The 53256-nt window shown below is 36.1% G+C and carries 82 protein-coding genes and 1 pseudogene (1 of these 83 only partly in view); 30 read left to right on the top strand and 53 right to left on the bottom strand.

Annotation, left to right across the window (positions count from 1 at the left end; translation table 11 throughout):
* Positions 1-81: 81 nt before the first annotated feature.
* Both B9T31_RS17835 and B9T31_RS14840 read right to left on the bottom strand, forming a co-directional pair.
* Positions 82-243, bottom strand: coding sequence for a hypothetical protein (locus B9T31_RS17835; protein WP_171264774.1), 162 nt, complete (start codon positions 241-243; stop codon positions 82-84).
* Between the two features lie 114 nt (positions 244-357).
* Positions 358-1128: pseudogene (locus tag B9T31_RS14840) on the bottom strand (KilA-N domain-containing protein); the annotation flags it as partial.
* Positions 1129-1257: 129 nt separating this feature from the next.
* Here B9T31_RS14840 and B9T31_RS14845 point away from each other — a divergent pair.
* Entirely contained in the window at positions 1258-1845 is a 588-nt protein-coding gene (locus tag B9T31_RS14845) for a hypothetical protein (RefSeq protein ID WP_086182717.1), read from the top strand.
* 30 nt (positions 1846-1875) lie between these two features.
* On the opposite strand, the gene B9T31_RS14850 is transcribed toward B9T31_RS14845, so the two are convergent.
* The 38 genes from B9T31_RS14850 to B9T31_RS15025 form a co-directional block, all read right to left on the bottom strand.
* The gene (locus B9T31_RS14850; RefSeq protein ID WP_086182718.1) at positions 1876-2562 is read right to left on the bottom strand and encodes a hypothetical protein; all 687 of its coding nucleotides are present in this window, start codon (positions 2560-2562) and stop codon (positions 1876-1878) included.
* Positions 2563-2864: 302 nt separating this feature from the next.
* A complete protein-coding gene (locus B9T31_RS14860; RefSeq protein ID WP_086182720.1) occupies positions 2865-3368 on the bottom strand; it encodes a hypothetical protein in 504 nt (167 codons plus the stop codon).
* 54 nt (positions 3369-3422) lie between these two features.
* Positions 3423-4346, bottom strand: a complete 924-nt coding sequence (locus B9T31_RS14865; RefSeq protein ID WP_086182721.1) for a phage tail tube protein — start codon at positions 4344-4346, stop codon at positions 3423-3425.
* Positions 4347-4437: 91 nt separating this feature from the next.
* On the bottom strand, positions 4438-4971 hold the full coding sequence (locus B9T31_RS14870) for an antA/AntB antirepressor family protein (RefSeq protein WP_086182722.1): 534 nt from the start codon (positions 4969-4971) through the stop codon (positions 4438-4440).
* A 151-nt stretch (positions 4972-5122) separates the two neighbouring features.
* Positions 5123-5557 carry a phage tail terminator-like protein gene (locus tag B9T31_RS14875; protein ID WP_086182723.1) on the bottom strand — a complete coding sequence of 145 codons (435 nt, stop codon included), beginning with the start codon at positions 5555-5557 and terminating at the stop codon, positions 5123-5125.
* Positions 5554-5946 (bottom strand): hypothetical protein, encoded by a 393-nt coding sequence (locus B9T31_RS14880; protein ID WP_086182724.1) that lies wholly within the window; start codon positions 5944-5946, stop codon positions 5554-5556. The genes B9T31_RS14875 and B9T31_RS14880 overlap by 4 nt, the downstream gene beginning before the upstream one ends.
* A 9-nt stretch (positions 5947-5955) precedes the next feature.
* Entirely contained in the window at positions 5956-6327 is a 372-nt protein-coding gene (locus B9T31_RS14885; RefSeq protein ID WP_416202544.1) for a glutamate 5-kinase, read from the bottom strand.
* Positions 6324-6698, bottom strand: coding sequence for a hypothetical protein (locus B9T31_RS14890; protein WP_086182725.1), 375 nt, complete (start codon positions 6696-6698; stop codon positions 6324-6326). Before B9T31_RS14890 ends, B9T31_RS14885 begins: the two co-directional genes overlap by 4 nt.
* Before the next feature lie 4 nt (positions 6699-6702).
* On the bottom strand, positions 6703-7146 hold the full coding sequence (locus tag B9T31_RS14895; RefSeq protein WP_139840928.1) for a hypothetical protein: 444 nt from the start codon (positions 7144-7146) through the stop codon (positions 6703-6705).
* A gap of 30 nt (positions 7147-7176) precedes the next feature.
* On the bottom strand, positions 7177-8139 hold the full coding sequence (locus B9T31_RS14900; RefSeq protein ID WP_086182727.1) for a major capsid protein: 963 nt from the start codon (positions 8137-8139) through the stop codon (positions 7177-7179).
* An 18-nt stretch (positions 8140-8157) separates the two neighbouring features.
* Positions 8158-8898 carry a DUF6651 domain-containing protein gene (locus B9T31_RS14905; protein WP_086182728.1) on the bottom strand — a complete coding sequence of 247 codons (741 nt, stop codon included), beginning with the start codon at positions 8896-8898 and terminating at the stop codon, positions 8158-8160.
* Between the two features lie 76 nt (positions 8899-8974).
* Positions 8975-9439, bottom strand: coding sequence for a DUF2829 domain-containing protein (locus B9T31_RS14910; RefSeq protein ID WP_228146064.1), 465 nt, complete (start codon positions 9437-9439; stop codon positions 8975-8977).
* Positions 9440-9560: 121 nt separating this feature from the next.
* Positions 9561-9770, bottom strand: a complete 210-nt coding sequence (locus B9T31_RS14915; protein WP_086182730.1) for a hypothetical protein — start codon at positions 9768-9770, stop codon at positions 9561-9563.
* A complete protein-coding gene (locus tag B9T31_RS17840) occupies positions 9767-9922 on the bottom strand; it encodes a hypothetical protein (RefSeq protein ID WP_171264775.1) in 156 nt (51 codons plus the stop codon). Before B9T31_RS17840 ends, B9T31_RS14915 begins: the two co-directional genes overlap by 4 nt.
* Positions 9915-10217, bottom strand: a complete 303-nt coding sequence (locus B9T31_RS14920) for a hypothetical protein (protein WP_086182731.1) — start codon at positions 10215-10217, stop codon at positions 9915-9917. Before B9T31_RS14920 ends, B9T31_RS17840 begins: the two co-directional genes overlap by 8 nt.
* Positions 10214-11338: a minor capsid protein gene (locus B9T31_RS14925; protein WP_086182732.1), complete on the bottom strand. Its 1125-nt coding sequence runs from the start codon at positions 11336-11338 to the stop codon at positions 10214-10216. The genes B9T31_RS14920 and B9T31_RS14925 overlap by 4 nt, the downstream gene beginning before the upstream one ends.
* Positions 11335-12771 carry a DUF4055 domain-containing protein gene (locus tag B9T31_RS14930; protein WP_086182733.1) on the bottom strand — a complete coding sequence of 479 codons (1437 nt, stop codon included), beginning with the start codon at positions 12769-12771 and terminating at the stop codon, positions 11335-11337. Before B9T31_RS14930 ends, B9T31_RS14925 begins: the two co-directional genes overlap by 4 nt.
* A 4-nt stretch (positions 12772-12775) precedes the next feature.
* Entirely contained in the window at positions 12776-14062 is a 1287-nt protein-coding gene (locus B9T31_RS14935) for a terminase large subunit domain-containing protein (RefSeq protein ID WP_086182734.1), read from the bottom strand.
* Positions 14022-14543, bottom strand: coding sequence for a DUF2280 domain-containing protein (locus B9T31_RS14940; protein ID WP_086182735.1), 522 nt, complete (start codon positions 14541-14543; stop codon positions 14022-14024). The genes B9T31_RS14935 and B9T31_RS14940 overlap by 41 nt, the downstream gene beginning before the upstream one ends.
* Before the next feature lie 58 nt (positions 14544-14601).
* Entirely contained in the window at positions 14602-15243 is a 642-nt protein-coding gene (locus B9T31_RS14945; RefSeq protein ID WP_086182736.1) for a putative metallopeptidase, read from the bottom strand.
* The gene (locus tag B9T31_RS14950) at positions 15203-15640 is read right to left on the bottom strand and encodes a hypothetical protein (protein ID WP_086182737.1); all 438 of its coding nucleotides are present in this window, start codon (positions 15638-15640) and stop codon (positions 15203-15205) included. The genes B9T31_RS14945 and B9T31_RS14950 overlap by 41 nt, the downstream gene beginning before the upstream one ends.
* The gene (locus tag B9T31_RS17845; protein WP_171264776.1) at positions 15630-15806 is read right to left on the bottom strand and encodes a hypothetical protein; all 177 of its coding nucleotides are present in this window, start codon (positions 15804-15806) and stop codon (positions 15630-15632) included. Before B9T31_RS17845 ends, B9T31_RS14950 begins: the two co-directional genes overlap by 11 nt.
* Positions 15807-15877: 71 nt before the next feature.
* On the bottom strand, positions 15878-16192 hold the full coding sequence (locus tag B9T31_RS14955) for a hypothetical protein (RefSeq protein WP_086182738.1): 315 nt from the start codon (positions 16190-16192) through the stop codon (positions 15878-15880).
* Between the two features lie 475 nt (positions 16193-16667).
* Positions 16668-16871, bottom strand: a complete 204-nt coding sequence (locus tag B9T31_RS14960; protein WP_086182739.1) for a hypothetical protein — start codon at positions 16869-16871, stop codon at positions 16668-16670.
* An 83-nt stretch (positions 16872-16954) separates the two neighbouring features.
* Positions 16955-17512: a hypothetical protein gene (locus B9T31_RS14965; protein WP_086182740.1), complete on the bottom strand. Its 558-nt coding sequence runs from the start codon at positions 17510-17512 to the stop codon at positions 16955-16957.
* Position 17513: 1 nt separating this feature from the next.
* The gene (locus tag B9T31_RS14970) at positions 17514-17912 is read right to left on the bottom strand and encodes a DUF559 domain-containing protein (RefSeq protein WP_086182813.1); all 399 of its coding nucleotides are present in this window, start codon (positions 17910-17912) and stop codon (positions 17514-17516) included.
* Entirely contained in the window at positions 17909-18286 is a 378-nt protein-coding gene (locus B9T31_RS14975; protein WP_228146058.1) for a hypothetical protein, read from the bottom strand. Before B9T31_RS14975 ends, B9T31_RS14970 begins: the two co-directional genes overlap by 4 nt.
* The gene (locus B9T31_RS14980) at positions 18283-18579 is read right to left on the bottom strand and encodes a hypothetical protein (protein WP_086182741.1); all 297 of its coding nucleotides are present in this window, start codon (positions 18577-18579) and stop codon (positions 18283-18285) included. The genes B9T31_RS14975 and B9T31_RS14980 overlap by 4 nt, the downstream gene beginning before the upstream one ends.
* Positions 18576-19034 carry a hypothetical protein gene (locus B9T31_RS14985; RefSeq protein ID WP_086182742.1) on the bottom strand — a complete coding sequence of 153 codons (459 nt, stop codon included), beginning with the start codon at positions 19032-19034 and terminating at the stop codon, positions 18576-18578. The genes B9T31_RS14980 and B9T31_RS14985 overlap by 4 nt, the downstream gene beginning before the upstream one ends.
* Entirely contained in the window at positions 19027-19248 is a 222-nt protein-coding gene (locus B9T31_RS14990) for a hypothetical protein (RefSeq protein WP_086182743.1), read from the bottom strand. The genes B9T31_RS14985 and B9T31_RS14990 overlap by 8 nt, the downstream gene beginning before the upstream one ends.
* On the bottom strand, positions 19241-19402 hold the full coding sequence (locus tag B9T31_RS17850; protein ID WP_171264777.1) for a hypothetical protein: 162 nt from the start codon (positions 19400-19402) through the stop codon (positions 19241-19243). The genes B9T31_RS14990 and B9T31_RS17850 overlap by 8 nt, the downstream gene beginning before the upstream one ends.
* Entirely contained in the window at positions 19399-19668 is a 270-nt protein-coding gene (locus tag B9T31_RS14995; RefSeq protein ID WP_228146059.1) for a hypothetical protein, read from the bottom strand. Before B9T31_RS14995 ends, B9T31_RS17850 begins: the two co-directional genes overlap by 4 nt.
* Entirely contained in the window at positions 19665-20000 is a 336-nt protein-coding gene (locus B9T31_RS15000; protein ID WP_228146060.1) for a hypothetical protein, read from the bottom strand. Before B9T31_RS15000 ends, B9T31_RS14995 begins: the two co-directional genes overlap by 4 nt.
* A complete protein-coding gene (locus B9T31_RS15005; protein ID WP_086182744.1) occupies positions 19984-20823 on the bottom strand; it encodes a DNA adenine methylase in 840 nt (279 codons plus the stop codon). The genes B9T31_RS15000 and B9T31_RS15005 overlap by 17 nt, the downstream gene beginning before the upstream one ends.
* Positions 20820-21497 (bottom strand): hypothetical protein, encoded by a 678-nt coding sequence (locus B9T31_RS15010; RefSeq protein WP_086182745.1) that lies wholly within the window; start codon positions 21495-21497, stop codon positions 20820-20822. The genes B9T31_RS15005 and B9T31_RS15010 overlap by 4 nt, the downstream gene beginning before the upstream one ends.
* Positions 21484-22428, bottom strand: coding sequence for a helix-turn-helix domain-containing protein (locus tag B9T31_RS15015; RefSeq protein WP_086182746.1), 945 nt, complete (start codon positions 22426-22428; stop codon positions 21484-21486). Before B9T31_RS15015 ends, B9T31_RS15010 begins: the two co-directional genes overlap by 14 nt.
* A gap of 41 nt (positions 22429-22469) precedes the next feature.
* Positions 22470-22742, bottom strand: coding sequence for a hypothetical protein (locus tag B9T31_RS15020; RefSeq protein WP_086182747.1), 273 nt, complete (start codon positions 22740-22742; stop codon positions 22470-22472).
* An 8-nt stretch (positions 22743-22750) separates the two neighbouring features.
* A complete protein-coding gene (locus tag B9T31_RS15025; protein ID WP_086182748.1) occupies positions 22751-22951 on the bottom strand; it encodes a helix-turn-helix domain-containing protein in 201 nt (66 codons plus the stop codon).
* 111 nt (positions 22952-23062) lie between these two features.
* On the opposite strand from B9T31_RS15025, the gene B9T31_RS15030 reads away from it, so the two are divergent.
* The 6 genes from B9T31_RS15030 (at position 23063) to B9T31_RS15055 (ending at position 25903) form a co-directional block, all read left to right on the top strand.
* The gene (locus B9T31_RS15030; protein WP_086182749.1) at positions 23063-23728 is read left to right on the top strand and encodes a helix-turn-helix domain-containing protein; all 666 of its coding nucleotides are present in this window, start codon (positions 23063-23065) and stop codon (positions 23726-23728) included.
* 24 nt (positions 23729-23752) lie between these two features.
* On the top strand, positions 23753-24055 hold the full coding sequence (locus B9T31_RS15035) for a hypothetical protein (RefSeq protein WP_086182750.1): 303 nt from the start codon (positions 23753-23755) through the stop codon (positions 24053-24055).
* Between the two features lie 179 nt (positions 24056-24234).
* Positions 24235-24738, top strand: a complete 504-nt coding sequence (locus tag B9T31_RS15040; protein WP_086182751.1) for a hypothetical protein — start codon at positions 24235-24237, stop codon at positions 24736-24738.
* Positions 24735-25286 carry a helix-turn-helix domain-containing protein gene (locus B9T31_RS15045; protein WP_086182752.1) on the top strand — a complete coding sequence of 184 codons (552 nt, stop codon included), beginning with the start codon at positions 24735-24737 and terminating at the stop codon, positions 25284-25286. The genes B9T31_RS15040 and B9T31_RS15045 overlap by 4 nt, the downstream gene beginning before the upstream one ends.
* Complete coding sequence (locus B9T31_RS15050) at positions 25279-25593, top strand: hypothetical protein (RefSeq protein ID WP_086182753.1); 315 nt, start codon at positions 25279-25281, stop codon at positions 25591-25593. Before B9T31_RS15045 ends, B9T31_RS15050 begins: the two co-directional genes overlap by 8 nt.
* 64 nt (positions 25594-25657) lie before the next feature.
* On the top strand, positions 25658-25903 hold the full coding sequence (locus B9T31_RS15055; RefSeq protein WP_086182754.1) for a hypothetical protein: 246 nt from the start codon (positions 25658-25660) through the stop codon (positions 25901-25903).
* Here B9T31_RS15055 and B9T31_RS15060 read toward each other — a convergent pair.
* The gene (locus B9T31_RS15060; RefSeq protein WP_086182755.1) at positions 25900-26106 is read right to left on the bottom strand and encodes a hypothetical protein; all 207 of its coding nucleotides are present in this window, start codon (positions 26104-26106) and stop codon (positions 25900-25902) included. The two genes, B9T31_RS15055 and B9T31_RS15060, sit on opposite strands and share 4 nt — an antisense overlap.
* Positions 26107-26310: 204 nt before the next feature.
* On the opposite strand from B9T31_RS15060, the gene B9T31_RS15065 reads away from it, so the two are divergent.
* The 7 genes from B9T31_RS15065 to B9T31_RS15095 are packed head-to-tail and all read left to right on the top strand — an operon-like array spanning position 26311 to position 29752.
* Complete coding sequence (locus B9T31_RS15065) at positions 26311-26505, top strand: hypothetical protein (RefSeq protein WP_086182756.1); 195 nt, start codon at positions 26311-26313, stop codon at positions 26503-26505.
* A gap of 3 nt (positions 26506-26508) precedes the next feature.
* A complete protein-coding gene (locus B9T31_RS15070) occupies positions 26509-27489 on the top strand; it encodes a YqaJ viral recombinase family protein (protein WP_086182757.1) in 981 nt (326 codons plus the stop codon).
* 23 nt (positions 27490-27512) lie between these two features.
* Positions 27513-28505 carry a recombinase RecT gene (locus tag B9T31_RS15075; protein WP_086182758.1) on the top strand — a complete coding sequence of 331 codons (993 nt, stop codon included), beginning with the start codon at positions 27513-27515 and terminating at the stop codon, positions 28503-28505.
* A gap of 48 nt (positions 28506-28553) precedes the next feature.
* Positions 28554-28811, top strand: coding sequence for a hypothetical protein (locus tag B9T31_RS15080; protein ID WP_086182759.1), 258 nt, complete (start codon positions 28554-28556; stop codon positions 28809-28811).
* Positions 28811-29152, top strand: a complete 342-nt coding sequence (locus B9T31_RS15085) for a hypothetical protein (RefSeq protein WP_086182760.1) — start codon at positions 28811-28813, stop codon at positions 29150-29152. Before B9T31_RS15080 ends, B9T31_RS15085 begins: the two co-directional genes overlap by 1 nt.
* Positions 29149-29484, top strand: a complete 336-nt coding sequence (locus B9T31_RS15090; RefSeq protein WP_086182761.1) for a hypothetical protein — start codon at positions 29149-29151, stop codon at positions 29482-29484. The genes B9T31_RS15085 and B9T31_RS15090 overlap by 4 nt, the downstream gene beginning before the upstream one ends.
* 1 nt (position 29485) lies before the next feature.
* Positions 29486-29752, top strand: a complete 267-nt coding sequence (locus B9T31_RS15095) for a helix-turn-helix domain-containing protein (protein ID WP_213033242.1) — start codon at positions 29486-29488, stop codon at positions 29750-29752.
* On the opposite strand, the gene B9T31_RS15100 is transcribed toward B9T31_RS15095, so the two are convergent.
* Positions 29749-30951, bottom strand: a complete 1203-nt coding sequence (locus B9T31_RS15100) for a tyrosine-type recombinase/integrase (protein WP_086182762.1) — start codon at positions 30949-30951, stop codon at positions 29749-29751. The two genes, B9T31_RS15095 and B9T31_RS15100, sit on opposite strands and share 4 nt — an antisense overlap.
* A gap of 354 nt (positions 30952-31305) precedes the next feature.
* Between B9T31_RS15100 and nfsB the strand changes: the two genes are divergently transcribed.
* Entirely contained in the window at positions 31306-31959 is a 654-nt protein-coding gene (gene nfsB, locus B9T31_RS15105; RefSeq protein ID WP_086182763.1) for an oxygen-insensitive NAD(P)H nitroreductase, read from the top strand.
* Positions 31960-32031: 72 nt separating this feature from the next.
* Here the strand turns inward: nfsB and B9T31_RS15110 are convergent, their stop codons facing one another.
* From B9T31_RS15110 to B9T31_RS15125, 4 genes are all read right to left on the bottom strand, one after another.
* A complete protein-coding gene (locus B9T31_RS15110; RefSeq protein ID WP_086182764.1) occupies positions 32032-32886 on the bottom strand; it encodes a DMT family transporter in 855 nt (284 codons plus the stop codon).
* Positions 32887-32995: 109 nt separating this feature from the next.
* Positions 32996-34036, bottom strand: a complete 1041-nt coding sequence (gene fba / locus B9T31_RS15115) for a class II fructose-bisphosphate aldolase (protein WP_086182765.1) — start codon at positions 34034-34036, stop codon at positions 32996-32998.
* A 149-nt stretch (positions 34037-34185) separates the two neighbouring features.
* A complete protein-coding gene (locus B9T31_RS15120) occupies positions 34186-34440 on the bottom strand; it encodes a hypothetical protein (protein ID WP_086182818.1) in 255 nt (84 codons plus the stop codon).
* A 127-nt stretch (positions 34441-34567) separates the two neighbouring features.
* Positions 34568-35755, bottom strand: a complete 1188-nt coding sequence (locus B9T31_RS15125) for a phosphoglycerate kinase (RefSeq protein ID WP_086182766.1) — start codon at positions 35753-35755, stop codon at positions 34568-34570.
* A 139-nt stretch (positions 35756-35894) separates the two neighbouring features.
* On the opposite strand from B9T31_RS15125, the gene B9T31_RS15130 reads away from it, so the two are divergent.
* The 3 genes from B9T31_RS15130 (at position 35895) to B9T31_RS15140 (ending at position 37363) form a co-directional block, all read left to right on the top strand.
* The gene (locus B9T31_RS15130; protein WP_086182767.1) at positions 35895-36278 is read left to right on the top strand and encodes a DUF2237 family protein; all 384 of its coding nucleotides are present in this window, start codon (positions 35895-35897) and stop codon (positions 36276-36278) included.
* Positions 36278-36871: a Maf family protein gene (locus tag B9T31_RS15135; protein WP_086182768.1), complete on the top strand. Its 594-nt coding sequence runs from the start codon at positions 36278-36280 to the stop codon at positions 36869-36871. Before B9T31_RS15130 ends, B9T31_RS15135 begins: the two co-directional genes overlap by 1 nt.
* Before the next feature lie 216 nt (positions 36872-37087).
* On the top strand, positions 37088-37363 hold the full coding sequence (locus tag B9T31_RS15140; RefSeq protein WP_086182769.1) for a hypothetical protein: 276 nt from the start codon (positions 37088-37090) through the stop codon (positions 37361-37363).
* Between the two features lie 52 nt (positions 37364-37415).
* Here the strand turns inward: B9T31_RS15140 and aceI are convergent, their stop codons facing one another.
* A complete protein-coding gene (aceI, locus tag B9T31_RS15145; RefSeq protein WP_086182770.1) occupies positions 37416-37847 on the bottom strand; it encodes a chlorhexidine efflux PACE transporter AceI in 432 nt (143 codons plus the stop codon).
* Positions 37848-37941: 94 nt separating this feature from the next.
* On the opposite strand from aceI, the gene B9T31_RS15150 reads away from it, so the two are divergent.
* The 3 genes from B9T31_RS15150 to leuE all read left to right on the top strand — a co-directional run bounded on the left by B9T31_RS15150 (position 37942) and on the right by leuE (position 40636).
* Complete coding sequence (locus tag B9T31_RS15150) at positions 37942-38829, top strand: LysR family transcriptional regulator (protein WP_086182771.1); 888 nt, start codon at positions 37942-37944, stop codon at positions 38827-38829.
* A gap of 94 nt (positions 38830-38923) precedes the next feature.
* Positions 38924-39913, top strand: a complete 990-nt coding sequence (tal, locus tag B9T31_RS15155; RefSeq protein WP_086182772.1) for a transaldolase — start codon at positions 38924-38926, stop codon at positions 39911-39913.
* Positions 39914-39988: 75 nt separating this feature from the next.
* Positions 39989-40636 carry a leucine efflux protein LeuE gene (gene leuE, locus B9T31_RS15160; protein ID WP_086182819.1) on the top strand — a complete coding sequence of 216 codons (648 nt, stop codon included), beginning with the start codon at positions 39989-39991 and terminating at the stop codon, positions 40634-40636.
* Between the two features lie 62 nt (positions 40637-40698).
* Here the strand turns inward: leuE and B9T31_RS15165 are convergent, their stop codons facing one another.
* Positions 40699-41145 (bottom strand): universal stress protein, encoded by a 447-nt coding sequence (locus B9T31_RS15165; RefSeq protein WP_086182773.1) that lies wholly within the window; start codon positions 41143-41145, stop codon positions 40699-40701.
* Positions 41146-41189: 44 nt separating this feature from the next.
* On the bottom strand, positions 41190-41633 hold the full coding sequence (locus B9T31_RS15170; RefSeq protein ID WP_086182774.1) for a universal stress protein: 444 nt from the start codon (positions 41631-41633) through the stop codon (positions 41190-41192).
* A 235-nt stretch (positions 41634-41868) separates the two neighbouring features.
* Between B9T31_RS15170 and B9T31_RS15175 the strand changes: the two genes are divergently transcribed.
* Positions 41869-42894, top strand: a complete 1026-nt coding sequence (locus B9T31_RS15175) for an alpha/beta hydrolase (RefSeq protein ID WP_086182775.1) — start codon at positions 41869-41871, stop codon at positions 42892-42894.
* Positions 42895-42949: 55 nt separating this feature from the next.
* Here the strand turns inward: B9T31_RS15175 and B9T31_RS15180 are convergent, their stop codons facing one another.
* Positions 42950-44116, bottom strand: a complete 1167-nt coding sequence (locus B9T31_RS15180; RefSeq protein WP_086182776.1) for a benzoate/H(+) symporter BenE family transporter — start codon at positions 44114-44116, stop codon at positions 42950-42952.
* Between the two features lie 163 nt (positions 44117-44279).
* Between B9T31_RS15180 and B9T31_RS15185 the strand changes: the two genes are divergently transcribed.
* The 4 genes from B9T31_RS15185 to B9T31_RS15200 all read left to right on the top strand — a co-directional run bounded on the left by B9T31_RS15185 (position 44280) and on the right by B9T31_RS15200 (position 46611).
* Positions 44280-44840 (top strand): carbonic anhydrase, encoded by a 561-nt coding sequence (locus tag B9T31_RS15185; protein ID WP_086182777.1) that lies wholly within the window; start codon positions 44280-44282, stop codon positions 44838-44840.
* A 256-nt stretch (positions 44841-45096) separates the two neighbouring features.
* Positions 45097-45519, top strand: a complete 423-nt coding sequence (locus tag B9T31_RS15190; RefSeq protein WP_086182778.1) for a VOC family protein — start codon at positions 45097-45099, stop codon at positions 45517-45519.
* A gap of 187 nt (positions 45520-45706) precedes the next feature.
* Entirely contained in the window at positions 45707-46051 is a 345-nt protein-coding gene (locus B9T31_RS15195) for an SMR family transporter (RefSeq protein ID WP_086182779.1), read from the top strand.
* On the top strand, positions 46051-46611 hold the full coding sequence (locus tag B9T31_RS15200) for a TetR/AcrR family transcriptional regulator (RefSeq protein ID WP_086182780.1): 561 nt from the start codon (positions 46051-46053) through the stop codon (positions 46609-46611). Before B9T31_RS15195 ends, B9T31_RS15200 begins: the two co-directional genes overlap by 1 nt.
* 80 nt (positions 46612-46691) lie before the next feature.
* Here the strand turns inward: B9T31_RS15200 and B9T31_RS15205 are convergent, their stop codons facing one another.
* Positions 46692-47288 (bottom strand): TetR/AcrR family transcriptional regulator, encoded by a 597-nt coding sequence (locus tag B9T31_RS15205; protein ID WP_086182781.1) that lies wholly within the window; start codon positions 47286-47288, stop codon positions 46692-46694.
* Between the two features lie 173 nt (positions 47289-47461).
* Here B9T31_RS15205 and B9T31_RS15210 point away from each other — a divergent pair, with 173 nt between their 5' ends.
* From B9T31_RS15210 to B9T31_RS15220, 4 genes are all read left to right on the top strand, one after another.
* Positions 47462-48661: an MFS transporter gene (locus B9T31_RS15210; RefSeq protein WP_228146061.1), complete on the top strand. Its 1200-nt coding sequence runs from the start codon at positions 47462-47464 to the stop codon at positions 48659-48661.
* Positions 48662-48967: 306 nt separating this feature from the next.
* Positions 48968-49054 (top strand): TetR family transcriptional regulator, encoded by an 87-nt coding sequence (locus B9T31_RS18090; protein ID WP_228146065.1) that lies wholly within the window; start codon positions 48968-48970, stop codon positions 49052-49054.
* A 20-nt stretch (positions 49055-49074) separates the two neighbouring features.
* A complete protein-coding gene (locus B9T31_RS15215) occupies positions 49075-49323 on the top strand; it encodes a hypothetical protein (RefSeq protein WP_228146062.1) in 249 nt (82 codons plus the stop codon).
* Positions 49324-49536: 213 nt separating this feature from the next.
* The gene (locus B9T31_RS15220; RefSeq protein WP_086182782.1) at positions 49537-50625 is read left to right on the top strand and encodes a linear amide C-N hydrolase; all 1089 of its coding nucleotides are present in this window, start codon (positions 49537-49539) and stop codon (positions 50623-50625) included.
* Positions 50626-50941: 316 nt separating this feature from the next.
* On the opposite strand, the gene B9T31_RS15225 is transcribed toward B9T31_RS15220, so the two are convergent.
* A complete protein-coding gene (locus tag B9T31_RS15225; protein ID WP_086182783.1) occupies positions 50942-52300 on the bottom strand; it encodes an NAD(P)-binding domain-containing protein in 1359 nt (452 codons plus the stop codon).
* A 427-nt stretch (positions 52301-52727) separates the two neighbouring features.
* On the bottom strand, positions 52728-53256 hold the 3' end of the coding sequence (locus tag B9T31_RS15230; RefSeq protein WP_228146063.1) for a flavin monoamine oxidase family protein. The gene runs 782 nt beyond the window's last position; 529 of the gene's 1311 nt are visible here — the last part of the coding sequence; the start codon falls outside the window, past its right edge; its stop codon occupies positions 52728-52730.

The raw sequence follows: 53256 nt of genomic DNA on the forward strand, positions 1-53256 counted from the left end.
CTCTTTTGTTCTGTCATTTCGCTTTCCTTTAGACGTAAAAAAACGCCCTTTAGGCGCTACTGATTCAAATGCTTATCTACATTAATTGTTCAAAAAATAAGACAAAGCCAATAAAAATGGACTCGCTGCAAACAATAAAATTGCTGTTCCAATACAAAACCTTAAATATGGTGACAAATTTCCTTCCATTTCTACGCCCTCTTGTGGATGTATTTTTACTTTACCTTTGGTAAACTTAGTCATAGATTCTTACTTATTCCTGATCAATTTGTAGGAAACAAAAAAGCCCATGATTGCAGTCACGGGCTTTTTGCTTTTTTGAGGTAATAAAAAACCTCCCGAAAGAGGTTTTTAACTTTACTTGCGTCTATATTCCAATGCCATACGTTCAGTACAACTTAAATGCCATTGATAGTACTCAAATCTTTCGTGCTGTCTTTTTAGATATTCTTTATCAATAAAATGAAATGCAAACATCGCACCATCAGTAAAATGATCATTGATAGCTGAAGCCATGTTTGGGCTAAGTGCTCTAAGTGGTTCGCCAAACTGCCTCCACCATTCACGAATCCAAAGCATATGCCATGCTAAACCCTGAACATTATTGTGATAGTTTTTATCCATCTGCACTAAATCATCTTGCTTAACAGGTGTTTTAGCCTTTAATTCCATAGTTTCTAAATAATGAATTGCTTCGGGAAAATGAATTGCTAGAAGCTCTGCATAACGTGGAATTTTAAAATGTCGGTTATGGCGACTCCACATTTCAGCGTAAATCTTACGCTCACCTTTAGACCGACGATCTACAATTTCATGTAGTAAAGCTTGTTGCTCAGGTGAAATGGACTTGCGATCATTTATTTTCCATTGCATCACTAACATTTTATAAGCACGAATTACAATAAGATGAAACTTTGCAGAAATCCACATTGCATATGAATACACTAAATCTTCTACAACATAAGTCCCTCTATTAACACCACCATTAATAACTTTTATGGCAGTGTGAGAATTCTCACAGTGGTTTTTTTTAGATGATGTCGGATTTCCAACATCATAATGCTCAGCTTCAATTTCCGAAATTAAAGCTTGTGTTTGTTCATTACGGATAAAGTAAGTTGGTCTATGCTTATCAAGACCACCACTTGCTTGAAGCCCACATCAAATCTGTAATCGACATCATGAGAGAATCCAAAGACTGGGATGAACTTAAACAGAAGATAGACCAAAAATATCCAAAGCAATAAGGCGGATTGAATGAGTAATGTAGAAAAAATATTAAAACAATATGCGCCCGAGCTTGAAAAAAATATAATGTTTATTTTGCTAGCACCCTATGAGAGGGTAGCTATGATAGATGTCTGCCGGCTAACTTCAGAGCAAAATCCTTTAGTTAATCAAAATAATTTGTTTTTAAGACAACTACAAATTGTTCGTAACTGCTATGAGATTATAATACACTCATACAATCAAGAAACCGCAAAATCAAGATTAACTTTACTACATCAAACCATATTCGATATGTCCCCATATTGGATGTTACTTGGTAATAGCAATCTATCTGAAATATTTAAAATATTAAATGATTTTAAATGTGATGCTCATACAGCATTCTATATTAACGCTTATATACACAATATAGAGAAATCAACAGTATCAAAAAGAAAGGCAACTATTGATAAATATTATTTACTAGCAATCGGAAGCTTAAAATCAGCAACAACAGATTGTTTTGTAAGACAAAACATTATTGAAACTCATATATCCAACCACCGAAATGACGAACTTTTTAATAAAGTACAAACATTAGAAGGAATTGTGGTTGTTGTGCCCAACCACATTTAATCAAAAACATCTCTCAATGCTTTAATTTTCCTACTTAAACATAAAAAATAAAATGATTAGGCATGCAAATACAATTACCCCGCCCATAATACCTGTAAGATTGCTATTTGAAATCTCCTGCTCTAGGGTTTGTTGATTTATTATAGCGGTCTCGTCGTTCAATGCATTTGTGTGAGCAATCATTTCATCGGTCATCAAGTTTAAAAAGATTTCTTGATCTTCGAAGCTGAATTTTTTCGTAAATTCTACCTGCACATCACTTAAGTCATTCGAAGCTTGATACAGGCTAATGCCTTGGGTATTTGCTATAGATTTCATTAGCTCGCTTCTTGCTTGAACAAGCTTTCTAATATTATCCCTTGCGAATGGATAAATAACCTGTATTCCATACAGTTCACCTGCTTGTCCCGCCTCAGTAAATTCCGAGTTGTCTATACAGCCATTTATACCAATATTGCCATACCACTCCTTAGGCGCGACACGGGCTTCTTCTGCATGAATTCTCTCAAAGTTAGATTTATCTTCTTCAGAAATGCTTGCAAAAAAAGCATCAAAAATATCAGCCACCTCTAAAAACGCCTGCTCTTCTGTTAAATTTTGATCGATTTGTAATTTTGCCTTAAATTCTAATTGATTTCTAAGTGCCTCACGAACCTCACCCCTTGCTACTGGGGAGTGCATGGTTACCCCAAAAAGTTCACCTAATATTTTTTTCATAAAACCCACCCTTTTAGAATGAGATCAAGATACTAAATATTAGTTGAAAAAGAAACTAATCATTTATTGGCTTCTCTTATGAACCTTGTCTAAAAATAGATTGTCCAGGACAAAAATACTCTCAACAAAAATATGCATTTCACACGGCGCATCGTGAAGATTTAAGTAAGCTTCTATAGTACTGCTGTCTAAAGGCAAGGCAACACCAGATTCATATGAGCGTGATCGAGAAATCACATTGAACGCACTTAAAATTATATTCGCCACATAGCTATATTCTGGCGGTTCTGGAATCCTTACCCCTAACGCTTGGAGTTGTTTCTTTTGGTGCTCGGTCTTCCCAATGTCCGAGCTGTGCCATTGGTAGAGGATTGTGACTTTCCCAAAATATCAGCTTTAACTCGATCTGCTTCGTTTTGAATCTTCTCAGCATGTGACATTACAAAGCCCCATATCGCAACACCAATATCACCCATGTTTAAAAGCTTGGTTGCATTCTCTGTTGAATAAGTCGGCTCAACCTCTTGACCATCTTCAAGAAAAACTACACCTTTCCAATCTTCTATCAAATGGCAAGCTGTAGCCTCTAATAACAACTCGTGATAAAGCTTATCGTCAGCACGTGCCATTGGTACATCATAACCCTTATGCGCGACTTGATTTTGCGCACGCTCTAAGGCCACACGATATGGCTTGTAAGACTGTCCACGTATTTTAAACTCGGCAAGAATATTGCCTTCTTCATCTTTATATTCTTTCCAAAGGGAAATATTTTCACTCTTTTGAATTTCGACTTTTAATGCCATGGTTCTTTGATCCTAAAAAAGTAAACCGCCTATCAAGGCGGTATTATTCTGCTCTTATAACTTCAATCGTGTGATTTTTGGCGATACACGAATATGGTTAAAATTCACATCCAACGTAATAGTGTCTTCACCGCCACCATCTGGATGATTTGCCTCCGATACTTCTAGTTTCGGGAATTCAAAGGCATATCCATTACCACCACTCTCATCTTCAATTGAAAACTCTAATGGCATTGTGTCTCGTGATTTAACATAGTCTAAATACGATGCTGATTGCGCTGAGAACATGTACTGCGTGTTGACTGTAATATCTACGATCTTTTCTAGGTACGTGGTCGCTGTGAGACGTTTAGAACCAATACAGCGGATCGCTTCAAGATTATTATTGATAGAAAGCTCGAGCGTCTGCATACATGCTTTCCCAATAACCGTTTCACCATTCACCTTAAGATCACCGACATTCAAGGCTGAAATTAAGACTTCTTCAGGTACAGGTAATGGATTAAGTACAGGACTAGTTGCACTTCTTTCAAAAATAGTCCCAACCATGCCAAAGTTCGCCGTAATCTTTCCTGTGGTTGCAATCGATAAAGAGGCTTCTCCAATACGAATACCGCGATAAATAAAGATTTGCCCGATATCTTCAAATACTTTAACCAGGGTAAATGTCTTGCGAACATCTCCACCAAATAGCAGTACACCTTGATCATCCCATTCATTCATGGCAACGGCTGACCAAAAGTCATCAAATAGACCGACTGATAGTTCTACCTCTAAGCTACCTGTAATTTCTGCTTCTGTTGCAAGCCCACCTTGACGAAAGCGATTATCAGCAACACTTGATGAAGTCTCTGTTGTCACAGATTCCGAAAGTCCATCTGTCACACGGCGGACTGTTTTCCATATCGGTGTATCAGGTAAGACCTCAGGTGTTTTTTCCTCTGCATAGTAGAGGCGAATCTTAGCTCCAGAACTCATTGAGTCCTCCTTAATTTAGACGTAAAAAAAACCTCCTTTAAGGAGGTGGATAGGCTGAATGGTCATTTTGACCATAGAGGTTTAAATTTCTTTAATCTTCATCTTCTTTAAAATCTAAGGATGGTTGCGCCTCTTTAATTAACTCATCCAATTCTTTCAACATAGCTGGTTTCGTCTGCTTTCCATTAACTGATAGAAAACGTCCTGCTTCTGATAAACCCAGTGTAATCAATTCAACCTGTGCTGAAAGCTTACCGATACGTACTTGCAAACCATTTTTGAGATTACGTGCTAGTTCTTCTTGTTCGATATAGTACTTACGGATTTCATGACCTTTTTCATTACGCTCCATCATCCCAAGATGTTTAGTCATATCTACTGAGATGATGTATTCATTTAAATATTTTGCACCTGACACCTGCTCCTCTTTTTTGAGGAGCAGAGTGTAATCAAAGTTTTCTTCAAATTTACACTGCTTAATTCGACGTTTAATCCAGTCTGAGAAGTCTGTTTTAACTTCTAGCATTTTGTGTAAGTCGCGAGCATTCACACCTAATTGGATTTTTCCATTTAGTTCAACTTCAATAAATGGAGTTTGCTGTTTTGGATTTACCATCATGTTCATAAGATTTCCTCTTATACACATGTTCAAAATAAAAAACTGGCAGGCGTATGAACATGAAAATACGCTTTTCAAACCGTCGTTCTAGCCAGTGCTTGCCATTTTCAGGCATAAAAAAACCGCCCAAGGAGGACGGTTTAGAAAAAGAGTTGAGTTAATTAATTCTGTAAGCAACATTCACATTATATTGATAGAAGCTCAAATCGGAAGGATTTCCAATCACCGAGGTATGACCAGCATCAATAATACTGGCTTCCATCATTTCTAAATGACCAATACTATAAAACTCCATATGCTCAACCCACTTATCAGCCAATAACGATAACTCATATGTACCTGAATTTAACGGCGCAAATAACTGAATAAAGACAATGCCAGTAGTTCGAGTGCAAGGCTTATTGCCTATACCAGAGATAAACTTCCCTGCATTACTCACTGTAATTTTAGCCCATAATTCTTTTTCAGGTGCTTCAAATGGCTGACCTTCATAAAGCTCATTATTTGCCAATTGAATATACTTTTTAGGCATTCCAGTAAATGTACCAACACGCATAAGAATAGCCTGTAAGCCTTCCGTATTCGTCATCATTTGTATTTCTCACTAATAAGCTGAAATGCTAATGCATACACCCCTTCGGGTGCTTGTCCTGAATGGCCGTTTTCGATTGCTATTCCATATGACAGATTATTTTGAATATAAACACATGAGCCTATATGTGCTTTTGCAATCTCTTTTGCACCATCATTAAATGTGGTTTGGTCTAATGTGCCCTTAGGTGCTTTGTTATCACCCTGAACCGTTTCATAACTCGGATTGTCAATGGATACACGATGATTAGCTCGATAGGTACCATCCATTACAGGACTACCAAGAATAACTGCTTGCAACATTTCACCACTTACACGGCGTAAATGCTCATCACCATCTTTTAATACTTGTATTGCAAACTCAGTCGGTTTTTTTCCAGTCCAGCCCATAGCATTGACTCACACTTTCCTTAACTGACAAACCCAAATACTGCCTGTTGGATCTTGTCCAATATTCACCACTTTAAAATTGCCTTTCGCCGTGGTCCATACATCAGATATTACTGGTACTGCGCTTACTTCATTTTGAAGCACTGTCGCTTTACAGTCTGTGATTTGATAATCCAAAGGCTTCACCATATCTTTTAAATATGAGCCAAATAGAACGCCTCTACCGCTATACGCTTCTTTTTTAGTTGTTTGATAGGTCTGAGTTGCATAGTCGAACTGACCTGATTTAATTTCTTTTATACAAGTGAAAGTATCCACGGCGTCGGCTAATTTTGAGTTAAATGCTTTAGCTACTTTGGCTTGAATTTTACTTTTAATCATCTTCGAAACACCTCAAACGTAAAGCTTTTATTTTTTAAACCTAATGAGGCTATATAGGCTTTCGCTATTTGCTCATATTCCGATACTTCAACACTGCCTTCAGAATAAGTTTCCGTAACTTGCACCGTATCAGCCTTTACGCTTTCACTTGTAGTCTGCCTTGCGACACCTGCATAGATAACACCTGCCTGAATACCTTTAATAATTTCACAGGTTGCATCCTGTAAAAGGTGATCAATTGGATCAGGAACAAAACCAATTTCATTCCTCATCCATGTGTTGGCTAACTTCACCAATCGAGCTTTATCACCATCATCGGCGAAATCTGCCCCTAAAATCGCTTCAGCTTGTTCAATTGTGATAAAGCTCATGATGTTATTCCTTTGGTTCTTCTAATTTAGCTGCATCTTCCGCAGCTTTAGCGGCTTTTAACTCAGCAGCAGTTGGTTTTTTAACTTTAGCCTCTAGATCCACGACTTGAGCCTTAAGTGCATCACGCTCCGCAATAACCTTTTCCATGTCAGTCTTTAGAGCCACATTTTCAGCAATAACCTTTACACATTCTGCTTTTGCATCATCAATAGCTTGCTGTAGTTCTGGTGCAATTTCAGCATTAAGCGAAACAGCAATTTGTTGATTTTGAGATTTGTAGTGACTAGGGACTTCACCGCCGTATTCATCTGCCTGTTCAATGAAATCACCTTCTTTTACCGCTGATGCTTTGCGTAAAACCCAACCATCGCTTTGCAATTTTTCAATATTTTCTGTCGAGAAATCATCTGTGAAGTATATTTTTTTAAAATTCATTTTCCGCTCCAAAAAAGAAAGCCCCTAAATGGGGCAAGCTTTCTATTTAGATTTCACCAATACACCAGCCGTATCTTTTAAATCAGTTGCAATCAATTTCCAGTTTGTAGAGGTTGCAATCGCAGTATCGTTTGGCGATGCTCCACCAGTTGCAGTATTCCAAGCATAACCCTTCACACCTGCACCATAAGACCATTCACCTTGATAGGTGTATTTCAAGTTTTCACTACCAGTTGTCGGCACTAATTCAGCATTAAAGTCATTGTTATCATTGATCGCTATCGCGCCCTCAACAAGTCCTAATGAATTGTAGTGGGTTACCGCTGGACTTCCTGATGTGCTTGATAATGACGGTGAATCAGTCACAACAAATAAACGACCAAACGGATCTCGTACAACATTTACACCGTCATACATAAATAGTCGTTCACTGTTTGCTAAAGCATTATCGAATAAATTATGCATCGCCGTTGAATGAACCACCCATGCACGTAACGCACCCGAGCGATCCCCCATTCGTGCAGCGCCTTTGTTGAGTAAACGGAAGGAAGCATCTGTCGTGCCATCACCTTCTACCAACTTGGTTTGACCGCTAATTGCTGCAACACCTGCGGAAATACCTGCATTTAACATGTCGGCAATTTTTGCTTTACCAAGTTGCTCACCAATCGTTAAAGCAGCAAGCTCTGGGTTCTGTAATAACCATAGGTATTGCTGTTTTTCATATTCAATTGGTGGTGTTCCTGCTGCTACTTTTACTGCAACATCAAGCAACTGCTCAAGTCGTTTAGCTGTCACAGCACCATTACCATAAGCATTACGACGGCGTACAATTCCTTGAATCGCTTTAAATGATGCTTTCATATTGAAATCACCATTAAATGGCTCGTTAATCAATGTAATAGCGCCTTGCGATGCTTCGTTGAATTTCGCAACATCCTGAGCAACTGTTTCAGTCATTGCGATTTGTGTTTGTTTATTAAATACCTGTAAATCAAAAGGCATGAGTTCTAACTCCTAAAATTATTGAGTGCCTGCATTTTTTAAATAAGCAATTTTTTCGTCATCTGTTTTACAGTCAGCGAGTGATGCTTTTACATTACCGCCCTGACCACCATTATTTTGATAACCACCACCATTACCTTGACCGCCTTTCAAGATTTGGTCTTTAAATTGATAACCATCAACCAACAAGCCTAGTGCTTCATCAAAGTCAGCTAATTCACCAGGACGTGCACGTGAGAAAAGTTGTTGACCATTGTTGTCGTAAGCAACCACTTTGCCATTTTCGACTTTGAAGTTACGTCCGAACTGTGCTTGAATCATGTCGGCTGGTACCGAGATTTTGTCTTTAATCATTTGTGATCGAGCAAAACCACCACCGATAAGTTCGCCGTGTAACTGATTTTGAAGATCATCACGCTGTTGCACGATCGGAGCATATTTTTCTTCTACTGCTTTAATTGCTTCAGCTTTGACTTTTTCGACTTCACCTGCATCAACAAGCTCTTTATCATCGTAATTTTTAACTGTAGCCAACGCCGTTTTAGCAGCAGCTGGATCATCAATTCCATCAAATGCTTTTAAAGCGGTTTCAGCTTTTTCTTTGTTTTCACGTGTGGTTTTTAATTCGCTATTTAATCGAGAGATTGTTGCTACCGTTTGCGGTGCATCAAAAGCGATTTCGGTACCATCATCGTGTACATAGACAGGCTTTCCATCTTGAAGAACGACATTGCCGTTTTCATCTAGTTTGAGTTTCATAAGTCCTTTGACCTTTTTTGTAAATTACTGGCATTAAAAAAGCACCTCGAAAGGTGCTGTGATTTGGATTGTTCTTTTAGGTAATGATTACCCAGTCTTCTGCGAATAAATCACCTGTACTAGGAGTCCACCCCATAGCGAGTGTGTCTTGCGCTGTCTTTAATGTGCAATATGGTGCAACATCAATTTGACCACCTAATTTTTCAGCATGCGCTTTGTTGTGTTGGTTCCAAATTTTTGAGGCATCTGTGATAGTGGTTTGAGCTTGAGCAACCACATACTGGTTTTTACCATTCCAACCACTACGTGCAACTTTTAACCCTGCCTTTAACGCTGCTATAGCATCACCAAAGTTGAGCAAGCCGCTAGACTTGTAAGAGTTTTCAAAAACATCCTTAGGTGACCAAGAAATATAACCAGCGTGTCGATCATCATTTGGTTTGCCACCATCCACATATTCCACTAAATAACCCTGTTCAGCTGGATCTTCATTTTCAGGAATAGTCCAATCACGATATTCATTGTATTCACCGCGTGTCATTGGTACGGCTAATACTGATTTGTTGCCAATAAATGCAATCATTGATGCTGCTAATAACTTCTTACTCATTTTCTTTACTCACAAAAAAAGAGCCAATTGGCTCCGTGGTTAATTAAATAATCTACTGCTCTAATCGTGGTTCATCTTCAAAACGAACGCCGTGTGCTCCCCACGCATCAAAAGTGACTGTGACTTTTGGCGGCATGCCTGAATGACTCTCAAGCACCACGGATATTTGACCCTGTAATAGTTCACCTGTTTGCTCATCGTGTAGAGCTAATTTATTGCCAATACGCTTAACAACCAGTGGTCTAGTTTTAACTTTAGTCATAACACCACCGCCTTTCGTCTTTCTTGCCCCAAGCTAAGCCACATCATTTGACGGCGCAGCGCATTCGCTCGAAATGGTGGAAGAATTAGATCCATGCTCAATATGTAGCGAATCTCATTAATATCTAAAACAGATGTGGTTAATTTAATCATTCGTTTCAAAGCTCCGTATTTCTATCGTATACAAGTCATAAAAATATCTTGATATTGAAAAATCCTTAGCTTTAGATTCTCTCTGAAAGTCTAAATCTAACTTTCTACATTGATCTTTGAATATTCGAAATTCTTCATCTGAATGATGAGGGCCCAATTCATGTGGTGCATTTTTTAAATATGTTTGGGCGAGTTCTAATACCTTAAGAGCTTTACATTCATCTTGTGTTCGATAAAACGCATGAAATCCTTCCTCATATTGCTCATAGGTTCCAACTTCATAAATTTTTATCACAACCCCAACCCCTTAAATGTTTGCTTATCCAGTGCTTCCAACTCGGTTAACGAATAACCTCGCTTATTCAACGGATCTGCAAACTTGTCTAAACTGTACTCGCCCCTTTTATAGAGCTCATACTTGGTTTTTCCTAACCAAGTTCGTTGAAAAAACTCATCGGATTGCTCAAAGAATTCCTTAAATGACGTATTTGCGTCTAACTGTCCAATAAGTTGTGAACGCTCATCTTTCGGAATATCTTTAACTTTGCGTTCATCCATGACAAATGGACGTTTGCCAGTAACGTTACCGTCTTCGTCACAACCGATATAAGTTGTACGATTATTCGGATGCACTGGAAATCGTGGTCGAGTTGAATCATCAATCCGATAGACATCACCATCAATGGATGCACAGTATTTACAGGTTCGACCATCTAAAGTGGCAACCACTTTTACATATGTATAGCCCAGAGCTTTATAAGTCTCGATGTAGGTTGCATTACTGATATGGCTACGTGCTGTTCTAACCTGTCGGTCTATTTCAGATGCAGTGCGTTCTAAAATTCCATCTTTATAATCCAGTGACTTCTTACCTTTAATACGTTGAACAATTTGCTGATTGCTTTGGCCTTGGGAAATACCATCACGAATAACATATTCAACTTTCTTTCGAAGTGAACCGGCAATATCAGAAAATAACTCATCGACCAATTGTCCACCCGAAAACGGCGTACTCTTGATGGTTTTATAAATCTTCTCACCTGCTACAACAGCGGTAGCATTAGTAATCAGATTAGCAGTGTATGACGCCTCATAAACTGCTAACGCCGTGGCAGATTTATTAAAGTTTTCGGATAGGTCTTGATCAATTGATTTAAACCAATCTTTTAGAATTGCTTTAATTTCTTCAATTCGACGACTGCTCTTTGCTCGACGATCAAAGTTAAGGCTTTGCAGTGCTTTACGCTCGGCATCACTTAATTCATCGAGTAATTCACTCAACTTGAATAATTGTTCTCGTGAGAGTTGATTAAACTTCGCCGTAAGCTCGTTAATGCTTTGAGATGATGCTCGGTACAAATACGCTGAATGCTGGCTCAGCGCATCAATTAAGGCTTTTTGCGCTGACTTGCTCATACGGATTCATCCTCATCATCCAAACCACCATCGTTACGGCGTTCGATCTTTTTCACAATGTCATCCCATTTATCCTCTGGGAATGTTCCTGTTTGTTCATAGCTGTACCAAACATACATTGGTAACTCATTTGCAATGCATGCTTCATAAATCAAACGTGAACGTATTGGATCGTACTTCGGCTTATTGAAGTCTTGAGCAATGGTGAAGCTTAATTCATTTACAGGAAAATCATGTGCTGGCATGGAAAACTTCGCACACCAGCGTAATGCATTGGTAAAAGCCTCTGAAACATTGGCTGCAACTAAAGATAAAACGGAATGTTGCACTGAATTATCATTATCTGCTTGTGTTGCCGTCTTATTTGCAGAACCTACTTCAATCAAACGAGCGCCTAGCTCTTTCATTTGATTCCATTTATCTTGCATACGCTCATAAGCCAAGCCATTCTTTTCAGCTTGAACCATTTTTGCATCAGTAGGAATCCCTGATCGACTGCCTACACCTACACCACTTTCTTTCATTAATCGATATTGTTCTTCAGAAATAGAGGGAAAACATAAAGTCGGCTGACCGACAATAAAGGCTGATTCCTCAACATCTGCTGTACTGGCGTAATAAGATAGCTCCATCATACTCAGTTCATACAATGGCGCCGTGCCAATTTCCTCTGAGTTATCAATCGCACCACAAAAGCTAAATGGAATATAGTCCCATGTATGACCGTGATAATCTGTCGGTATGTATTTTTCACCTTCAACCAATTCGCCTTTATCGTTCTTTTTAAACACCTGTATGGTGTAAATCAGATTTTTACTTTCACCCTCTTCCAATCGCAAAATACGGTATTGTTCAAACGTATTTACCTTGAAATCTTCACGCTCTCGTACCAACTCTTTGATTTTTACAAAGTTCAGTTTCTTCTGATTCCCAACAATTAAATAATCCCAATCTAGGATAAATTTTGCAGCAATAATATGAATCATCGGAAAAGCATTCTTTTTCTTTTCCTCGGCTTGATTTTTACTTGGTGCCACATTTGGAAAGTCTACATATACACCACAGCGATAATTACGATTTATCAGCCGTGTTGCACGTTGTGAGCATTGATAAATAGAACGCCCTGCACCATCCGCATTACGCTCTAAATATTCAATCCCATCAGGACGATTGAATACTGGCGTTTTCCCAAAAGCTAGACCAATATGACTTGCCAATGTTCTTGAAGCCACCCCAGGGAAAATTGCACGATGCAAATATTCTGCATAACGCAGCTCACCTGTTGGATCATTCTTAGATGCAAATAAAGAAGGCAGTTTTAAATATTCTTTACCTTTTTGTTTAATCGCTTCCTGACCATCACAGACATCATCTAACTTATTCCAAGTATGAATGTGCTTATCATAGTCAGCATGTGTTGCTGTAATGCTCATAATTTTAGAATCCAAAGATAGGTAAATCTATTCGGGTAACCGGTCTAATAATCGGAAAACGCTTCACTAAGGGATAACCACCAGCATCACCCACATGATCTAGTCCAGCTGATTTATCTGGCATGCCAAATTTGTCATAAACTTGCTGTTCTAACGTTTCAGTAAAACGTGGGCATTTATTGGTATTTACCTTCAATGTGCGCTCACCATCGCCGTTTAAGATCAATGCATTCACGGCGTTTATACGATCTTTAATTGCTGGATTAGTTCCATTCACTTCAACTCTAAAACCATGCTCCCTTAAAATCGCATGATCAGATTCACTGCTATTTTTTGAGGACTTTGCCTGACCAGCAGCGTCAGGTATCACTGTAATTTCATGAAATGGAAACTGCTCATTAATCAGCTTTGCCATAGTCGGTGTATCTCTAGCATCTACCAACTCATCAAGTGCTAGTGGTTTACCTTCACGTATCACATACACCACGGCAGCCATTTTAAGTACGTTAAAGTCCATACCAATAATCAAAGGCTCTCTAGGTTGAATCTCTTCATCTGTATGGTTGAGCTTTCGATCAAAATCAGGATAAACAGCACCACTGGTTAAGTTAACAAACTGACCTTTTAAGTAAGCTGAGATTAGCTGTGGCGGATATGACTCAAACAATGATGAAATATAATCTTCGGGAAGATTCTTCGCATTGTCATAAGTAGATGCTTGAATCATGCCGTAAAGCTTTCGTTTAGCTGGAGTTGAGTTCGCTTCTTTTACAAACTGCTCATAGGTAAATTTAAATCCCTCTGGTGTAGTCGCAACATCAATACCATTAATTAAACCAGAATGTTTTACACGCATACGTGCAATGATCTTCCGCCATGCTTGTTGAGCTTTGTCCTTTTTCATGACATCCAGCTCATCAATCAAAGCATGACCGATCTTGAAACCTACAATAGTTTGAGGTTTCTCCATCGATCGACAAATAATAGTGCTTCGATACTGACGACCATAGTAAATATCGACCTCTTTATTTGATTCGTAGATTTTGGTTTTCAACCCCCAATCAAATGCCACTTCATCAATCGTAGGAAAGAAAATATCTCTAATTTGTGGGTAGGTTGGCGCAAAATAACCCAGCGGCACTTTAGGGAATTCCCAAGACTTATCACACAAACTTGAGCATCCGACCCAAGTTTTACCACTTCCAAAGCCAGCCACAAACGCACGAAACTTATTCTCCAGTTGTAAAAAATTAGCCTGAGGTACATTCAGTGTCGGGTTGATGTTCGGCATCGTCTTTACTCGCATCTACAACCTGAATGGTCACTTTCACTGGCGTCGGATCGTCAGCGCCGTCACCATCACCTGTTTTAATTCTTTCAATCTCAAGCTGTTTAAGCTGGATATCTAAAAGCTGTATTTCATAACCCTGCATTTCATCTTTGAATTGTCGAATTAATTTAGTTTTTAAAATTCTATTAATTTTAGGTTCATTATAGATTTTTTGTAATTCATTCAAGCGAACCGCTTTATTGGCTAATGGGATATCAAAAACATTCGTCTTGAAATCACTTCTAGTTTTATGAAATAGCTCTTTAAGTTTCTTGCTTAAGTTTCTACCTGTTGCTTTTGTTGGATCGTAAAGTGCAACCTGTTGCCTCTGTACTTCGATATTAAATTCTTGCTTTACAGCATCTGCTACTTGTTGAGGGGTTTCAAAGCAAGCAAGAGATTGAACTATAAAGATTTTTACAGGCTCTCTTAGTGTTGCCATAAATGCCTCTTCGTAAAGCTACGTAAAGCAAGATAAGCAAAAAAAAGAGCCTCTCGGCTCAGTTAATCGCACATGTCCCACAACACGCAGATACATTAAAATCATATACAAACGGCGGATTCTTCGCGATCTCGACTAAGCGTTTAACATTCTCACTCGCTCCCCAACGTCTCACTACGCCGTAGAATTCCTCAACATCGTGACCAGCTAAATAATGTTTCGGTAAGCCTGTGTTATCGCTATAAATCGCTTCACCATCTTCATCTCGTTCAACACCGATGTGATACAACTCATGTTCGATCAAAGCACAAAAATCATGGTCTGTAGCTTGCTCACAAAAGCTTGCATCAATGGTAATTAAATACTGTGGTACAAAGCCGTACCAATCACGCATTTGTTGTTCTTGACGAGCTTTCTTCCATCCACCTTGGTTAAACATCACTTTTTCACATTGACCTAACACCATTCTCTTTTTAGCCACGGCGGCAGATGACGCCCAGGCGAATGCTAAGAATTCTTCATTGTCATGTAAGAGCTCAGCAATATGATCATGATCTGGATTATGTAAGTGACCACCAACCGTTAAAAAATTAGCAACGACCCATTCTTTCAAATCAATTGCAGGAGCCAAGCGAATAGCTTCCTCTTCCTCGGCTTGATCAATAAGATCCGTCGGTGGGAATGGTCTGATCTGGTCCATCTTCTAATCTCTCCAACTGAGACTTAATCCAATGAATCACTTGTCCTGATTCAATCGTATGTGGATTAAAACGCTCAATCTTGTAACCCATATCTTCAGCAAGATCATATTTATTAAATGAATTCGCTATCTTTTTTCCGCCACGACCAACCGACCACGGACTACCCACAATTTCAATAAGAAGATTTAATTTCACAATATAAAAATCAAAGCGCCAATTTCTGGTTGATTCAAATTGAAACTTACGGCGATAGCCAATGAGATATTCTTCTAATTCTTGAAATAGCGTTTCTTCAGCCTCTAAATATTTTTCAGTTGCCTTAGGCAGTGGTCTATTTCTTGGTTTAGGCTTAATTAGCTTCTTCTTGGTTAGAGCTTTGTATTGGCTAAGTTCCATTTAATTGAACTTTTAGGTTCTTTGACCATTCTTTTAACTGAGTAATTTTCTTATCAATTAAGACCATTTCATCACGAGTCATTAATCCACGAGATAGACTTTGATATTTCTCAATTTCAGCTTCATATCGCTTTAAATTGCTTTTTGCTTCTACTTTATCGACCATGTGATACCTTTCTTTGGGCGTAAAAAAACCACCCAAAGGTGGTCTTAAAAATTAATATTAAATGGTTATTACTAATCTAAATCATACCCAACAACATCAGATAAATCCCAATAATTAGCTAATACTTCACGTATTTGATCCATACTAAAATCTTTAAAAATATAAAAATATTTCATTTCATTATTGTGCTTTAGTAAAATTAATTTATACAAATCAAATTTTGGTGAATTTTCAGTAATAATTCTCTGTAAACCCGTACTTACAATACTAATCTGATCATTATTTCTAACATAATGAGTCCACTCCATTACAAGTGGTCTCGATCTATCATAAAGAAGATCTATGAATTGACCATCAGAAATACCACCTATATGTCCAACTTTCATTTATACCACCCTCCTTAAAATTGCGTGATTTCTACAAATTACACACCTTTAAAAAAAGAAGATAGATTATATTTAAATTATTTTTATGTTATAATTCAACACATTGTAAACAAAATCTTTACGGTTTTAAAGCACTCACAGAAGCCCTATGCTGTGGTCCATAGCTACTCCCTACTTTGACTGCCAGTGAATAGGCACACTACTAATCAATTTTCGGTTTCGGTGTTCTCTTTTTTGGGTGGGGCATCACTCCCAATTTTGATTTAACTTTCCTACATATCCCATTCATGCTCGATGAACTGCATGGGTTGTACTCTCTTTCGTGGAGCCTAAACGTAGCTTAAAAACTGTTTATGCAAATATTGGCATGATCGTTCTCCAACTCCATTACTTGTGGATGTCACAAGCACCTTTATAAATTTCAGACAACAAAAAAGCCCACATTTCTGTGAGCTTCTTAACCAATCAAAGTGTTTTAAGTTTGATCTTTATGTAAGTTTTCTAAAAACTCATATAAATCACCATATTTCACTTCAATGTATTCTTTTACCGCATTTAGGATTGGTTGAAATTCTTCTGGAACAGTGAAATTCTCAACTTTTTCCATAGCTTGTTCTGGAAATTCATCAGATAACTTCACTAAGTCATTTAACTGTTTTAGTAAATCCTGTGAATTCATATTTAGCCTTTTTATTCATTGGTCTCGGATAAACCGTAATACGACCAGTATAGTAAAACTATAGCTTAAATCCATTTAGGAAGTCAATCTTTTAATTGTTTGCGATAACTACCTACATAATGCTCAATCTCATCATGTAATTCTTTGAGCAACAATGCTACCGCGTCACACAACCAACCATATCTCTTTGAATATGTATTTGGCTCAATATAATCAATCCCAGAAAAAACCAAACGTCCTTTGAGTGTATGATACTCGCGTAACGCTGGACGCAATGAATAAAATAACTCCATTCTTGCGACATGTTTGCAAAATTTAATCATATCAAATGTATCTCGTTTCTTGTTCATTTCCTCCTGAACCATACGCCAGATATACTCCGCAATATAGTCTACAACCACAGCATATTGCTTTGTATTATCTCGATAATCTCCCCACACCAAAATTGAAGCATAAGCCTTAGATTCATCGTTTGGCAGAAATGCAATTGCTCCGCAACGATCCTCCCAATTTATTGAAGAATTATTAGTTGCTGGTACTTCTGCCTCGTAATTTGCAGTCTTAGCTCTCAATTGTTGACCAAGCCATTCTAGGTTGCTTAATTTTTCTTGCTTTTCTTCTGCATTAACCATCGCATTCATCCTATTCCCCTACCATCTTCTCAATCTGCTGTATCGCTAAACCTGACTTCACTTGCTCTGTGCTAAACCGTATTACCTGATAACCCAACATGACTGCCGCGTTATACTTCTCCATATCTCCCAAATAACCTTTTCCCCTGGTGTGTCGTCCGTTACTCCAAATACCACCTTCCACTTCAACTAAAATCTTTTTGCTTACTAAGTGGAAATCAGCTCTCCATTGTCTTGTTGAATGGAATTTAAATTCCTGTTCAAACTTGATCTTGCAGGACTTCAATTGTTGAGCAAGTGTTGCCTCACCTTCGCTGACAACACGTTCTTTCTTAACAGCTACACGGCGTTTACTGCGCCGTGGTTTTGCATACTTCTTTTTGTATTCAGCGATTGAGATGCTGGTCACTTTCGCTCCCATTCTTTCCGATCTCGAATGTGTCCAATTAAGATATCTTTAGAGATTTTTATTTTTTTAATCTCAGTCGAAAAATTACCTTTTTCAATTTGTTTCTTGGTTAGTTCTTTAACCAGGTCTATTTCTTCTATTGAGAAATATGCAAGATCATCCCAACCTACACTTTGAATACCTCTAGTTTTAAAACACTCAACCTTTTCCGCTTCTTCAAACTTTTGACGTAAATCACGGCATTCAGATTCAATAAAACGAACATCATCAAGGCTTAAATTTTTAAATCGAACACTACAGATTTCCATCAAGTCTTTTAGGTCTATACTGCCATTCGTAATACAAGCTTCTATTTTTTCTGCAAACATACTCATGACTCACCTCGCAAAACCTGATAAAACCGATACCGATTGACCGTATATACATCAAGCTCTGTATTTCCTAAGCACTCCTTTGCCACTTTAACCATTGCAGGCACACCACCAATAAAAATTACCAATGGAGATAACAAGAGAGCTAAAACACGAACCGGAAGTCGCATGCGTCTGTAAATACAAATATCTCTGTTCTGTGGATCATCTATAACTTCGTGGTAAGTTAAAAACTCAACTCTTTTAAAAAGCTTATTGTGCTGAGCAATTGTTAGTTTGATTTTGGTTTTACTCATGACTCACCTCGCAAAGCTTTTTCTAAAGCATCAATTGTCGATTGAGGAATATACCGAGCATGATCTTCTATGATTTTTAAAGCCTTATTCTTCTGCTCATGTAATCTCATAAATCCTTGATGCCACTCTTTACGGCATTCATCCATGTAAACAAAGGCATTGTGTAGGGCTTGCTTCTCCTTCTCCAACTGCTCGATTTTGGATTGTTGAAAATCAACAACTAACCGTAAATCACTTTTTGGCACAGCCATGTGAGCATTAAATTTTTCACAAACAATATCCACATCACCATCAGCACAAAATGATTTAACTCGCCATGTTTCCTTTTGCTCAGACCAAACTAATAAACACTGATCGCCAACTTGTAATTCAACAGTTGGGAGTCTCTCAAGTTCAGGGATATTTTCAGGACAAAGAGATGCTATAGCCTGTAATGTTTTATCTAGATCACCCACCGCACACCTCCTCATCAACCAAGCCAAACTTAAATTCCCTAGCCAATTCAGTGCATAAAGCCAATGCAATATTTGTATCAATCTTGATTTCTAATTCATCAATTTTAGCTAAGACATAATCTTCATTTTTGACATGGCTTACAGACACATCGGTATGACCGTAACTTGTGTTATCGATAGTGATATGTGTTATTTCTGCTTCAATGTTAGCCACCGCACACCTCCCAATTCTCATCATCATTCAGTGCATTTTCTTCAGCACGGCGATGTAATTCATTCCATTGTTTTTGTAGCTCTATCTCGTCATCACTGTGAGCAATAGAGCCATTCAACTTGTCACGAAGCGTTTTAAAGTCATGGTTAGTCATGCCTTCACCCCAAACAACTCTTTGGCTTTACCAGTTAAGTAATAGCGTTTCGCTTCACCAAGTTTCGAGCGACCTGTGTACAAGAGTTCGGCTTCAACCATGCTGTTTAAATATCGTTGAACGCTTCTAATGCACATCGATTGCATCACTTGCTGTTGTATTTCGGATGCTGTAGCGACACCTGTATTCTTAACTGCCAGCAAAACGTCAACACCCACAGAAATAACACGAGCTTTACCACCACAATTTCTACGCATGTCTTTCATGCCACTGCTCCCACACTTTCTACGTCTGCAATAGCTCTTTTTAAATACTTGTAGTGTCTGCCCATTTTTGAATAAACTTTTGAATCACTCAGACCGCCAAATGATTGAACAATTCTCCAACTATTAACTAAGCGTTTTAACTCAACTTCCCACGGCAAGATGTCACCTTCAGACTGAGCAAGCTCGACATATTTTTTTGAATGGTCATAACCCCATTCTTTAAAGAACTCAACCGCATTCACACCCCACCCCCAACTTTCACCACAACCGCACCAATCAGCATGAACACGAAAAGAAAAGCTTTGTTGAGTTCTTTCACGACACCACCTCAAATAAGTCAGGCTTCTGGGCTTGTCTATTGATCCATAAACATTCTGTTTTAACTGCCGTGCCACGACCTGCGGAAATACGTGAACTGGTTTCAATTCTTTTCCAGCTGCTCAACATGTCGTCATACATTTCACATGGATAGCCTGAAACCATCACCATGCCTTCTAGATCAAGTAATGTATTAAGCAAATTTAAATGCTCTTTATTGCTCATTTCATGGCGATAAATACGACCAGATTTAGCACCGTCATAACGTGTGTCATGTACATAAGGTGGATCTACATAGTGCAACGTTGTTTCTGCATCATGATCTTGAAGAATCTGAATAGCTGGGCGATTCTCAATAAGTACACCACTTAAACGCTGGCCAATAATTCCCAAGTGCTCAGGATAGGTAGACCATAGTGATTGAGCTGTTCCGTATTGACGTTTTGTATCAATTCGAAATCCTGTAATGCCCTTTGTTGCTCCTGCAGAACCAAACCCCATCTGTGCACGAATACAAATACGTCTAGCACGTTCAATTTTGCAGTCTGTTTCTTCCCATGCAGTTTCAAAATCAGCACGGCTGTAAGGTGTTAAAACAAGCTGCTCAATCAACAAATCTCTCGAGTTAGAATCTCTAAGCACTTCAAACAGATTTACAACATCACCATCGAGATCGTTATAGACCTCTGCATAAGCGCGTGGTTTTTGAAGTAACACTCCAGCTGCTCCGCCAAACACTTCTGTGTAGCAAATATGGTTAGGCATTTGAGCGATAATCCAATGTGCTAAACGGAATTTACCGCCGTGGTATCGAATAAGAGGATGATCTAATTTCACGCCACTGCTCCCCAAGACTTTTTAACAATCCCACGAACTTCGACTTGAGCTAAATCAAACGCATCTTTCCAAGTCTTACCTTGTTCCACAAGTTTCTTTGTTAAATCCATGATCTGCTGTTGTTCCGAATTAAAACCAACTTTTTGAGCTGTTGTTTTTTCTTCGGCTAGCGACTTGCCTTGCTCTTGAAGCTTCGCTGCAATCTGTTTTGGTGCTTCATACCACTGTTGTGATTCACCTTTGAGTTGAGCTTTAGACAAAAGATCAACATAGACTGCTTTAAATTGACGCTGTGCGCCTTTCATGTCACCACTGGTAATCTGATAAGCAACTTGATCAAAAGCGTATTTAGTGAGAGTTGTGAGCTTTACAGAATTCTTAACTGTGTAATCACAAACTCTTGCCCATGCTTCATCAGCTGTCCACCAACTACCAGCCATGCACCATGTTTTAAATTCTGCAATTGTTGGGCAGTAACCACCTTGACCAGCTTTCGCATTCAACATCGCCATACCGCGATTAAATTGATCATCAGAGAGTGTTGTCATCACACCAGTAGCAACCGTTTCAACTTGACCAAGTGTTAAGCCTTTCATCGAATCAAGAAATAAATTGCCATACAGTGCCTGCAAAGTTGTCACTAAAATATTTGCACGTTGCTCAAAAATGCTCATGACCACCTCCGATAAATCTTGGACTGTTCACATCGATAATTTGTGATGTTTGTTGTTGGCGTTCCAAACGCTCTTGCGCCCACTGATCTTTTGTTGCCTGGAGAGCTGACTTTGGTTTTTGTTCTGAATTGTTTTGTTTTCCAGAAGTGTGTGTTTTCGCTTTCACGCTACGCTCTGCTTTCTCAAACTCCTGAATTAACCAGGAAGCAAACTTTCGAGTTTTTTGGTTTTCAGTGAGGTAGGTTTTGTTCTCCCAGTGAGCATTGAAATTTCCTAAGTGAAATTGGAAATCAGACATCGATAAAATTTCTTCTGTTCGGTTACTGAATTTTGTTTGAACAAGAATATTTTTTAGGTGATCAAGATTAGGATTCCACTGCTCAACAAAATCGTTTTTTTCGGGCGTGTTTTCTTGTGTGTGTATGTTCTTTTGGTTGTTAATGGTAGTTATTAATAGTTTGTGTGACCCTGCGTCACTGCTTTGTGTCGTCAAAGTCACTGCTTCATGCATCAGGGTCACTGCTTCTATGTCATCAAAGTCACTGCTTTCATTATTTAAGCTGTGACCCTGCGTCACTGCTTTTTTAATATTTTCAGCAATGAATTTGTACTTTGAATTACGACCATCTGCCTTTTTTGAAACTATAAAACCGAGTTCTTCCAGTTTTCTTAGGTGTAAACAAACAGCGCGATTTGATAAACCTGTGACAGCCATTAAGGTTTTAATTGTTGGATAGCAAATACCTGTTTCATAATCCGCATACGTTGCTAAAGTAAGAGCTACATGCTTAGTTGTCTTTTCCATTGGAACATCACGAATACTCGTCACATAGTTAAACTTATTACCCGACATAGCTTGTCGCTCTTGTTTTGGAAATTTAACCACTTCGCCTTGTGGATCTGGTGGTTTATGTGCTAAATTTGATTTCATATTCTTCTCCAAGATGAATTACTAAAGCCTGATTTCCGAGATCAGGCTTTTTTATTATCTAAGACCTGTAATGGGTATTTGACCGTGCTATCCCTGTCACTCCCATCACCGACCACAATCCCCCTCATTCGCTCATTTCTTTTAATTCGTTCAAGCCCTAAATTAACGATATGCCACTCACCAACAATGGCTTTCTCAAAAAGGATTGCAGCTTGTCGACTCATCTCCATACCGTAATACGCAGAAATATCGCGAAGTTTGTCCATAATTTCAGGATCGTGTTTTGTACGAAGATCTTCTTTATCAAGACTCATGATTCTTCCTATGCAACTTGCGTGGTTGAGCAATGCTCTAACCAAAAGTTTTTAAGCTTCTCACCTTTGTCATATCCAAGGCGTTTCCCACATAAGCCGTTTTCCAAATTACTCACATAATTTTGAGAACACTCCATTGCATCGGCAATTTGCTTTTGTGTTAGACCCTTTTCCTTGAGGTTAACAATCATTTTTTGCCACTGATTCATAGCAGGCTCCTATATTTTTTATAAATATATAGGTTTTCCGATATTAATACAATAGCCAAACCGATTGGTTTTTATATCACAATTCCGATAGCGGTATTAAAGGACACAGATATGCCAACTTTAGGTGAGAATCTAAAAAAAATTCGTAAAGCTAAAAAGATGACTCAAAAAGATTTAGCTCAAAAATCAGGTGTCAAGCAGTCTGTAATTTCAGATTTAGAAACGGGTAATGCTAAAACTACTGGTTCTATTTTAGAGTTAGCTGCTGCGCTTGGTGTATCGGCTGAGGAATTAAAAAAAGGCATACTAGATGAAACCAAGTTATCTAATGTTGAAATTATTAGACCTAAAATGGCACCAGTTCTCTCATGGGTTCAGGCAGGTGTATTTACGAATGTCGAAGCTGTTGATGTGTCACAGGTTGAGGAGTGGCTCCCCTTGCCTGATGAGTGTGATGAGTGCTTTTATTTAAAAGTGCAAGGTTTGAGTAATTATCCTACTTTTCAGGAAGGCGATTATATTCTTGTTGATCCATGCGTCCAATTTAATGATATGCGATCTGGGGATATGATTGTAGTTAGAAAGTTTGATGATGCTACTTTTAAAAAATTAGTAATTGAGACGGATGGAACTAAGTACCTTCAAGCTTTAAATATTGAGTTCAAGCCGAATATTATTCCACTAGATGAAGACTGTAATTTTGTTGGCGAGGTGGTTGATTGCATTCGATATATATATAAATCTAAACGCAGATCAAAAACCATAAAACCAAACTAAAACACTATTAAAAAGGAACTCCCCATGATCGCAACACTCAATAAATCTAAAACGGCACTAACGATTAATCGTCAAGAATTTAAATTAGCACTAAGTAAAATCGATGAGGGACTTAATAAACAAATAGCTTCACTTAAAAAAGCCAAACAAAGCTATGACGCTGCGGAAATGGCACAGGAAATCATCAACGAAGCAAATATTTTTGAAGCTATTATTGAGGGTTTTAACGAGGCAGAAGGTACTAACCTAAAGCTAAAAGACATAACTAATCTTGATGTAGCACAAGGATGGGTGGATGAGTTTTTGGAGAAGTATTCGGAGGTATGAATAAATTTGATTACATGCAACTAAGGGGCTGCTTATAGTGATAGCCCTTTGTTGAGCTTCGATAGTTTTATAAACGTCGAACCTTATGCAGGAATTTGGATATGCTAAGGCTACAAAAAAACCACCATATTAAACTAAATAATATTGATTTTAGTTAACTTATAAGGTAACTTTTGCTCATGATAAACCCTTACTTTTTCAAATGGGAACAAATAGGTTTTCCAAAAAACCTACATAGTATTTTGTTACCCAAAAATATAAAGGTTTACATGCTTTCGTCATCAAAAAGTAAAAATGATATTTTTCTGTATCGCGATAGAACTGAATTTGCTTTAAGCAGTGCGCGTGATGATGCGGATGTAATTCGCTTATTCACTCAGCTAGCATCAAAACTAGAGCAATGTTTTATCGCAAATGAAATCTTTGATTTTTATGATTCTAGTGAATTACATCGCGCCCATACCACCAAAATAGATGGGAAGGATATGTCGGTTTACCGAATAAGAAAAGCGAGTATCCGTTTGTATTTGGTATTGATTGGCGATGTAATGATCCTGTTTAGATTAGCACCTAAACGAAAGGATAAAATTGACGCCTCAGAAAAAATGATTATTGACGAGCGCGTTAAAGCAATTTTTAAATATCCTATTGAGTCGCATGATTTTCTAGTGAGGTTATTATGAGCAAGGTATCATTAATTGGTAATGAGTATGATATTGATATGTCTATCATTAAGATGGAACAAGTAGCATCTCATCTCGTAGGCTTGCTTCGCCATCGCAAAATTTCACGCTCCGATCTAGCTCAACAACTTGGTTGGTCTAAAGGACGTGTAACTAAAGTTTTATCAGGTGATGTAAATCTAACCATTAAGACAATCACTACCATTACTGAAAAACTTGGTTATGATTTTGATATAATTTTTCACAATAACAATTATGAAAAGCCCAAACAGCCGTGGCAAATTGACCGTGAAAAAACCACAACTGATCAGATTATTATTCATCAAAGCGTAAATAATCCAAATTTGGTTTTAGAGCTTCAAACTGGCGATCAAGTTGTTAATGCTGTTTTGGAAGGAAAAGAGAAAGATTTTTATGTAAGCGTAACTCCATCTTATCAACTTAATAGTGAGAGCATTGTTAATATTACCCCTCAACTTACATTAGATACTCCCTCTATGAATATCACATATTTTAAACAAAACATGAAGGGTATGCATCATGAGTAAAAACCAAACCAAAATTATTCAAGAAAATAAAGAAATTTTGACTCTTTTAAACCCAAACGCGCAACATATATTTGCGGATCAAATTTTACAGGTTGCTATGGAAACCAATGCACTAAAATTAGTCCTTGGTTGTCGAGTTAATAATGAAGTAGTAAATAATGCTGTTGTTATACTACCCATGAATGTTGTTTTAGCTTTACAAGATGCTTTGAGTGGTTTATTTGCAAACCCAGCCCTTCAAAAAGCCATACTAGAAAGTGCAGAAAACTCAGTTAAAGTTCTTAAAGAAAGGTTTGAGAAATCTTAACTTTAACCCTTCCAACCCACCCAGTGTGGGTTTTCTTTTATAAAACAATCTTCTCTCTGATATTATGAAATTAAGACTTTGTGCCAACATTGATCTTAAAAACATAAATATCGCAGAAAATATGAAACCTGAAATTAAAACTGCTTTAGCTATTGAGCTAACTAAGGCAAAAGTTGCTCGCTGGGAAGAAGACCAAAAAGGAGTCTCTACACAAGGAGTTTGGTGGGTACAGGCTTTTCATGAAGCCGAAAAAGAGATTAATCAAGCTGAAAAAAATTTCGCTAAATCAAAGTCAACTATGTTTGATTAATTTGAATTCATGCTCTTGATTAACTCTTCAAGAGCTTTTTTTTGCTCTAAGCTTGTGAGTTCAATAATAAAATCATCCTGAAACACAAATTTTTCTATTTTTTCAACTTCTTTAACTGCTGTTTCGACATCGAATTTTAAAATTTCAATCAATCGCATTAATGTGTGATGACGCCATTCTTTTCTATTTTCTACAATTTTCATTTAATAAACTCCAAATACCCCACCCAGTGTGGGTTTTCTTTTGTCTATTAAAGCATAAAATAAAAAAATAATATCGGTTTTTCTATATAAATATCGGAATTACTATTGACTTATAATATCGGAATATCTATATTTATCTCACCAAATACAAAAAACCTCCTAACTTTGGACGGCGAGGAGGTTTTTCAAACTTACGAGGTAATTATGAAACAGAATCGTACTAAGAGTCAATCTCAAACATCTTCAATATTATTTCAACAACCAACTGCTAAAGAAATGCGCCCTTCTCGCCGTGCAAAAATTATTGCCGATCTTAAAGATATTATCCTTTTTGCAATTCTTGCTTGGTTCTTTTGGCTTGTTATCAATTTTTTCAAGATTGCTATCTTTGGAGTATAGGTCATGAATGCATCTATAAATTTACAATCAATTGAAACTGCTCGTCAAGAATGGTTGCAATCTCGCAAGCTTGGTATTGGTGGCTCAGATGTCGCTGCAATATTAGGTTTGAGTAAATACAAGTCTCCTTACCAGTTGTGGTTAGATAAAACAGATCGTGCTGAACTGGATGATGCTGAAAGTGAGCCTGCATACTGGGGTAATCAGCTTGAGGATATCGTTGCTAAAGAATATGCAAAACGCCACGGTGTAAAGGTTCAGCGTGTTAATAAAACCATTGAACATCCTGAGCTTTTTTGGGCGCGTGCAAATATTGATAGAGCAATCATTAATCCTGAGATTTCAGGAAATGTACGGATTAAAGATGGAAAGCTAACAACTGACAGTATTCTCGAATGCAAAACAGCGAATCAATATTTAGCAAAGCTTTGGGGTGATGAACAATCTGAATCTGTTCCTGATTATTACCTTACTCAATGCCAATGGTATATGGGTGTTACTGGTACAGATTATTGTGGATTAGCCGTGTTGGTTGGTGGTCAAAAATTCCGTTCATACAAGATTGCATTCGACCCTGAGCTTTTTGAAATGTTAATCGCTGAATGTTCTGCTTTTTGGCATGGTCACGTTGTTGCGGATATTCCCCCTGCACCCACTACGTTTGATGATGTATTGCATCGTTGGTCACAACACAATCCTGATCAGGCGTTAGATGCAGATGATGAGCTTACGCAAGTTATCACTGAATATAAAGATTTAAACAGCACATTAAAAGAAGCAAGCAAAGAGCTTGATGACTTAAAGCTTCAGATCTGCTCACGTATGGAAGATGCGGAAATGATTATTGCTAATGAAAAGCGTCTAGCAACTTTCAAATACCAAGAGCGTACATCACTTGATAGCAAGGCTCTTAAGTCTGCATACCCTGATATTTATAACCAATTCACAAAGACTTCTAGTACACGTGTTTTACGTGTTGCTTAACCAAAAATATAAAGGACACAACCATGAGCGCAATTGTTAAAACCCAATCAAACCAAACTGTTAATTTTCTAACTCCAAATAGCTTGCAAGAAGCAATGCAAATTGCTGATTTACTTGCTGGCTCTGATATCGTGCCTAAGGATTATCAACGTAAACCAGGCAATATTCTTGTAGCTATGCAATGGGGTGCCGAGATTGGCTTGCAACCTCTTCAAGCAATGCAAAATATTGCTGTGATTAATGGTCGCCCTTCTATTTGGGGTGATGCAATGCTTGCTCTTGTGCGTAGCTCAGGTTTACTAGATTTCATCCGTGAAGAATTATCGGAAGATGGTCAGAAAGCAACTTGCACAGTAAAGCGTAAAAATGAAGATCCAGTTGTTTCTGAATTTAGCATGGAGGATGCGAAGAAAGCAGGTCTTTCAGGCAAGCAAGGTCCTTGGAGCCAATACCCTAAGCGCATGATGAAATTACGTGCACGTTCTTATGCGTTGCGTGATGTTTTTCCAGATGTTTTAAAAGGTATGGCAATTGCTGAAGAAGAAAAAGATAAAGAAATTGACATCACGCCCACTGGATCAAGTGGGGAATCAACGGTTAAAGCAAATAGTGGTTCATCTGCATTAAAAGCGCGTATAGCAAAAAAACAAGTTATGGAAGTTGTTGCTGTAGAGATTGATCTAAATCCATTTTACACAAGCATTGAGCTCGCTAAATCTCTAGAAGAACTAGATCAAGTTGGTGCTGAAATTGCTGACTTAAATCTTGGTGAGCCTGCTAAGTCTGAAATTGGCGAAGTGTTTAAAGCTAAACGCAAAGAACTAAAGGACGCTAACAAATTCCCTGATCAATCTGTTCAAGCTGTAATTTTAGAAATTAACAATGCTAGCGATATTGGCATGTTGGATACCGTAATGGCTACACGCTTTGAGCCTTTTACAGCAAAAATGAATGAAGCTCAAATCAATCAAATTAATAGTGCTTATGAAGCTCAAGAAGCTGCATTAACAGCGTAATTAGATGTTTAGCACCCTTAATTGGGTGCTGCAAACAGGATTTATGACATGAACATTCCCTCAAAACTACAACCTTTATTTGCTGTGTTTGTGGCAAATGATGACTACAAATACTCTATCAATAAGCTTCAAGGTGAAGTTGTTTTTACTAAGCCTAAAAAGCCAAGTCTTAAAATAGATAGTCATGGCAACTTAAATAAAGAAGCTCAAAAGAAATATGAGGTTTTCTTAAATCTCTGGTTAAGACATGGCAAGGATTTCATTCTTCGCCTTAAAGCTAAAGCAATTATGTTGAAGGTGATGTGATGGATATTAAGGGTGCAGCTTGGAATATTGCGGTTAATCGGGTTACCACTCCTCCAAAAGATAGAGATCCCATTGTTCGTGAAATAGCCTTAAAAAAATACGTAGATAACCTAACATCAGAGCAAGATCGAATTATTACAGATTTTAATGCTGTTCTAGATTATCTTAAAGGTTTTGTTTTGGTGCCGAGAGAGCCGACACAAAACATGATGATTGCTGCTCTTGCTGTTATATCAACAGGAATTGGTAAAGATCATATTGATATCGCAATTATCCAGTGTTGGAAAAAAATGATCGAAGCATATGAGCTATCCACGGATCAACCAGGAGAAGTATCATGAAACCTTCAGAATTTATTGCAAAATTTGGGTGGGATTTAGCACAACGTGATGTGACTTGCCTTGAAACTGGATTCATCACAAAGGCTGATTTTTTAGAACATTATGGTTTTGAAATTTTAGATGAAATAAAAATCTATGTTGATGCTTGGGAGTTGGTTCAAAAGAATCAAGGTTTAAATGGTTCTAGAAATACATTAAAGCTTTTACAGTCAAGTATTGATATTGGCTTGCATCATGGAATTGAGGGTATTGATGCTGAAATAGAAATACCTAAATTAAAACAAGCCATCGCCTTGGTTGAGGAAGTGGAAAGTTTAAAGGAGGTTTGTTGATATGAAACTTAAAATTGATCAGATGACCGAGCAAGAAAAAGATATGCGTTTACATAAATTCCTTAACGCACACGAAAATCAACTATTCCCACAGGAAGATGTTGCGCTTTACTTGTCTTGCTCAACCCATACATTGCAAAGACTTCGTTGTGCTGGCGGTGGTATCCCTTACTCCAAAATCGGAAGAACTGTGACATATAAAAAAGCCGATGTTCTTGCTTACCAACAGAAACAAACTTACTTAAATACAGCCCAACTCGCTTCTTAATCGAAGCAGTTGAGTTTTCCCTGATAAACGGCTTCAATATCATTCATTGCAAGCCGTAATTTTTTTAATGGTACTTGCACATACCCACCAGTAACATCATTTGTTGCACCTGATCTATGGTTAAGTAATCTTTTGATTGTATATGGCCCATAATCTAAATTATTGCAGATCGTGGCAAATGTTCTTCGTAAATCATGTAATGAAATTTCTATCCCTGTTTGCTTGGTAATTGTTTTCAACATACCTTGTGCGCCTGATATATGTTTTGCATTTGATAACATTGAAGCACTAGGGAAAACATATTCATTACTCTTTAATTCATAACGCTGTTTAATTATTTCAAATAAATGATCGCCCATTGGTAATAAATGGTCATCACCATTTTTAGGGTCCTTAAATACAAATACCCCTGTTTCTATATCTACATTTTCCCATTTTAAAGTTTGTGCTTCATTCCTACGGCAACCTGTGTACATGATAAATAAAACCAAATCACGAGAAGCATTCCGTGCTGAGTCCTCATACAGAGACCTTTCAGTAAAATAATTTAAAACCGCATTGTAAAAAATATAAATATTACTTTCATCTAAATGGCGAGTTCTTACTTTGTTTTTATTCCACCCTCTTTTTGCAGGAATAACATCAACAGGATTATGTTTTAAAATTGGGTCTTCATCCGTTGAGCAATGTACTTGTGTAAATTTCCAAATAGAACCAAGCATTTTAAATGTTAAATTTGCTTTCGAAGGGCTATATTCTGTAAGTTTCATGAAGCTATCAAATACTTCTTTTTTTGTAATTTCAAATATTGGCTTAGATTTCCAATTTGATAAATATGTATCAAGAGCATGTTGATAAGTAAGAATTGAAAGGGGTTTTAATTTTCTTTGTTGTAGGTATAAATTAAATGCTTGCTCTAGTGTTAGAACATCAAGTGAGTTTTTCTTGTTTTCATAAATACCATTGGCTATATCAGCCAAAATAGATTGGGCTTTCTTCCTTGCTTCAATTGGTGTGATTTCATTTGTTTTACCTAGAGTGACACGATATAGCTTTCCTTCATGTCTGCGTTCAACAATGTATGATTTGCTTTTTACAGTTGCTCGCACCGCAAAACCAATTAAATCAGAGTCACGATAAATGGCTTGTCCTTTTTCTGTTAATGCAATAGCATCAACATTAAATTTGTTGAGTTTCATTTCAGCACTAATTTACAAATTCGACACTTGTATTTTAATGCTGAAATCACTCAACAGTCTACACATAGTCTACACTCCATTTTTTAATGTAGATTAAAACCAAAAAATAAATATAAAAAACAATAATTTATTAATATTTATATTTTCAAACAATCAGAACGCTTAATTCTAAAATAAAAATTACACAAATTTTTAACTAAATATCAGCAGCCAAGCTTATAAAACTTAAATACTGTCTTTATATTAAAATATTCTAATCTATGATAAAAATTGAATGATAAAAAATACATGCGACTTCACTTATTCCAAAAGATTCAGTTAGAATAAATGAATCTTCCGTATTGGAGCCTAACGATGGATTTGCTAAACGTTTCAAAAACGCGTTATACGACTAAAGCTTACGACCCAACAAAAAAAATCTCGCCAGAACAGTTTGAACGTTTACTTGAAATTATTAGATATACGCCATCCTCGATTAACATCCAACCATGGCATTTTTTTATTGCGGATCATCAACTTGCTAAACAACGCATTGCTAAAGCACTGGTCGGTCAATATGCCTATAATGCCCCTAAAGTACTAGATTCATCCCATACCATTCTATTTTGTACAAAAGCAGATATTACGACAGATCATCTTGAGCAACTCATCCAACAAGATGACTTAAGTGGTCGCTTTAAAGACGCTACAGCAAAACAAAATCAACAAAATTCACGTCTTGGTTACGTTGAATATTATCGTAATGAAAAAGGAAATGTACAACGTTGGGCAGAAAATCAAACATTTATTGCGTTAGGGCAAATTTTATTTGCAGCAGGAATTGAACATATAGATGCAACACCTATTGGTGGCTTTAATGAACAAATTATTTCAGATGAGTTACATCTTGCAGAACAAGGTTTAATTCCCTCTGTTTTACTGACACTTGGCTATCGTAGCGAAACAGATTTTAATGCAAAATTACCAAAATCTCGCCTAAATGCTGAAAACATCTTTACTGTACTTTAAGCTTTAAATTCTTATTTAATGGGGATTATGATCCCCATTTTATCTCATGATCAGATGCGTTTTGATAAAACACTAAATCATCATTGAATATGCTAAACACCCTACACTGGTAATGCCAAGAATCAATCCGAACACTGAGCTTAATTTTAATTTTTCTTTAAAAAATATCAAACCGCTTAAAACACCAAAAACCACAACCAATATATTCATTCCTGCAAAGACAATTGCAGGTGAATCTTTCAAAAAGATATGCGCTTTGACATATAAAGCAATATTTACAAAATTTAATATCCCCAATAATAAACCAGCTAAAATATTACGTACTTGACCAATGGTTTGATGATTTAACTTCAAGTAAATGAGTGAAAGTAGGAATGCTGAAACAAACATTAAGTTTAATACAACCGAAAATTGCAAACCTAATCCGGTTGTATATTTCAACAGAATATCAATACAAGCATACCCTCCCCACACCAAAATTAAATAAATCATACCGTGATTAGATGAAGGTGAAGATGAACGCTGCGAGCAGACAATGAGTAGCACAGCAATTAAGCCTAAAGCTATGCCAATCCACTTATACTGGTTAAATGTTTCATTAAAAATTAAATATGCAGCAGTTAAGGAGAGAATCACCGATAATCGTTGTGCAATTTCAGTTTTTAATATTCCTGCTGTTTGTAATGATTTTGCTAGAAAAAGAAAAACACTGGGTAATAATATTCCTAGAATAATAATCAATATCCAGGGTGTGTTAGTAAAAGAGATATGTGCGAGATCTGGTTTAAACCAAAAATAACAAAGAATACTGGCAATCGCATAATTCCATGTAATCATTTCTATGGGCACATAGCCTCTATCTCGACATATTTTCAACCAGATAGAAACCAGTACACTACAGATTGCAGCTGCAAAAATTAATCCCATCGCTACTTCTTCTTTTTTAAACCTTATATATTCTACATCACCATCGATAATGGTCGATAAAAAAGCCCACTATTGAGTGAGCTTTATTTATGCAAAAAAGATTTAAGGCTTACTTATTATAACGTTCAACCATTTTCTCTAAAGAAATTGGGCGAATTTTATCAGCATGCCCTGCTGTTCCAAATGCTTCATAGCGATCGATACAAATTTGTTTCATTGCATCAACAGTTACAGCAAAGAATTTACGTGGGTCAAACTCACTTGGCTTTTCTGCCATCATGCGACGCATAGCGCCTGTCGAAGCTAAACGTAAATCCGTGTCGATATTAATTTTTCGCACACCATGTTTAATCGCTTCAACCAATTGTTCAACTGGAACACCATAAGTTTCTTTGATGTCACCGCCATATTGATTGATCACTGCTAACCATTCTTGTGGCACAGAGCTTGAACCATGCATCACCAAATGCGTATTTGGAAGTGCTGCATGAATTTCTTTAATTCGATCAATCGCTAAAATATCACCTGTCGGTGGGCGCGTAAATTTATAAGCACCATGAGATGTACCTACTGCAATTGCTAAGGCATCTACATTGGTATCTGTTACAAATTGTAGTGCTTCCTCAACTGAAGTTAGTAACTGTGAATGATCCAATACACCTTCAGCCCCAACTCCGTCTTCTTCCCCAGCCATACCAGTTTCAAGGCTACCCAAACATCCTATTTCACCTTCGACAGAAACACCACAAGCATGTGCCATTGCTACTGTACGACGTGTCACATCAACGTTATATTCATAAGATGTTGGTGTTTTTCCATCTGCACCTAAAGAACCGTCCATCATGACAGATGTAAAGCCTAATTGAATAGAGCGCTGGCAAACATCAGGGCTTGTACCATGATCTTGATGCATTACCACAGGTATATGTGGCCATTCTTCTACAGCAGCTAAAATAAGGTGACGTAAGAATGGTGCACCTGCATATTTACGAGCACCTGCTGATGCTTGAACAATAACAGGTGAATTTGTTGCATCCGCGGCAAGCATAATTGCACGCATCTGTTCTAAATTGTTTACATTAAACGCTGGAACGCCATAGTTATATTCACCGGCATGATCCAAGAGCTGGCGCATCGAAATAAGTGCCATAATATCCTCCCAGGTAGTGCCCCATATTCTACATGGGGATTTACTTCAATTCAGCAACATTTCTACTTTTTTAAAAAAAAGTCCTCAAATAATTGAGGACTTTCCTAAAAATAATTAAAAACTGTCTCGTTATTAATCAATTCATTACTTTAGTTCTTATTCTCTTCATGTGCAGTTGCTGTATCTGCAGGAGCATTTGCAATTTCAGCGGGAATATCTTGGTTTTTTTCATCTAATACTGGTTTATCAATTGCATCGATTGCTGCTTGTTGTTCTGGTGTGACCTTATCAACGACAGTTGCAGTAGATGCTTCAGTACTCGCTGGTACTTTATCTTGCTTACTACATGCAGTTAAAACCAAAGATGTAACAAGTACAGCGATAAATACCTTTGTTTGTTTCATAATGTTTTCTACAATATAATTTAAGACAACATCATCATATGACAAAAATATTTCAATTTCATGACTGACGCATGAATAAAAAAGGCAGATTTTATTCTGCCCTTTCAACGATTAAATTTTTAAAAAACTAAGCACGTTCTAATAAAACGGCAACGGCTGGAAGTGTTTTACCTTCTACAAATTCCAAAAAAGCACCACCACCTGTTGAAATATAACCCATTTGATCTGCAACTTGATATTTATCAATGGCTGCTAAAGTATCACCACCACCTGCAATTGAAAATCCTTCAGACTCAGCAATCGCCAAAGATAATGCTTTTGTTCCTTCACCAAATTGGTCTACTTCAAATACACCAACTGGACCATTCCACAGAATAGTTTTTGATGTTTTTATAATTTCAGCAAATACTTTCGCAGTTTCTGGACCAACGTCTAAAATCATGTCGTTGTCTGAAACATCTTCAACTTTTTTAATTACGGCTTTTGCAGCAGCAAGTGAGCCAAGAAAGTCATCAAAGTTAATTTCAGATGCATCCGCAACAACAACATCTGTTGGAAGTGGTACAGATACTTTGGCAGCAATCGCTTTTGCAGTATCAATTAAATCATTTTCACACAGTGATTTACCCACATTAAAGCCAGCAGCTGCTAAGAATGTATTTGCAATTCCACCGCCCACAATAATTTGATCACAAATATCAGAAAGTGATGTTAGTACATCAAGCTTCGTTGATACTTTTGATCCCGCAACAATTGCTACCATTGGTTTTTCAGGAGTTTGTAAAGCGCGCCCTAATGCATCTAGCTCTGCTGCAAGTAAAGGTCCAGCAGCAGCTACTTTAGCAAGTCTTGCTATGCCTTCAGTTGAAGCCTCAGCACGATGTGCTGTACCAAAAGCATCCATCACAAAAACATCACATAGTGCGGCATATTTTGCTGCAAGTTCAGCATTATTTTTCTTTTCGCCTACATTAAAACGGCAATTTTCTAGTAAAATAACCTGCCCTGCAATCACATCTACCCCATCCAAGTAGTCTTTCATCAATTTAACATCTTGACCTAATGCTTCAGTTAAATATGCCGCAACAGGCGCTAAAGACTGTTCTTCTTTGGGTTCACCTTCAACTGGACGACCTAAGTGTGAATAAACCATTACCGCCGCTCCTTTTTCTATTGCAGCTTTAATGGTCGGTAATGCCGCACGTAAACGCGCATCACTCGTAATCACACCATTTTTAACAGGAACGTTCAAATCTTCACGGATAAGTACACGCTTGCCTGTTAAATCAAGATCAGTCATACGCTGAAAGTTCATGTATTGCTCACTTATATGTTAAAATTGCGCTGATTTTAAATGATTATAAAAAAAAAGGTTAGCTACTTTTGTATAAATGCTGGTGAAAGCTTAAGATTTGATTATGATAGTATGCATCAGCAGTAAAAATAGTAACAATATGTCTATACATCCAAATCCAACCATCAACCGCCTGAATGTTCTTGGTAAACCTTTAGCAAGCTGTTGTTACTTACCAATTACAGGTTATTTTAGAAATGGATTCTGTCATACAGCACCAACAGATATTGGTCAACACACCATGTGTGCTTTAATGACATCCGAATTCTTAAATTTTTCACAACAAACAGGTAATGACTTAATCACACCCATTCCTGAGGTTGATTTTCCTGGTTTACAGCCTGGCGATTTTTGGTGTATTTGTGTAACTCGATGGGTCGATGCTTACGAATTAGGTAAAGCGCCTCCTATTAAATTAGAAGCATGTCATCAAGCAGTGTTATCTTATGTTCCGCTTGATATTCTGATGGAATATGCAGTGTAATGAATAAACCTCATCTTATTTTGGCGTCAGGTAGTCAAACACGTAAAGATTTAATGAATCGATTACACATCGACTATGATGTGATCGTTCCCAATATTGATGAATCACCACAAGGTGATCAACACGCCGACGATTTAGCTCAACGCCTTGCGTTTGAAAAGGCTCAACATATTGCAACACAATACCCCCAAGCAATTGTTATTGGTTCAGATCAAGTCGCATGGCGCGAAGGAGCACCTGATATTTTTATTGGAAAGCCGCTAACTGTTGAAAAAGCGATTCAGCAATTACAGGCGAATTCTGATAAAATTGTATACTTTAGTACTGCTTTAAGTGTTCATCAATCTATTACTGGCTTTAAAAAAACTCTTGTTGAACATTACAAGGTTAAATTTCGTAAACTTTCATTAGTTGAAATTGAACGTTATATTAGGCTTGAGCAGCCACTACATTGTGCAGGAAGTTTTAAATGTGAAAGCTTAGGAATCAGCCTATTTGAAGAAATGTCTGGGAAAGATCAAACAACATTAATGGGGATGCCAATGATTCAACTGTGTAATATTTTAAGATCTCTTAATATCCAAATTCCATAACAACTTAACCCTAAAATTTCTATTCTTTTTCCATCATATTTTTATCATTGAAAAAAAAAGAAATCTTTTTACTTTAAAATATGATATCTTTTACAAAACACTACTAACACCGTATAAAAATAAAAACTTTTTTTTTATTACTAGAATATAGTGACCACTCTCATGTGGCATTCAATAATTTTTCCAATAACTCTAAATTTAGCAAGGAATGATAAAGTGAATAATTTAGAAAATTTATTACACGATTTATGTCAAAATCAAGCTTCGGAGTTTACTCAAGAATTTGATAAACTTATTCCAACAATTATAAATACTGTACACTCTCAACACATCTCTGAGGACTATACCTTAATCAAAACTGAATATCTTATCCCCATCAGTGATGCATTATTAAGTTTGTGTCATACCAGTCGTAATTCTGAAGTTTATGAAAATGCACTCAAGCACGTTACTTTTGTTTTGAATACAAAAAAACAACAGCGACTTGAATAATTCAAATCATAAAGCCACTGTTACAGTGGCTTTATGATAAAAGAATATTGCATTAACTGTGACGATATTCTGGTTCATACCCCATTTTAGTTTCAATATAATCAAAACACCATTGGAAAATAAAAGTATAAAGCAAAATACACATGGTTAACCCAAAATCGAGTAAAATAGCTTCAAATATTGCCATTTCCAATGCATATGCAATCATTGGAATCGTAGCAATCATCAAACCGCCTTCAAAGCCAATTGCATGAAGAATACGGACACCAATTGTTCTTTTTAATTTTCTTTTTGCTTCAAATTTCTCAAAAAAATGATTAAAAACCATATTCCAGACCACTGATGTTACTGCCATAATTACCCCTAGAATACCAGTAACTTCCATCGGAATATCAAATATATAGCTTAATGCAATTGCAATGATAACCAACAGAATTATTTCATAACTTAATGCATGAACAATCCGTCTCTTGGAAATCAACATAAAAATCTCTTTGTTGTTAAATATAAGCCCAGTATACTTTCAAATATTTGATATATTAAGTTAGATTCTTTCAATATATTTGATAGGTTAAATCATGAATATCAACCAAGAACAACTTCTCATTTTTAAAACCGTCATAGAAGCTGGTTCATTTTCAGCCGCAGCACGAAAATTATCAAAAGTACCCTCAGCCATTAGTATGTCTATTTCTAACTTAGAAATAGATTTAAATTTACAGCTATTTAACAGAGTCGGTCGCGAACCTATACCTACTGAAGCCGCTAAGGTTTTATATCAAAAAACAGAAAACCTACTCATCGAAATGAATCAATGGAAACAACATGCAAAATCATTAAGTCAGGGCTTAGAAGCTGAGCTCAATATAGTTATTGTTTCTGAACTTTTACATACAGAATGGACTGAATATATTGTTTTACTAGAATCTCAATTTCCAGAATTACAAATTAATATTTTTTCAGCACCGCAAGAAGATGCGATGGAAATGTTACTCAATAATTCTGCACAATTAGCACTTATGTTTGAGCGTGAGCAACTCAATAGCAGCGAACAATTTATCGAACTAAAAGCTGAAACCTTAATTCCAGTTGCATCAATTCATCATGAATTATCACAATATGAACAAGTCAATTATGATCAAATTATGCAAAGCAGGCAAATTGTGGTTGCAAGTCGTGATCGTAATATAAAACCTGAACTCCTTTTTTCAACGCAATCATGGCGTACAGACAACCATCATTCCGCATGTAGTTTAATTTTACGCGGCTTAGGATGGGGGGTTTTACCTTTAGATATGATTCATGAAAATCCCACGCTTAAAGAGAAGCTAAAAATACTTAATATCTTAGATTTCACACCCACCTTTGAGTATTTCGTAGATTTGGTATGGAGCCGTGAAAATGAATTAGGAATGGCTGCTCTTTTTTTAATTAATCACATTAAAAATAAAAGAAAAATTAAATAATTTTAATCTTATTGCTTTTTTACGCTTTTACAATGGTGTGTTTATGCTATATATAAATTAGGGCAATAACTTTAACTTTTAAGAAATAGATACAATGACAACATCTGCATTAAATCAACTCAAGTTGCATACCACCATTGTTGCTGACAGTAGCGACTTAGATGCCATTCAGCAATTTCTCCCATTAGATGCGACTACAAATCCGTCTTTAATTACTGCTGCGGCATCTCAAGCAACAAATCTGCATATTCTTAAAGCTGCATTTGATCAAGCACACCATGAAGGTTATCAACAAGATCAACTTATTGAACGCACCATTGATATTTTAACGGTTAAATTTGGTGTTGAAATTTTAAAACTAATTCGTGGACGTGTTTCAACTGAAGTCGATGCAGCCCTTTCATATGACACAGAAGCAACTATCGTAAAAGCAAAAGAATTACTTTCACTTTACAAAAGTTATGGCATCGAAAAAAATCGTATCTTAATTAAGATTGCGTCGACATGGGAAGGTATTCAAGCTGCAAAAGCATTAGAAGCAGAAGGAATTAAATGTAACCTCACTTTACTTTTTGGTTTACATCAAGCCAAGGCTTGTGCAGATGCTCATGTCACATTAGTCTCGCCATTTGTTGGACGTATCTTAGATTGGTATAAAAAAGCCGATAATGTGCAATCGTATCCTATTGATAAAGATCCAGGTGTACTCTCAGTCAAACAAATTTATCACTTCTATAAACAGCACAATATAAAAACTGAAATTATGGGTGCAAGTTTTCGTAGTATAGATCAAGTTTTGGCATTAGCAGGTTGTGATCTTTTAACAATTGCACCAAGCCTTTTAGCTGAACTGGAACAAGATTTTAGAGTTGTTGAGCATGCTCTTTCTCACCAGCAGTCAGATTTAAATCATCCATATTTGGCTGAAGCCTTAAATGAAAAATCATTTAAAGCCTTAATACAGCATGATTTAATGGCAGCACAATTATTACAGAGTGGAATTGATGGCTTCATTAAAGCACGAGAACAACTGAATATTTCTTTACGCCAAACTTTTGGAATTGATGCACAAATCCATGCTTAATTCTTAATTTAAATGCGATCACTATAGCCGATCTTGTTATACTAGGATCGGCTTTTTTATTTGAGTAATATGCTTGTGTTTGGAATCACAGATTTAGCCACATTTATTGTTGGGACAATTTTAATTGTGATACTGCCAGGACCTAACTCATTATTTGTCATGTCTGTTGCTTCACGCCATGGAGTCAAAGCGGGTTATATTGGAGCTCTTGGTGTTTATACAGGTGATTTAATTTTAATTTTGCTTACTGCACTTGGTGCAGCATCTGTTCTACATGCTTTTCCTTGGTTATTTATTTTATTAAAAGTTGTGGGTGCAATTTACTTAAGCTATTTGGGTATTAAATTATTAATCGCATCTTTTCATACATGGAAAGCCACGCCATCTCCAGAAAAAATACAACAACCACAATCATTAGCGCAAGTAAAACCGTTTAGTACAGCATTAACGATTAGCATTTTAAATCCTAAAGCTATTTTATTTTATCTCTCCTTTTTTGTGCAATTTGTAGATCCACAATATGCGTATCCAGCCATTACATTTACCGTGCTTGCTGGAGTATTACAATTAATTAGCATGAGTTATTTGACCATTTTAATATTTTCTGGTGCAAAACTTGCTAAATTTTTCACTCATCAGTTTAAACTAACGGCGATATGCGTGGCTTGCGTTGGTCTTTTATTTTGTGGATTTGGTTTAAAGCTTGCCACATCTACCCTCTAAAACAGCATCTTTTTACAATAATTGCTATAAAAGAAATCCCACATTAATGTGGGATGATTAAATCATGACTTAATAATAAGCACAGGAATTGGAGATTGTGTTAATACCGTTTGCGCAACACTACCTAAAACCACTTTCTTCAAACCAGTTCGACCATGAGATCCCATAATAATTAAGTCTGCAGATACTTCATCTGCAATATTAATAATACCCTCAGCCGCTGAAACACCATGAATAACTTTAGTATTCACTGAAATTTCATCACGACTAAATAATGATTCAATCTCTTTGAGTCTTAACAGCGCATTTTCTTCAGCTTTCATAAAATATTCTGTAACTGCAGGAGCTACTTTATAAAAGTCTACGCCAATAAAAGGATCGACAGCAATAACGCTCATCACGGTAACGCTTGCATGAATTTCTTTCGCTAAAGATAATGCATTTTCAACAGCGGCATATGAGATTGGAGATTCATCTACTGGAACTAGAATATGCTTATAGGTTGGCATAAATTTACCTTATGTTTTAAGTTTGTTCAGGGATATACAGTTAACTAATCTTTAATAATTAACACAGGCAATTCAGTATTACTTAAAACGTCTTGTGCAAAACTACCTAATAGTAATTTTTGAAAACCTTTACGACCATGTGAACCCATGACAATTAAATCTACATTTTTTTCCGCTGATGCTTTAACAATTGTTTTTGCATTCACAGGCCCTTCAAAAATTTCTGCTTCAGCTTGTGCACCCACATCTTCTGCAATTGCTTTTGCTTCTTTTAAGGCATTTTTTGCATTTTCATGTGCTTGCACAAAATACTCTTTCATAATGGCAGAAGAATAGTAAAAATCAGCATCAGTAAAAGGATCTTCTGCAACAACACTAATTAATGTTAATTTGCTATTAAATGCTTTTGCAATCAAAGCAGCTTCTTTCACTGCTGAATATGAAATTTTAGAGCCATCAACAGGAACAATTATATGTTGATATGACATGATGTAATCTCCATCAGTTTTATTTATGATTTTCACTATATACATAACATATTTTCTCATTTTAGTTAATGCATAAAGTGTCATTAATCAAAAAAAAATATCATTAATTATTTAAATATCAAACAATTAATAAAATTCTAACTGTATTTTACATATTTTTTTAATTTCTTTTACCTTATAAGTAAATATCTTCTAGAATAATTCATCTACATCAGTTCTAGTTCAGGTAATAAACTTGAGTAAAAAGGCATTTTTCACTGTAATACTTTCTGCTTATATTTTTCTACTAACTGCTTGTCAGAGTGTAGAAAAAAATAGTCAAATTATCGCTAGTGCATTTAATACCGCCACTCAAGTACAAAAAAGACTGCTTGATCGACATGCGCCAAAAGATATGCTTATTCACTCAAACATCATTTATATGAACAACCCAACGCTTCACTTTGATTTATATCAACCTGCAGATATTGCTGCACTTGGACAGCGACCAACCATTATTTGGATACACGGCGGTGGCTGGGTTTCTGGTTCAAAAGAAAATGCTCGCGGATATTTCAAACGACTAGCTGATCAGGGCTATAATGTCATTGCTGTAGAATACCAATTTGCCCCTCAGCATATTTATCCTACCCAATTGCAACAAATTAATCATCTATTTAGCTTTATTACTCAACACGCCAAGCAATATTCAATTGATGCAAAAAATTTATATCTTGCGGGCGATTCAGCAGGTGCAAATTTAGCCAGCCATTATGCAGGATTAGTCACAAATCCAAACTTTGCTCAAACTTCAAATTTTGAGGTATCCCTACAGGCACAGCAAATCAGTGGTTTGATTTTACACTGTGGGATTTATGATTTAGAAAGCTTTGTTCAAACAGCACCTAAGAAAATTTGGTTATTTGAATGGGGAATTAATACGCTGACTCAAGCCTATACAGGTGGACGAAAAGATGACACTGCTTTTTTACACAGTCTTTCTCCCAATCAATATTTAACCCCTTCATATCCAGCAGTTTTTATTAGTAGTGGTAATAAAGATTTTTTGACTAAATCCCAAGCTTTACCCTTTGTCGATGCATTAAAAAAACATCAAATCCCCGTTGTTGATGTTTTTTATCCTAATTCAAAAGAATTTTTAATGCATGAATATCAATTTATGATGAGTAAAAAAGCTAGCCAAGAAACCTTTCAAAAAACTTTACAATTCCTTCGTGATACGAGCAAAACTAAAGCTAATATACGGCTTATATCCGAATAAGCCTTATATATTTACTAACAAGAATGTTGAAAATAAGTCAAAAATCTATCTCAAGTTATTTTTTCAATTTTAAAATATGATAGACACTTAAGCCAAATAACAATCCCCAGAATGCTGAACCAATACCAAAAAACTGGACCCCAGAAGCACTAAATAGAAATGTAAGCAATGCTGCTTCACGATCATCAATTGAATGAAATGCAATCGCAAGGTTATGACCAATTGTACCAAAAAGCGCAATACCAGCTAATGCCGTAATGAAAATGCTTGGAAAGGAAAATAATAAACTGGTTAATGTTGCGGCAAATATTCCCATTAAAATATAAAAGAAACCACAGCTAATTCCTGCAATATAGCGTTTTTCTGGGTTTGGGTGTGCTTGGTCATCTAAACTAATCGCGGCACTAATTGCTGCAATATTCACGGAGAAACAGCCAAATGGTGCCAAAATCATTTGAGCAGTACCTGTCCATCCAATTAAATGTTTCACATTAGGCTCATAACCATAACTTTTAATCATTGCTAGCCCAGGTAAATATTGAGAAGCCATATTAATGACAAGTAAAGGTAAGGCAATTCCAAATAAAGCGGCCCAAGAAAAATCTGGAAACATCAATACAGGTATTGCTGGGCTGAACTGAATCGTTCCCAACTGAAACTCCATAAAGAATGGAACCAAAACAATACCTGCTAAAACAGTAACAACAATGCTATATCTTGGCCAAAACCGTTTAGACAAAATATAAGCAATTAAAAGTGCTAAAATAAAGCCCCATTGTGTTTGCATAGATAAAAAAATTGCCACGCCAAATTTTAATAGCACACCAGCCAACATAGCACTGGTTAAACTCTGAGGAATATGCTGTAAAACTTTAGCAAAAACACCCGAAAAACCAAGAATAGCGGTCAACAATCCACAAATTAAAAATGCGCCAATTGCCTCATAAAGACTATAACCACTGGCGGAAGCAATAATCAATGCAAGTCCTGCAGTAGACCAAGACGTTGCAACAGGGTATTTAAACTTCCACGAAAGAATTAATCCACAAGAACCAATTCCGATACCTAGAGCCCAAAACCATGAGGTAATTTGAGCTTCTGTTGCCCCTAAAAGCTGCGCGGCTTGAATGACCAGTACTGAAGAAACACTAATCCCAACGAGAAAGGTTATAAATCCTGCAAAAGCAGCAGGTATAGAAAAGTCTTGGAGAAATCTTTGCATGATTTTATGCATTAACAATACGTCATAAATAATCGCAATATCATACACCCTTCAATTAACTGTTCAAGGATTAGTACTTGATTGCATTCATTTAAAATTCCGCTAACAATTTGCTTTTAATGGATGTAGGATATGCGCTCAGAATTCAATGGGGAATGAATAAATGGCTGAGAGTTGGCAAGAATCTTTAAAAATTTTGAAAGATGGAAACTTACAGTTTCTACATCAAAAAAAATCTAAATTAGAACACAATATTGAAGACTTACAAGAATTAAAAGAGGGACAAAACCCTCATGCTATTATTATTTGCTGTGCAGATTCGCGTGTTTCACCTGATATTATTTTCAATCAATATATTGGAGATTTATTTGTCATTCAAAATGCTGGTAATGTATGTGATACATCCGTTCTTGGCAGTGTACAATATGCTTTACAATACTTAGGCACACCATTAGTGGTTGTTTTGGGACATAGTCTCTGCGGTGCTGTATCGGCGGCACATAAAAATAAGCAAGTTAAAGGGCCACTAAAAAGTATCGTCGATATGATTGATTCACATGTGGTAGCAACCAGTATTGATGATTCCATACGCAATCATGCAAAACAGTCGGCGGAAGAAATTTGTAAATTATTAGAACCGTATGAATCTTTACTTGAACAAACTGTTAAAGTTTTACCTGCTTATTATGATATCTGTAGTGGTGAAGTCGGCTGGCTTAACTAACACCTTAAAAACCAAAAATAAACCAATAAATAAGTTGGTTTATTTATTTTTTAAAAATTTATAAGTCTTAAAATAATTAATTTTATATTAATATTCAAATTATTCTTAACAAAATATTACTTCAAAATTATTTGTGATTCCGTATTTATACACATAATTATAGTTATCACATATTTGTTCTGATCTGACGATAACTCAACTTTATATATGCAATAAATCATTATGAAAGTAAAAAATTGAAATTGGAGACCATTTTATGAGAAATGATATTGGTTTAACTCATGTTGCATTAGCAGCCAAGAATATTGATTTAAGTATCGATTTTTATCGTCGCTATGCAAATATGCATATTATGCATGAACGAATCGACAAAGAAATTGATAAGCGAGTTGTTTGGCTTTCAGATAAAACCAGACCTTTCGTACTTGTATTAGTACAGAGTCAGAATCCAACCCCTATTCTTGGACCATTCGCACACTTAGGCGTGGGTTGTAAAGATCAAGCTGAAGTAGATCAATTATGTGCCCAAGCTAAAACAGAAGGTATACTAGCAAAAGACGCTACTGATTCTGGTTATCCCGTCGGATATTGGGCTTTTATTCATGACCCAGATGGGCATATCTTAGAAATTTCCTATGGCCAAGAAATTGGATTGACTGTACAAAATTCGGAAGAGTAATCCAACATCACTCACTAAGCCCTATACACAATGGGTTTAGCTATAAATTTTAAACTCTTCTATTAAATTGTAAATAACGCCATTTTTATTGTCATTAGATGATTCATATTTATTCATAATACTTGAAAATAGGATTTATATTAAATAACATACCTACCAGTTGGTATGTTATTTATTGGAATTAGTTATGAGCAATCTTTTACTTGCTTACATTTTACTTGGATGTGCAATTATTGCTGAAGTGATTGGAAGTAGCTTTCTGATTAAATCAGAAGGCTTCACAAAATTATTACCGAGTTTAGTGGTGCTAGTTCTGTTCAGTACCGCTTTTTATTTACTCTCGCAGGTCATTAAAACAATTCCTTTAGGCATTGCTTATGCAATTTGGTCTGGGGTTGGCATTGTTTTAACTGCCATTGTTGGATATCTTATTTTTAAACAAACACTTGATACACCTGCAATGATTGGCATGGGATTTATCATTACAGGTGTTATCATTATTAATCTATTTTCTCAATCTTCTGGTCATTAATGAAAGAAATCCAGCAATCGAAAAAACAACCCCACATTATTCGCAAGCGTATTCTTGAACAAGCCATTATCTTGGCTTCTCAGAGAGGTATTTCTGGCATTTCTATTCAAAATGTCGCTAATGGTGCCGGGGTAACAAAAGGTGGAGTATTTCATCATTTCGCAAATAAACAAATTTTAATTGAAGAAATGATGAATGAAATTTTATATCACTTAGATCTTATGATCGAAAGTACCATTCAACAAGATCATATTGATTATGGTCAATTTACAAGAGCATATATACAAAGCGCATTTGAATCTGAAATAGCTGGACTCGTTTCTCCTTGGTCTGCATTAGCAATGACCATGATTACTGATACAACATTCAATATTTATTGGAGTAAGTGGTTTAATCATAAATTATTACAATATTCCAGCACGGATGACTATCCCGAACTCGCCTTTATTCGACTTGCTACAGATGGATTATGGTTAAGCTGGATTACCAATAGTTTTGATAAAGAAACATGTATTAAATTGAAAACCGATTTAATTAATCGCACTTATTTAACACATTAGACATAACGTTATATCTTAAACTGCTCTTAAAATTTAAATACGAACATCTATCTCCTTACCCTATTGCTCGATAGCTTTATTTAATTTAAAAGGCTCATCAGTGAAGAAACTGATTTTTCAACAATAGATTTTTCAATATTGTCTCTAGCTAAGCTTGAAATACCTGTTAAAAAACTGGCAAATATCGTTGCAATATTAAGACTATTTACATGATGAGGTATTTCTCCTGACTTTATTCCTCTATTTATGCATTCGATAAAACCTAACCTCGTTCGCTCTCTTGATTGACTCAATGCTAAAGCAACATGTAAGTTTTCTTCAGAGGGCGCCATCATTGTACCCAAAGCCACCATACAACCTCGTGGATGATGATCATCATATTGCATATCTATCGACTGTTTTAACGTCAATATTAGGGCTTTTTTTGCTGATAATGTGGTATCCCAAAGTGGTTCAGTTACCTGCCCATATGTACTTATATAACACATTGATACTTCTTTAAATAATTCTTCCTTAGAGCCAAATGCTGCATAAAAACTAGGTGATGAAATATTACCCATTGCGACTTTAAGCTGACTCAACGATGTAGATTCATATCCATACGTCCAAAAAAGATACATTGCACTTTGCAGAGCTTGATCACGATTAAACGCTCTCGGTCTTCCCATCTTTGCCATAAAATTAAACCCATTGCTTCGTGGTCATGTCATGACTTATATACTAATCGATATAAAACTAATTGACAAACAATCATATTTCAACTTTACTTACATACCAATCGATACATAAGTATATTTTATTGTGTCTACTCTCCCTATAAATATTGATGACCCAAAACTTTGGCGGTACTATGTCTAAACTCCCACAGACAACAATGCAAGCAACCGAACAATCTCGCTTACCTATTGCCGCACTGCTCGCATTAGCAATGACAGGCTTTATTTGCATCTTTACAGAAACTATTCCAGCAGGATTACTTCCTCAAATTGCGCAAGGTTTAAATGTTTCAGAATCGGTTGCTGGACAACTCATCACCAGCTATGCCCTTGGCTCATTAATTGCAGCAATTCCTTTAACAATTTTGACTGCCAAATGGCCCAGACGTCATGTTTTATTATTCACAGCTATTGGCTTTCTTATTTTTAATACCATTACCGCACTCTCTCAGCATATTATTTTGACGCTTATTGTCCGATTTTTTGCTGGTGCCGCTGCTGGCTTAGCTTGGAGTCTTCTGGCTGGTTATGCACGGCGTATGGTCCGGCCAGAGCAACAAGGTAAGGCAATGGCGATTGCTATGATTGGAACACCAATAGCTCTATCACTTGGGGTTCCTGCTGGAACATGGCTTGGACAACTAATTGGTTGGAAAATGTCTTTCGTCATTATGTCTATTCTCACCATTATTCTCATTTTTTGGATTCTCATTGCAGTACCTAACTATCCTGGCCAATCTCATCAAAAACAACAATCAATTATGAGTGTTTTAAAAACACCTGGCGTATTCGTTGTACTCAGTGTTGTATTTACATGGATGTTAGCGCATAACATTCTCTATACCTACATTACACCATTTTTAACCCTTTCTAATCTTCAGTCTAATGTGGGTATTGTCTTATTGATTTTCGGCCTAATGGCGTTAATCGGAATTTGGTTTACGGGTCGCACCATTGACCACCATCTAAGAAAATTAGTTCTTGTCAGTTTATTTGCATTTTCATTACTTTCACTCTGTTTAGGTTTATGGAGTAATATCAATTGGATCGTATTTATTAGCATTGGACTGTGGGGACTTACTTTTGGTGGTGCTGCAACATTATTACAAACAGCTTTAGCCGATGCTGCTGGTCATGGTGCAGATGTTGCTCTTTCACTTAATGTTGTTGTATGGAACTCTGCTATTGCTGGAAGCGGAATTTTAGGCGGAATTTTACTGACTGAACTTGGCGCAAAATCCTTCCCTTGGATCATGTGTATCATTCTTATCTGTTGTTATTTAATTGCATATTTTTCAAAAAATGCTGGTTTTGCTCAAATGCGACACAACTAAACTCTCACAAAATAGCATTTATCATTGATTGATTAAATTTGAAGACTTAATAAAGATGCACGATTCTGTGCATCTTTATCAATCAATAATTAAATCCTACTATATCTGATTCATACAGTTTAATTTTACTCAAGACTTATATTGAATAAACTGAACTCATTACTTCATGTTTTCAAATTATTTTCGTCATCTAATCAAAAAAAAGATCACTGTAAACGTTTGCGTCCGCGATAATAAATTAAAAACACCATAAGTAACACACCTATACCTGCAAGTAATAAAACACTAAAACTTAACTTCATGTCAATGGAAGGTCTGACTGCGCAATCAGACGTTACTCGCGGTGCGCTCTACCATCATTTTGGTGACAAAAAAGACTTACTCATTAAATAGTATCTCAAATTAATACTGAAATGGATCAATGTTTAAAACTCATTTCAGATCATGCAAAAAACACTTGGGATGGTTTTTATTTACATTGTCATGCTTATTTAGAAATGGCTTCAAAATTAAAACATCAATTTAAGTCTACATTAAAATATGAATTTTTAGGTAAAAGCTATTCCAGTGCGCTGTTTACTGGAATAGCTTTACAACATATTGATGCTGAATTAAAAAAATCAAGTATTTTTCTTTTAAAATTTTATACAATTACATTATAAATAAAATAATGATCAATTATATGCAACATATATTAACTCTATATCCACAAAAAACAAGCAATGTAAATTTTAGTAAACAACTGAATTATAATAATAATTTTAATATATCTTAGTTATATCAATTTATTTAATCTTCTTTTAAATAATCATTCAATATAGATGTTTACTTTAAAGAACCTTTTACAAAAATTTGCTCAATCAAGGAATAATGTAATGACGTTTAAACAGACACTAAACATTTTTGTTGTTTCAATGTTCGTACTTCCAACAGTGACGAATGCTTGCTCAAGTCTCGCTATTTTAGATACAGAGCATAATCTCTACCATGGTCGTACATTAGAATTATCCAGTGATCTTCCGTCTTGGCTGACCTACTATCCTAAAAATACTTTTTTCCAAAAAAAAGCACCAAATGGACAAAATGGGATCAGTTATAAATCTAAATATGACATTCTTGCCATTACCACAGATGTATATTTCGATGGCGATAATAAAAATGTATTGCAAGGTTTAAATAGTGCTGGCTTATCATTTAGCGCCAATATGATTACCAGTGCAAATATCGACGATCTAAAACCTAACCAATATAAAGACTCAATTCCTGTTACCGCATTTGGAGAATGGGCGCTATCTTTATATGCAAATGTTGATCAAGTCAGAGAGGCTGTAAATAAAGGATATTTTTGGGCACCTGTTTTAAAAGATTTTGGAAATATTAAGGCACCACTACATTATGCATTCTATGATAAAAGTGGTGGAAGTATTGTAGTTGAGGCAAAAAATGGGAAATTTCAGGTTTATAATAATCCAACACGAGTGATGACCAATGGGCCAGACTTTCCTTGGCATTTGCAAAATTTAAATAATTATACCCAATTAACCAATGTCGACCGTTCCTCTTCAGTTCTTGGAAATATTCGTGTAGAACAACCTGATAGTGGAATAGCAATTTCAAACCTACCCTCTTCGGATACCTCGGTTGGGCGATTTATTCGTGGCGTTTATTACACCACATATGCAGATAAACAATCTTCTCCTCATGAGGCAGTCAATACGCTTGCACACATCATGAATAGATTTGATCGAACCAAAAATATTACTACAGACCTCTATGGTGAAAGTAAAACTAAATCGCCAACTTCTATGTCTGAATATACAGTTTGGACAAGTCTATCAGATGTAAAAAATGGTGTAATGTTCATTCGAGGATATAAAGACATTAACTATTCGAAATTTTCTCTTGAGCAATTCAACCAAAATCAACAACCTTATTCTAAAAGAATTAATACAGCAGAACTATAACTACCTTACAAATTAGCCATCAATTTATTCTTTTAAACCGTGTGAAAACACGGTTTAAATCATTCTAAGCAGTTTTCTTAACCCGTCATCCACCTATTTTTCTAAATAGATTTAAATTGTTAGATCAATTTTTCACTTAAACTTACTTAGCTTAATTTTAACTTAGATGTTTTAAAGGGTAATAAACTATTAGAATCGTTATTTAGCGTATGATAATGCATTAGAAAATTCCACTTGTTCATAAAATGATTATGATACTTATTTTAAATCTTCGATTCAAAAGACTCAGATCTTGATCTGAGTCTAATACAGATTACTAAATCACTTTTTTATTCTCACAACTTTCTAAATAATGCTCTAGAGAATCATCTAACGCATATAGCCAAGGCGTGTGATGCTCTTTCGCAATATTCCCTGTCATGACAGAGCGATAAACTTTGTCTCTAAAACTCATGATATTTTCTTTTTTATGCTTTTTCCATTGCATAAAAATTTCATGTACAGCATCGATATCAAAGTCTGGATAATCCGTGGCTGAGATTAACTGTTTAATATAATCGCCTTGAAATTTTGCCAACTCCTCATCCGTAGAAAGATTTTTTTCCGCTTTATGTAATACATGCGTATGATTCTTCATATATTCTATAGTGGGTATAGCAATCTCACCGAATATAATATCTCGTACATACCATGCTTGAGCATCAAACATATTGAAGGTATACCATTGATCTTGCATACCTAAATAAAATAATTTTGGATTTTTTTCCCAGACAACGCCTTGATATAGCCCTTTTGGATATAAGCAATTATGTGTTCTCAAACGTAAACTATTTTCAATAAATGGAAAATGATGTAGATATCCAGTACATAAAATAATTGTATCTACTTTTGCTGAACTTCCATCTCCAAAATAAGCCGTATCTTCATCCACTCGAATTAACCGATGTTTTTCAGACCAATTCTTAGGCCACTTATACCCCATTGCTTTTTTTCGATAGCAGCTATAAATCTGTTTGGCTCCATATTTGTAGCATTGTGAACCAATATCTTCAGCGGAATAACTACTTCCAACCAATAATACAGTTTTTCCTTTAAATTCTAAAGCATCCCGAAAATCATGTGCATGTAGAATTCGTCCATGAAATTTATTAAATCCGTCATAAGTCGGAATACGTGGTGTAGAAAAGTGACCAGAAGCAATAACCACATAATCAAATTGTTCTGAATAATGTTGCTGATTTTCATAGTCTTCAACAGCAACAGTAAACATTTGACAATCTTCATCGTAACTAATGTGTTGTACTGCTGTATTAAATCTAACTAGATCTTTCACATTCGCTTTTTCAACGCGCCCCTTAATATAATCCCATAACACTTCACGTGGTGGATATGATGCAATTGGTTTTTTAAAATGTTCATCGAAAGTATAATCTGCAAATTCTAATGCTTCTTTAGGGCCATTAGACCATAAATAACGATACATACTTCCATGTACAGGATCACCATGTTTATCAATACCTGTTCGCCAGGTATAATTCCATAATCCGCCCCAATCATTTTGTTTTTCGAAACATACTATTTCAGGAACTTCTTGACCTTTGGCCTTGGCTGATTGAAACGCTCTTAATTGTGCCATGCCACTAGGACCTGCACCAATAATCGCAATTCGACTCATTGCTATCTCCATTAGTTTTCGTTCTTCATACACCTCTAATTTTGAGAAAATTTAGGATTATCAATCGATAAAATACAATCCTAAATTTGAATACAACAACTCAAAATAGGATATGAATTAAAAAGAATAGATGTACAACCTATGTAATAACGCTGTACAAATATCAAAAGATTTAAGAGGTTATCATGTTTTTTGATAGATAACTAAACTTTAAGCAAAAAAATAAATTATGAATTTTAAGGACTAAATCGTCTTAAGTATTAAAAATACCGATTCTTGAATTCAATATAACTCAGGACTTTATAATTAGAATGCGTATTTCTACTACATGATTCATATACTTTATTAGATCTAGAAGGTAAAACCTTGACGATATTTATCATCAAGGTATCCATTCTCAGCCAATGAAGATAATCAATTAGGATGATCACGAATTTAGCTTTTGAGCCACTTCGCATCCACTTAAATAGGCGCCATGTACAGTACCAGTATAATTTAAGCTACAATGCTCACCTGCAAAATATATACGATTATCAATTGGTTCATGAAATAATTTTATCATCTCAGAATCATAAGCTAATGATGGGAAACTAAAAGAGCCATAACTATACTCATCCACTCCCCAGCGCGTTATGATTAATTTTTCAGCTTTTCTTGGAAGCATATTTACTTTATGCGCAAGACTATCCAAAATAAACATCCATACTTCATCATCACTTGATTGATCTATAAAATCTGATTGTCTTCCACCAAATAACATTAAATAAACAGGCTTTTGATAAATACTGGATAAGTCTAAAATATTAAAACATATACCATCAGACCAATAAAAAATACTATTCAAATTTTCAGATGCATCAAATTGAAATGAAAGTGGTTTTTTTAACTCAAAAAAGACTTTATTAAATGAACCAAAACCAATATTTTTAATCGCCTGAGTATATTCTTTTGGGAGT

Origin of the sequence: Acinetobacter sp. ANC 4558 (assembly GCF_002135375.1) — a bacterium.
In the GTDB taxonomy this organism is placed as follows: domain Bacteria; phylum Pseudomonadota; class Gammaproteobacteria; order Pseudomonadales; family Moraxellaceae; genus Acinetobacter.

Bases quoted from the DNA above. Each gene is read 5' to 3' on its own strand.
- aceI (WP_086182770.1), bottom strand. From the start codon at position 37,847: ATGTTGATTTCCAAGAGACGGATTGTTCATGCATTAAGTTATGAAATA.
- B9T31_RS15135 (WP_086182768.1), top strand. From the start codon at position 36,278: ATGAATAAACCTCATCTTATTTTGGCGTCAGGTAGTCAAACACGTAAA.
- B9T31_RS15165 (WP_086182773.1), bottom strand. From the start codon at position 41,145: ATGCCAACCTATAAGCATATTCTAGTTCCAGTAGATGAATCTCCAATC.
- B9T31_RS14850 (WP_086182718.1), bottom strand. From the start codon at position 2,562: ATGAAAAAAATATTAGGTGAACTTTTTGGGGTAACCATGCACTCCCCA.
- B9T31_RS15055 (WP_086182754.1), top strand. From the start codon at position 25,658: ATGAAATTAAGACTTTGTGCCAACATTGATCTTAAAAACATAAATATC.
- B9T31_RS15050 (WP_086182753.1), top strand. From the start codon at position 25,279: ATGAGTAAAAACCAAACCAAAATTATTCAAGAAAATAAAGAAATTTTG.
- B9T31_RS14950 (WP_086182737.1), bottom strand. From the start codon at position 15,640: ATGGAACTTAGCCAATACAAAGCTCTAACCAAGAAGAAGCTAATTAAG.
- B9T31_RS14975 (WP_228146058.1), bottom strand. From the start codon at position 18,286: ATGAGTATGTTTGCAGAAAAAATAGAAGCTTGTATTACGAATGGCAGT.
- B9T31_RS15095 (WP_213033242.1), top strand. From the start codon at position 29,486: ATGAAACTTAAAATTGATCAGATGACCGAGCAAGAAAAAGATATGCGT.
- B9T31_RS15190 (WP_086182778.1), top strand. From the start codon at position 45,097: ATGAGAAATGATATTGGTTTAACTCATGTTGCATTAGCAGCCAAGAAT.
- B9T31_RS15020 (WP_086182747.1), bottom strand. From the start codon at position 22,742: ATGAGTCTTGATAAAGAAGATCTTCGTACAAAACACGATCCTGAAATT.
- B9T31_RS15185 (WP_086182777.1), top strand. From the start codon at position 44,280: ATGGCTGAGAGTTGGCAAGAATCTTTAAAAATTTTGAAAGATGGAAAC.
- B9T31_RS15225 (WP_086182783.1), bottom strand. From the start codon at position 52,300: ATGAGTCGAATTGCGATTATTGGTGCAGGTCCTAGTGGCATGGCACAA.
- B9T31_RS14875 (WP_086182723.1), bottom strand. From the start codon at position 5,557: ATGATGACGAATACGGAAGGCTTACAGGCTATTCTTATGCGTGTTGGT.
- B9T31_RS14890 (WP_086182725.1), bottom strand. From the start codon at position 6,698: ATGAGCTTTATCACAATTGAACAAGCTGAAGCGATTTTAGGGGCAGAT.
- B9T31_RS15040 (WP_086182751.1), top strand. From the start codon at position 24,235: ATGATAAACCCTTACTTTTTCAAATGGGAACAAATAGGTTTTCCAAAA.
- B9T31_RS14955 (WP_086182738.1), bottom strand. From the start codon at position 16,192: ATGAAAGTTGGACATATAGGTGGTATTTCTGATGGTCAATTCATAGAT.
- B9T31_RS15120 (WP_086182818.1), bottom strand. From the start codon at position 34,440: ATGAAACAAACAAAGGTATTTATCGCTGTACTTGTTACATCTTTGGTT.
- fba (WP_086182765.1), bottom strand. From the start codon at position 34,036: ATGGCACTTATTTCGATGCGCCAGCTCTTGGATCATGCCGGTGAATAT.
- B9T31_RS15195 (WP_086182779.1), top strand. From the start codon at position 45,707: ATGAGCAATCTTTTACTTGCTTACATTTTACTTGGATGTGCAATTATT.
- B9T31_RS15205 (WP_086182781.1), bottom strand. From the start codon at position 47,288: ATGGCAAAGATGGGAAGACCGAGAGCGTTTAATCGTGATCAAGCTCTG.
- B9T31_RS15025 (WP_086182748.1), bottom strand. From the start codon at position 22,951: ATGAATCAGTGGCAAAAAATGATTGTTAACCTCAAGGAAAAGGGTCTA.
- B9T31_RS14905 (WP_086182728.1), bottom strand. From the start codon at position 8,898: ATGAAACTCAAACTAGATGAAAACGGCAATGTCGTTCTTCAAGATGGA.
- B9T31_RS14940 (WP_086182735.1), bottom strand. From the start codon at position 14,543: ATGGCAACACTAAGAGAGCCTGTAAAAATCTTTATAGTTCAATCTCTT.
- B9T31_RS15075 (WP_086182758.1), top strand. From the start codon at position 27,513: ATGAGCGCAATTGTTAAAACCCAATCAAACCAAACTGTTAATTTTCTA.
- B9T31_RS17845 (WP_171264776.1), bottom strand. From the start codon at position 15,806: ATGGTCGATAAAGTAGAAGCAAAAAGCAATTTAAAGCGATATGAAGCT.
- B9T31_RS14965 (WP_086182740.1), bottom strand. From the start codon at position 17,512: ATGAATGCGATGGTTAATGCAGAAGAAAAGCAAGAAAAATTAAGCAAC.
- B9T31_RS15210 (WP_228146061.1), top strand. From the start codon at position 47,462: ATGTCTAAACTCCCACAGACAACAATGCAAGCAACCGAACAATCTCGC.
- nfsB (WP_086182763.1), top strand. From the start codon at position 31,306: ATGGATTTGCTAAACGTTTCAAAAACGCGTTATACGACTAAAGCTTAC.
- B9T31_RS15180 (WP_086182776.1), bottom strand. From the start codon at position 44,116: ATGCAAAGATTTCTCCAAGACTTTTCTATACCTGCTGCTTTTGCAGGA.
- B9T31_RS14930 (WP_086182733.1), bottom strand. From the start codon at position 12,771: ATGAGCATTACAGCAACACATGCTGACTATGATAAGCACATTCATACT.
- B9T31_RS15060 (WP_086182755.1), bottom strand. From the start codon at position 26,106: ATGAAAATTGTAGAAAATAGAAAAGAATGGCGTCATCACACATTAATG.
- B9T31_RS15200 (WP_086182780.1), top strand. From the start codon at position 46,051: ATGAAAGAAATCCAGCAATCGAAAAAACAACCCCACATTATTCGCAAG.
- B9T31_RS15220 (WP_086182782.1), top strand. From the start codon at position 49,537: ATGACGTTTAAACAGACACTAAACATTTTTGTTGTTTCAATGTTCGTA.
- B9T31_RS15215 (WP_228146062.1), top strand. From the start codon at position 49,075: ATGGATCAATGTTTAAAACTCATTTCAGATCATGCAAAAAACACTTGG.
- B9T31_RS14945 (WP_086182736.1), bottom strand. From the start codon at position 15,243: ATGGACCAGATCAGACCATTCCCACCGACGGATCTTATTGATCAAGCC.
- B9T31_RS14860 (WP_086182720.1), bottom strand. From the start codon at position 3,368: ATGGCATTAAAAGTCGAAATTCAAAAGAGTGAAAATATTTCCCTTTGG.
- B9T31_RS14900 (WP_086182727.1), bottom strand. From the start codon at position 8,139: ATGCCTTTTGATTTACAGGTATTTAATAAACAAACACAAATCGCAATG.
- B9T31_RS14880 (WP_086182724.1), bottom strand. From the start codon at position 5,946: ATGGGCTGGACTGGAAAAAAACCGACTGAGTTTGCAATACAAGTATTA.
- B9T31_RS17840 (WP_171264775.1), bottom strand. From the start codon at position 9,922: ATGATTAAATTAACCACATCTGTTTTAGATATTAATGAGATTCGCTAC.
- B9T31_RS14870 (WP_086182722.1), bottom strand. From the start codon at position 4,971: ATGAACATGATGGTAAATCCAAAACAGCAAACTCCATTTATTGAAGTT.
- B9T31_RS15080 (WP_086182759.1), top strand. From the start codon at position 28,554: ATGAACATTCCCTCAAAACTACAACCTTTATTTGCTGTGTTTGTGGCA.
- B9T31_RS14885 (WP_416202544.1), bottom strand. From the start codon at position 6,327: ATGATTAAAAGTAAAATTCAAGCCAAAGTAGCTAAAGCATTTAACTCA.
- B9T31_RS15035 (WP_086182750.1), top strand. From the start codon at position 23,753: ATGATCGCAACACTCAATAAATCTAAAACGGCACTAACGATTAATCGT.
- B9T31_RS14995 (WP_228146059.1), bottom strand. From the start codon at position 19,668: ATGAAAGACATGCGTAGAAATTGTGGTGGTAAAGCTCGTGTTATTTCT.
- B9T31_RS14960 (WP_086182739.1), bottom strand. From the start codon at position 16,871: ATGAATTCACAGGATTTACTAAAACAGTTAAATGACTTAGTGAAGTTA.
- B9T31_RS15085 (WP_086182760.1), top strand. From the start codon at position 28,811: ATGGATATTAAGGGTGCAGCTTGGAATATTGCGGTTAATCGGGTTACC.
- B9T31_RS17835 (WP_171264774.1), bottom strand. From the start codon at position 243: ATGACTAAGTTTACCAAAGGTAAAGTAAAAATACATCCACAAGAGGGC.
- B9T31_RS15070 (WP_086182757.1), top strand. From the start codon at position 26,509: ATGAATGCATCTATAAATTTACAATCAATTGAAACTGCTCGTCAAGAA.
- B9T31_RS15110 (WP_086182764.1), bottom strand. From the start codon at position 32,886: ATGGGATTAATTTTTGCAGCTGCAATCTGTAGTGTACTGGTTTCTATC.
- B9T31_RS14910 (WP_228146064.1), bottom strand. From the start codon at position 9,439: ATGACACGCGGTGAATACAATGAATATCGTGATTGGACTATTCCTGAA.
- B9T31_RS14915 (WP_086182730.1), bottom strand. From the start codon at position 9,770: ATGACTAAAGTTAAAACTAGACCACTGGTTGTTAAGCGTATTGGCAAT.
- B9T31_RS15015 (WP_086182746.1), bottom strand. From the start codon at position 22,428: ATGAAATCAAATTTAGCACATAAACCACCAGATCCACAAGGCGAAGTG.
- B9T31_RS14980 (WP_086182741.1), bottom strand. From the start codon at position 18,579: ATGAGTAAAACCAAAATCAAACTAACAATTGCTCAGCACAATAAGCTT.
- B9T31_RS14925 (WP_086182732.1), bottom strand. From the start codon at position 11,338: ATGAGCAAGTCAGCGCAAAAAGCCTTAATTGATGCGCTGAGCCAGCAT.
- B9T31_RS14845 (WP_086182717.1), top strand. From the start codon at position 1,258: ATGAGTAATGTAGAAAAAATATTAAAACAATATGCGCCCGAGCTTGAA.
- B9T31_RS15045 (WP_086182752.1), top strand. From the start codon at position 24,735: ATGAGCAAGGTATCATTAATTGGTAATGAGTATGATATTGATATGTCT.
- B9T31_RS17850 (WP_171264777.1), bottom strand. From the start codon at position 19,402: ATGACTAACCATGACTTTAAAACGCTTCGTGACAAGTTGAATGGCTCT.
- B9T31_RS14935 (WP_086182734.1), bottom strand. From the start codon at position 14,062: ATGCCGAACATCAACCCGACACTGAATGTACCTCAGGCTAATTTTTTA.
- B9T31_RS15170 (WP_086182774.1), bottom strand. From the start codon at position 41,633: ATGTCATATCAACATATAATTGTTCCTGTTGATGGCTCTAAAATTTCA.
- B9T31_RS15100 (WP_086182762.1), bottom strand. From the start codon at position 30,951: ATGAAACTCAACAAATTTAATGTTGATGCTATTGCATTAACAGAAAAA.
- B9T31_RS14865 (WP_086182721.1), bottom strand. From the start codon at position 4,346: ATGAGTTCTGGAGCTAAGATTCGCCTCTACTATGCAGAGGAAAAAACA.
- B9T31_RS15030 (WP_086182749.1), top strand. From the start codon at position 23,063: ATGCCAACTTTAGGTGAGAATCTAAAAAAAATTCGTAAAGCTAAAAAG.
- B9T31_RS15150 (WP_086182771.1), top strand. From the start codon at position 37,942: ATGAATATCAACCAAGAACAACTTCTCATTTTTAAAACCGTCATAGAA.
- B9T31_RS15090 (WP_086182761.1), top strand. From the start codon at position 29,149: ATGAAACCTTCAGAATTTATTGCAAAATTTGGGTGGGATTTAGCACAA.
- B9T31_RS15010 (WP_086182745.1), bottom strand. From the start codon at position 21,497: ATGAGCATTTTTGAGCAACGTGCAAATATTTTAGTGACAACTTTGCAG.
- B9T31_RS15065 (WP_086182756.1), top strand. From the start codon at position 26,311: ATGAAACAGAATCGTACTAAGAGTCAATCTCAAACATCTTCAATATTA.
- B9T31_RS15125 (WP_086182766.1), bottom strand. From the start codon at position 35,755: ATGAACTTTCAGCGTATGACTGATCTTGATTTAACAGGCAAGCGTGTA.
- B9T31_RS15130 (WP_086182767.1), top strand. From the start codon at position 35,895: ATGTCTATACATCCAAATCCAACCATCAACCGCCTGAATGTTCTTGGT.
- B9T31_RS18090 (WP_228146065.1), top strand. From the start codon at position 48,968: ATGGAAGGTCTGACTGCGCAATCAGACGTTACTCGCGGTGCGCTCTAC.
- tal (WP_086182772.1), top strand. From the start codon at position 38,924: ATGACAACATCTGCATTAAATCAACTCAAGTTGCATACCACCATTGTT.